The following is a 57,671-nucleotide window of genomic DNA, read 5'->3' as shown; positions in this document are numbered from 1 at the left end:
GGCTCCGGTGAAGCGATAATGCCCTGCTCCAGCTGCGCCGTCACATTGCCGCGGATGACGTCTGTCCGCCACATATTGGCTCCCAGCACATCCTGCTCGTTGTAATAGGCGGCAGGCAGCGGCCTGATCCAATCCCGGAAGGCATCCATATCCTTCTTATTCCTGATTCCGGCGGCAGCCTGATACTGCGGCTGCTCCAGATCCAGGCGGCGGACGCCCTTATACGTCACATTGACGACCGTATCGAACGGACCGATCATCGCAAAAGGCGTCTCCCCGGCGCTCCCGCCGCTGATCGGCGAGCGGAGCTCGAAGAATTCTGCGCTGTCCACCGCGATATGATAGCTGCCGCCATGATCGCTTGCGGAGATATCGATCAGCAGCAGATGCTCGCCCGCATCCAGCTGCAAATCGCTGAATCTCTCGGGCAGTACGCCATACCAGTCCCCGCAGCGGATGCCGTCCACAAAAACATTCTCCGTGCGCAGACCGCCGGCAAACCCAATCGTGACCTTGGCGCTTCGCTCCAGGGTCAGAAGGGTCGCCAGATAGCCGCTGTAGGCCGAATTGTCGGCATGATCCACCGTGCCGGGCATAAATGCGGCCCTCAGATCAAACGCGCCTGTCCAGGCGGGCATCTTCACCCATTGGAACGATTCGATCCGGGAAGGCATCATCTTCTCTTCCGTCAGAAACGGAATATCCCGCGGCACAAGCGATTTCCACGGACCGCTGCCGACCGCGCCGATGGAATAGACAGAGGCCCAGTCCGCATCGTCGAAGCCGTTCTGGTTCCAGCTCTCATCCCATTTGCGGGCATCGTAAATATCGGCAAACCCCTGCTGGCATGCCATCCGGGGAGAGCGGGGATCCTGCGCCTCCAGCCGCGAGGTTTTCCACGAGTCATCCGTCGCCACGATCAATCCGCCTGCACGGTCTGTCTGCCTGCTCCCGAGCTCGGCAATCAAGCCGCCGCGCCCTCTGATATAATAAAAATTGGCTACGCCAAAATGCATAACAAGCACGGCAATCGTATTGGACCTGCCGGCTTTGAGCAGATGACCAACCTCATAAGTGTCATAAAACTGTTCCTTGGGCCATGAGCGGACAGGTCCGCGGCCAACCTGGGCACCGTTAATATACAGCACATACCGGGAATCGGCGCTGATGCGCAGCTCCGTTTCACCGGGATCTTCCGGGACCTCGAAATTGCGGCGGAAGCAGCGCCATTCATTGCGCGGGCTCTCCTCCTCCCCTCCCCATATCCACTGGGCAGACCATTCCTTGCTCATCCTTCTCCCAACCTTTCCTCATGAAAGCTGCCAAGAATCCCGGTCAGAAAGTCTGACCGCGCTTACGTAAACCAGCTTCCCCCGCTCCGGCGATATCCATCTCCGGTCTTCACGGAAGCCCGTCATTCCTCTCGTCCATTGTAAGCGATTGAATCAGAATAAATACGGTTGTTCCTGCCATATTCACGGGGGTATAATGACATGAGCTTGAAAACAGGACGAGCTTATCTATTACATCCCTTGAGGAGTGACCCCATATGGTGCAAACCCCGATTGATTTGACGCCGTGGACCTTATTTGAGGAGGATGCCCTGCCCTTCTTCTTCAACCGCGTGAACGAGTCGTTCCGGCTGCAGCTGCATCAGCATGACTTTATGGAGCTGGCCTATATCGATGAAGGCTCGGGCTTTCATTACGTGGAGGAAGATGTCATGCAGGTAGCCAAGAACGATCTGTTCATCCTCCCTATTGGAGTTTCGCATGTGTTCCGCCCCACAAGCCCGCAGCCGAACCACCCGCTTATCGTGTACAACTGCATATTCAAGCCGGAGCGACTGGCGGAGGAGCTGGCTTCTTTTCCCGGTGTCGGTTCGCTTGCCGGTGCCATGCAGCTGCTGCGGATTCATCCCGGCGGCGGTTCAATATGGCATCGGCTCCGGGATCATGACGGGCAGATTGGAGCCTGGTTTCAGCTGGCTTACCGCGAATACATGCAGCGCAGACCGGGATATATCGCCAGGCTCTACAGTCTGTTTCTTGAGCTCGCCGTCATGCTGGAGCGTCATCTTCAGGGAGAAGGCCATTCGGCTGACCTCGCCAGGGGGACGAACGACTCTCTGGATATGGCCGTACAGTATATGGATCTACATTTTGCGGAACCCCTCACCGCCCGTCAGCTGGCAGAGGCCTGCAGAATGAGCGAAAGGCATTTTCACCGGCTGTTCAAAAGCCAGCTGGGCTGCACCTTCACGAGCTATGTCCAGAATAAAAGGATCGAGAAAAGCTGCAGTCTGCTGGCCCTTACCAGACAAAGCGTCCAGGAAATCGTCCAGCAGGTCGGCTACCAGGACATGAAATATTTTCTGATCATTTTCAAAAAGAAAACAGGCTTCACACCGAGTGAATACCGGCGTTTGAATGCTCTTCAACCGCGTTCAGCTCCTGCTGGAAACGGCTGAACGGATAGGCAAGGGACAGCTCACCACCGCAATTGTTGCGGCTTCCGCTCCGAACCCGGTCAAGCCCCTGGACAGACGACCGGAATCACCGCTCAACTGTAACTTGAGCTTTCTTATGCGGCTATTCCTTGCTCCACTGCCTCTGACGGTAATGCAGCGGGGCTTGCCCGGTTTTCCGTTTGAAGAAGCTGGAGAAATGGAAGGTATCCTTGAAGCCCAGCAATAGGGCAATATGCTCGATCGGCAGATCCGTCTCCTGCAGAAGCTGCTTGCCTTTGGACAATCGCAGGCTCATCACATATTCGTAAGGCGAAATGCCGGTTCTGGTCTTGAACAGCTTGGACAAATAGCTGCGATCCAGTCCTACGTAGGAGGCGACATCCTGAATCTGGATGTTTTTGTCATAATGCTGCTGAATGAAGCTCCGGGCCTGCAGGATATACTGCTCACCCTGTCCTCTCACCCCCGATCTGCCGTCCCGATTCTCGCCCCGGCAAATTTCCGCCAGCATGCCGCTCAGGCATCCGGTATAGAAAAGCTCATCCCGCCGCTCATCCCCGCCCTCATAACCGAACAGCTCTCCAAACAGGCGATGAAGCCGGTCGGGCTGCAGATGCGTGATCACCGGATGATCAACATCGATCCCTGCCTGCGTCAGGAAGACGTTCACCAGCTCCCCGTTAAACCCGAACCATGTATATTCCCACGGCTCCAGGTCATCCGCCCGGTACATCGCAAGCTCCCCCGGGAACAGCACGAAGGCCTGACCCGCCGCAAGCGGATAATCCCTGTCTCTTACCCGGTACAGCCCACGCCCGTTCATGACCAGGACATATAAATAATGATCCCGCATTGCCGGCCCATAGAGCCATCCCGGAGGACAGGACTGGCTCCCGTAATAACTCATATACAAGTCGCTCATATGCTTGGGAACCATATAACGATCGATGTTGGGCAGCGCCATATTCTCACTCCGTTTCGGACTTCTTGCTCGTAATCAGCTATCCCTCTTATAACACAAATATACAAATTGATCCAACATTCAGACATGGGAAAGGAGCTGCCAGTTTTGATATCTTGAAGACAAAGGAGATGATCAAATGAAGGTAAGCATGGGAGTGCATCAGCTGGAAATGGAAGGCCCGTATTTGACGGCGCTGCGCGAATCCAGCGATATCCGCGAGGATGCGGCGGCTTTGCAGGCCAGGATGGAAGAGGACGGATATATATTTATTCGGGGGTTTCATGACCGCAATCAGGTGCTGCAGGCCCGTTCCGAAATTCTGAATCAGCTACATCAGAGCGGCAGGCTGGCGCCCGATGCCGATCCGGAGGCTGGACTTGTCGGCCCCGATAACAAAAGCGCCTTCCTCGGGGGCACAAATACGGACAAACCGGCCTTCCTGGAACTGGTCAATTCACCCCGGGTGATGAATTTCTTCACAAATTATCTTGGCGGAGCGGCATCCACCTATGATTACAAATGGCTCCGCGCCATCGCAACCGGCGGCTCAACCGACGCTCATTACGATATCGTCTATATGGGCAGGGGAACGCCTAATCTGTATACGCTGTGGACTCCTGTCGGCGATACCCCGATCGAGATGGGCACGCTTGCGATTCTGCTCGGCTCGCACCGCTGGGAGCATGTCCGCAATACTTATGGGCAGATGGATGTCGACCGCGACAGAACGGAGGGCTCATTCTCCCGGGATCCGCTGGAGCTTATCGAGAAATATGGCGGACGCTGGGCTACAAGCGATTTTGAAGCGGGGGATGCAATTTTCTTCGGCATGTTCACGATGCACAGCTCCACCGTCAATGTGACCGACCGGATCCGTATCAGCTGCGATACAAGGTACCAGCTGGCAAGCGAGCCGGTCGACGGACGCTGGATCGGCAAAAAGCCCACTGCGCATGAGACCGCTCTGGAAGCGCCGCTCAAAACGATAGCGGAAGCTAAAAAGGAGTGGGGACTGGCTTGATGCCGGTCCTCCACTCCTTTCCTTTATAAAACGTTGATCAAGGTGCAATTCTGGGTGTGAATCCGCCGCGAATGGGCAATACAGGGCCGCCGATTGGCGCAATCGGCACAAGCGGGCCGGCTGGATTGAGCGGTTCAAGGGAAACGCCCGGACCTGGGATAATCGGATTGACCGGTATCAGCTCGCCAGCCTTATGCAGCTTCGGAGCGACGGCTTCGCCGCGGCAGACCATAAAATGATAATTGGCAAAATTCAAATCTCCCGTCGATTTGTAGACGAAATCGAACCAGCCGTAGCAGCCCATATCGTCGGCATGGGTCGTTTCCGCCTTGGTCACGAGCGAAGCTCCAAAAACAAGGCTAACCGCAAGCGCCAGACGAGCTGTGTTGTTCATCAAACGTTTCTTGTTCACCAGCCATCATCCCTTCTCAACTGTATGTAATAAGAAAATCCCCATGCCGCAGCCCCGTCATAAATACGCAGCACAAAAACAAATTAACCATACTATACCAATTTTAAACTTTAAGACCCAAGGTTCGCAGGAACTAAATTTGACCGTTTGTTGATTACATAGTCCTAAATAATAATGGCCGTTCACGTCCATTTATGAGACGATAAGTCCCTGGAGCCGCGTGCCTGATGCCGCAAGCAGTCTTCATTGCTTCCCAACCGGTTCGGGCTTACAGCTCATGTTTCCCTTCGTCCACGAATATCAGACAGAAACCAACACAAGCAAAACACCGCCCCGCGATTCAATCACAGAAGCGGCGTTCACCTTAAGGCAGAGCTAACAAATCTTATCCTTCTGCCAGCGTATCGACTCGTCGAACGAAGTATACTCGAACTGCTCCTGCTTCCAGTAATACTGCAGCTCCTTGCGCTCCCAGCCCTCATACAGCTCATCCCAGCTGAAGGGACCATGGGGCAGGAGCGAGGCACGCTCAATCGGATTCTCGACGGACTGAAACCGGTAATCGCAGGACAGCCTTACGCGGCCGGGCTGCTTATTGGGCAGCGCCTTATGAACCGTCAGGCTGTGGAAGGTAACGAAGTCGCCGGTCTCATAATCGCCCTCTGCCCATTCACAGCCCATGCCGCAAAGAATCGACTCCAGGCCTCCCGCCCCTGGATTGCCGGTCACTCCAAGCAGGCCGGCCTTGTGGCTGCCTTCGAGAATGGACAAGCCGCCGAGCTCCCTTGGCACGTCGCCCAGCGGGATCCAGCACGTCCAGGTGTCATAATCGCCCTGGATGTGCAGAAAATCCTGATGCGGCGGCGTTGCATGCGCAAACCGGTGCGGCAGCATAACCCTTGCGATATTGCGCGGATGCGGAATCACTCTGGCGCCGAACAATACCTCGTACAGAGAGAGCAGCTTCGGCTCATGGGTCAGGGCATGGAAGCTCTCCAGCTTCTGCACGGCAAGATAAACCTCGTACGGCACGCCGACGCCGTTCCAGTTCGCATCCTCCTCGCTCAACCGGTCAAGCGCGGCCTGGTCGGCATAACCGCTCATCAGCGGATGGCCGGGATCCAGCAGTCCCTGCTCCTGCAGAATCTGCAGAATGGCTCTGCGGACATTCAGAATGCTCTCTCTGGCAAAAAAACCTTTGAAAAACAGATATCCCTTTTCCTTCGCCTTCTCCAGCAGCTTCACGGGCTGCTCCAGAAGGGGTGTCGCATCCTCAAATTTACGGGTTGCCGGCATCAAAGCCGTGTCCTGAAGCGGGTTGTTTTCGCTCATAGAGGTACCCCTTTCGAACAGATAATTGTTCATTGCCGATTTCTTACTTACACTATATGCTAGTTACATGGGGTTGTATTTGTTTTGCTCAGACGGATTTTTAACGTTTGCCGACTTTTATATCGAAGGGGGTACCGGATGTGGAATTGAAGGCCGCATGCCTGCAGTGGAACGAGCTGACGCCTGTCGTTTCGTATGCCAATCTGTATACAGGCGATCCAGGAGGCTCATTCGGTCCGCGGTATATCGCGGATTATCAGTTTATTCTGGTCGTTTCCGGGCAGGGGCAAGCCCTTATTCAATCCGCAGCGTACGAGGCGAAGCCAGGGGATTTATTTTATTATGGGCCCCATGTTGTCCATACCTTTACAGCCGACCGGCAGGATCCGTTCATTCTGTACGGCATCCATTTCTCCTGGCAGGCGCCGCTGCCTGCCCGCGGGGGCGTCAAAGCGATATCGGTCATTGAAGTGGATTCAGACGAATCCCCTGCGCCAATACCAAATACCATGATGATTAAAAGCGACAAGGAAGAGGATTCCCTGATGTTCGGGGATAAGCAGTCGCTTCATCTGGATCGTATTGAACCGCGGTTTGCCAGAATCGTGGAGCTTTACCGGATGGATTATGATTATATCCCCCTCCTGCTGAGATCATTGTTTCTGGAGCTGATCATCTCCATCAAGCAGGGGGAGCAGCTTCCCCATCTGGGCCGTGCCACCGGCAGTCCAATCGTCCGTCTCGTCGCCGAGAACCTGCATCGGCATGCCGAGGATAAATATGACAGGGGCTGGCTCGAAACATGGACCTCCTACCATCCCGATTATATCAGCCGGGTTTTCCGCAGGGAGACGGGCCTTGCGCCTTATGATTATTTTATGAAGGAGAAGCTTGCGCTTGCCAAGCATGCGCTCATTCATTCCGATGAACCTCTCGCCCGGCTTGCCGACCGGCTCAGTGCCGCCTCCATTCATGCGTTTACCAAATGGTTCAAAGAGCATACCGGTCTGCCGCCGGGCAAATACCGGCAGTGGAGCCGGATGATCTGATCCTCTTGTCCTTTCCTTGCGCTAATCTGCAAAATAAAACCGGCCCCGTGTCGTTGGACATTGGGCCGGTTTTATTTTGCGTGTCTCAGGTAAGGCGGATATGTTCCCATCCTATCAACTAATGGAAGGAAGGCAGCGTTATATTTAAGCGCTGCAGCCTTCGCATTCATAATATTGATCTCCGGTCGTTGTCCGTACTTCAAGCAAGTCGCCAAGCTGGATATCCTCAACCTCCGAAAATTCGAAATCGGCGATTTTGAGCAGCACTTTCGCGCGCGCTTCCTCTTCTGTTTCAGCAGACCAGCTGAATTCACCTTTTTTACCGGACGATTTCACTTCAAAAGCGAACAAATATCGTGCCATATGGGCCAGCCTCCTTCTTGTCATCCATTCGTCTTACTCTCTTATTATACCAAACCTTTGACCATAAGTGCGCCTTTTTTCTTCTGAAAAGACTTTATTTTCATATATTAAACGGAACTGGTCAAGAATAAACGGCTCTGCCGTCCGCTGGCGGCAGCGTTCATTTTTTCCCATAAAATCCTGTCAGCGCGTTCCTGGCTTGCGCTTGCCGATAAGGGGAAATTCCCCGATCCGCAGCTTTGCGCTGCCGTATGGAACAAGAGCAAGCTCCTTCAGCGGTTGTCCCTCCGTATCCGGATGAAGCGGCGGCGTTCCGGCGCTGTTGCCCTCCATCTTCCATTCGCGGACAAGCTGGCCGGTTGCCTTCAACCGAACGGGCGCGTTCGCCGCATCGAAGGGCTGGTAAGGAATATCCGCCAAGCTTACTTTATAATCCGTATCGGAGAGAAGACCGTATTTCCATGCCGAACCCGGGTAAATCTCCCAATCGTGAAACATCTCGCGTCTGGTGAGCAGCTGCCAGTTCTCCTGGATCGGAAGTGCATACACCAGTGGTCCGCGTTCCACGCTGAACGCGTACAAATTACGCGATACTGTCTTGACCTCCATGGGCAGATGCAGGAGAAGTCTGTCCTGATCCCCCCACTCGCGCTCTACTCTCGCATATCCGTTCACAGACTGAAGGACCACAGGTTCACCGTTCACCGTCAGGACCGGCGACATGCACCATTCCGGTATGCGAAATGAAATCGCAAAGCGCTCCGGCTGCGCAAGGGTAATCATGATGGCGACCTCATCCCGGAATGGATAATCCCCGCTGACTTCCAGCTTCGCTTCAACCCCTTCCCCTACCTGCGTGCTGATTGTACAAGGCGCATAGGATACAGCCGCCAATCCGCCTTTGCCGTCCAGCATCCATAAATGGGATGCCAGCTTGGGCCAGCCCTGATGCATATTGGCCGTACAGCAGCCGAAATGCGGAGTCAGACCAAACAGGTTGGCATCGGGTCCGTTGCTCCAGCTGCGCGGTGCGATATTGCAGACAATCTGGTTCACCTGCTGATCATATTGATGTGAAGTCCAGTCTCCGGAAATCGCTGCAGGCAGGGCATTAAATGCGACCTTCTCCAGAATGTCACCGAATCTTCCTTCACCGAATATGCGCGTCAGCTGCTCCATCGAGAACATGTACTCCACAACGGCGCAAAGCTCGACGCCCTGACTCGGGTGGGTGCCGGAGAGCCATTCATCGCCGGAGAACATGCCATGCGCTTGTCCATGATAGGTCATCAGGCTGTCAATGCCGCGGTGCACGGCCTCCCGCTCCAGAGGCTCACCGCTGAGTTCATACAACACACCGGGTGTTTTGATCCCCATCGCCACGTTGACGACATGGGTTTTCCAATCCCATTCCTCCACCTTGCGCCAGAACGGAAAATCGTGAAATACCTCCGTCCAGTCTATCGTCTGCCCCGCTACCTGCCGGGCCAGCTCAAGCAGGAAAGCGTCGTTTGTTCTTTTGTACAGCCATTGAATACTAAGCAGCATTTCCGCACCGCGGGCCTCTGCCCATCCCTGAAGCGGGTTCTCTGCAATCGTCGAGTGAACATATTTGAAGAAAGACGTGAGGAACGGTATGATCCGCGTGTCCCCGGCAGCTTCGGCATGCTGGGTCATGACCTTCAGCATGATCATGTAATGCCACCAGTCCTGTCTCTTGTTCACATCATTATTGACCGTTTCAATGCGTTCCGGCCCGAATGAGCCGTCTTCCTTCTGGCTGGCAAGCGACCACTCTACCCAACGGTTCGCCTTGGCAATCAATTGTTCATCCTCCAAGAGGTAAGCCAAGGGCAGCAGCCCATCAACGTAATAAGGTCCCCGTTCCCAGCTCTCGCCCTTGCCGCCGAGCCAGCCGTTGTCAGTACCGACATCGGTCCACTGCTCATCCAGATGTCCCGTAAAGCCGTCCGCTTGAATCCGCAGCTGATTCCGCAGCCAACCGGCAGGTTTGATACGTCCGAGCGGCAGCGCTTCAAAAGCCGTCCTCAGGTTCATTGCCATTTCCCCTCCCGCTTATGCATTCCTGCTCGAATATAACATGTATGGCACGAAATTCAGATATCCGAATAAAACCGGTTTTTATCCAATCACAACATCATAAGGAGTGCCTTTCTTTTGCGTGAACAGCGGTAAGAGCTTATTATAGAAGAAGCTCATTTAAGAAGGGAGATGCTTGCCATGCTCCAATTCATCTCTCCACCCATGCCGCATTTTATCGTCTGCGGCGAAGACACCTATCCGATCGGTGGCAGGCACCCGAGCCGCTCGGGCATTGGCGTATTCGACCTGCTGGTCGTGACCGGAGGATGCCTTCATCTGGAAGAAGCGGGAGAAGTCTATTCCGTTTCAGCAGGGCATTTCGTCCTTCTCCGCCCGGATCGCGCCCACCGGACGACAACGCCTTGTGAGGAGGAAACGCGCTTCTATTGGCTTCACTTTCAGACATTCGGTTCATGGAGCGGGGAGAAGGAGCCGCAGCCGTTCACTCCCCCGCAGCAGGACTATTCAGATATGCAGACGGAATCGTTCGTCTTCTATCTCCCGAGGTTCGGGAAGCTGCTTGATCCCGAAGCGATGACCGACCGGATCAGGCAGCTCCGACTGCATCAGATCCAGCCGTCTGTCTCTGCAAGGTGGACTCAGCAGCAGCTGTTTCAGGAGCTTCTTCTGCAGCTTCAGGAGGAGAGCGGCATGTCCGCCGCCAGCCCTTATCTGGCCATTGCCGACGAGGCGGCAGCATTCCTCAGGCGGCATTACAAGGAGCCCCTCGGCTACAAGCGGATGTCGGAGGAGCTTCATTTTCACGCTAATTATATCGCCGTCTGCATGAAGAAGGCCTTCGGCTGCACACCGCTGGAATATGTAACCCGCCACAGAATCGAACAGGCCAAACGCATGCTCATCCACAGCAATCATGCCATTGGCAAAATCGCCGAGGAGACGGGTTTCGGCTCCTTCCCTTACTTTATCCGCTGCTTCAGCCGCTATACCGGGTTCAAGCCCAAGGAGTTCCGGATGCGTTTCCGCTAAAGCAAGAAGAAACGGGCGGTCGCCGTCCGCTGGCGGAGCAGCTGGTTATTTTCCCTCAGAAAGGGAGAAAAATATGGCGTAATTTTAACCTTTCATCCTATTAAAAAAACCCGGAAACCGAAATGAAATGCCCGGTCAGGCATTCATTTAAGCTCCGGGGGTGATGGTTCCCTGCAGATTAATTTGATCTATGTTTGAAATACTTTGACCAGTTCCTTAAGCTCCCGCATCATCCGGTTAAGCGATTGGGCCGATGAGGTAATGCTGTCCATAATCGCGGACTGCTCCTCCGACGAGCTGGCCACGGTCTGGGAATTATCCGTTGCGACTTTGGCTATGCTAACCATACCGTCAATGGAAGCGGTAATTTGCTCCGTCCCCGCAGAAATTTGCTCGGTCGTCGCGGAAACCTCCTGCATTTGCTCCGACACCTGGCGGACAGAGGAACGGATTGTGGCAAAAGCCTCGCCAACATGCTGCATCTTCGTTATTCCGCCGCTGATTTCCGTTACGTTCTTCTCCATGGAATCCACCGCCTGGGTGGAGGATTGCTGAATGAGCTCAATCAGTGCCACTATGCTGGATACCGAATCCTTCGTCTGCTCGGCCAGCTTCTTGACTTCGTTCGCCACGACAGCAAAGCCTCTGCCTTGTTCTCCCGCCCTTGCGGCTTCAATAGATGCATTCAATGAAAGCAAGGCCGTCTGGTTGGAAATATCCGATATCACATCCACGATGTTGCCGATTTCCTCGGAATGCTTGTTGAACTGGGTGATTACAGAGGCGGCCTGATCCGCTGCCGTGCCGATTACATTCATTTGATGGATGGCGGAATCGATCTGATCATACCCCTTCTCCACCTCATCCGTCACATTGCCGGTCTGCTCGGAGATGCTTCCCGATGATTCGGCTATACGCTGGATGCCCACTGCCATTTCCTCCATGGCGATAGAGGATTGCTCTGCGCCTTCCAGCTGCGTCTGAGCCCCGCTTGCCACCTCCTGGATGGATGCTGCGATATAGGCGGCTGCTTTGGAGGACTGCTCGGCCGATTCCAGAAGCTCCTCCGAAGCCAACGTCACCTGATTGATCGTATGATTGATTTTCATGACGATCCCCGCAAGCGTATCGATCATGGCGTTGATATTCCGGCTCATGTCGCCAATTTCGTCCTTGGAGCGGGTGTCAACCCTTTCGTTCAGATTGCCTTCCGCCACTTTCTTCATCGCAGCCGATATGTTCAACAGCGGCCTGACAATGATTCTGGTAATATAAATCGAGACCAGCACGATCAAAAGCAGAACCGCCGCCACCACGATGATCGCAATCGTCTGCGCTTTGGCTGCCGCTGCGTACAGCTCGCTTGTCGGCGCAGATACGATCAGCTTCCAGGAGGTATTGGGAATACTGTCATAATAGGTTAACATTTCTTTTCCGTTGTTATCCTTGTATGTGATGCTCCCGCTGCTGTTTCCCTGAACGGCTGCGAACGCCTTCAGCGCGCTTGGGCTTGTCTCGAACCCGGTAATTTTTTTGCCGATCCGCGTTGTGTCGGCATTTGTATAATACTCACCAAGCCCCGAAATGATAAAGCCGGTACCCGTTTCCCCTATTTTGATGCTATCGGTCAAGGCTGTAATTGTCTCGGGGGACACCGAGGCCGAGAGCATCCCGTTCACATTCCCCGAATCATCCAGGATCGGAACGGCAATCGGAAGCACATAAGCGCCTGTTTTTTTACTGACGATCATATCCGAAATGACCGGCTGCTTCGTTTCCAGCACCTTCTTGAAATATTCCCGGTCGGCAACGCTGATCGAGACATTGTCAACGCCGATGGCATTGCCTTTGAGATCAATCAGATTAAAGCCGCTGACCTGATTATCGCTTTCATCCAGGATTTTCAACAAGGGCAGCAGCTGTGCGGGCTTGCCTGCTGCGAATTCGGGATGAACCTTCAGCAGCTCCTGCATCGACGATATCTTCAACTGCATCCAGTCGTCGATTCTGTCGATATTCAGCGTAGCGATTTCGTGCTGGACTTCCTTGCTCTCGGATTTGGTGATGCCAAGCAGATAATTGGTGAAAAAAACGGCGGATCCTGCTAATGGGACGATGGAGAGGATGAGGATGACTGCGAATAATTTTGCGCGTATTGACCTGATTGTGAAGCCCCGCCTCGACGTTTGGCTCTTCATGATGATACTCCCCCAGTTGACTGATTAAACTCACCCTATATTTCGGCTCGTTCCAGTCAAAAGTTGAGTAGTCTTGCAAAATAGGCAAGGTTAAGCGCTTTAACGTCCGAAGAAGACGTTTTCTCCAAAATGAAGCAGTCCTTCTGTCAGCCCTATCATAAAAGGTTTGCCGGATTGGGTCGTGCTTCTGCTCATAAAGCTGACGCAGTTTCCAGCCTCCCTTTGCCAGCAGACCCTGACATCATTTCGTCCCTGCGCGCACCTTCGATCCGGCAGGTTTGCCAAGCAGCTTCCGGGTAAGCCACGGGGCGAGCTGGAACAAAGCAATCCCCAGGACAACTGAGACCAGAACGAACAAGCCGGACAGCAGCTTGATGGAGCCGGCCGCGAGACTGGCGATTACGACCGAGAATTCTCCCCGGGTTGTCAGAGACAGTCCGGCCCGCAGAGAGGCTTTCTTCGAAAGGCCATACCACTTTCCGCCGTAATAACCCGTGATGATTTTGGCCGCCATCGACCATAAAAGCAGTGTAATAAACAAACCTATGTATGGAATTTGCTCGCCTAGTGACACCGTTGTGCCGAAGTATACAAAAAACAAGGGCAGCAGCAGGTCGCGCACCGGCAGTATTTTGGTTTCGATATCTTCCGTTTTCCGTACGCCGGACAGCATCATCCCCGCCAGGAAAGCTCCAAGCACTTCAGACAGACCCAAATAAACGGCAAGACCGCCGTAAGTCAAAGCCAATCCGACTGTCAGGACAATATAATAATCCTCCGAGAATATCCGGTCGAAGAAATCATGCAGCCTGGAGAACACAAATCTTCCGATAAGAATGGCTCCTGCCGCAAGCAGCGCGACTTTGCCCAGCACCAGCAGGAAAAAAGCCGGCGAAAGATCCTGTCCCTCCACAATTCCGATGAGCAGCGCGACAAAAAGAGGCGCAACCAGATCCTCGAATATGAGCAGGGCAAGCATAAATTCCGACTCTGCGTTCGCCATCCGCTTGGTGCTCTGCATCAGCTTGGCTGTTACGGTTGAACTGGTAGCAAATACCACACCGCCGATCAGCAGGGAAGGTACAAGCTCCAATCCGAAAGCAAAGCAGATGCCAATTGTAACAAGCAGATTAAGGGCAGCATCAAGCGTTCCGGCCGGCCAGACCTTCCCCGCAATCGACTTCAACCGCCCATAGGAAAACTCCAGACCCAGCAGAAAAAATAGCAGGACGATGCCAAACTCACCCGCCGAATGAAGCAGATGGGAATCGCGCAGCCAGACTCCGGCTAATATCCCGACCAGGATATAAAGAATAATACCCGGAACCCGGAATCGGGCTCCGGAAATTGCAGCCAGGTATAAGGAGAGGAGAAGGATACCCGCTCCCAGAAGCTGGGGCAAATGCTCCATCGGCTAGAGTCCCCCCAGACCTTTGCACACCTGAGCCAGCTTTGCGATCTGTTCATTGCTTCCCAGCATCATAAGCGTGTCTCCGGCTTGTATGATGAAATCCGCATCCGGCACGGCGACCACCTCATCACCGCGCACAACCCCGGTTATAGAAGCACCGGTTTTGGTACGGATTTTGGATTCCCTGATCGGTTTGCCGGCAAGCGCGGAGTTCGGACCAACCTCCACCCACTCGATCATGATTTTATTTTTGAACATTCTCATTTGGTCCAGATCCACCGGCTGATAAGTCGCCCCGAGCAATTGAGCCCCGAGCTCTCTCGTTTCATCCGCTGTCAAGGAGAAGCCCGTCCTGCATTCCTCTTCGTCCTCGTCAAAAAAATAAAGCTCCCGCAAACCGGTATGATGAACAATCAGGACAACCTGATCGTCATTCGCTGTCGTCATGGATATTCGTTTGCCGATGCCCGGCAGGTCACTCATTTTGATCTTCATGCTTGCGCCTCCTTAGATTTTCCCGATGGCATATACCCATATTACCACAGGAACAACCGCTGGCAAGCACCTACAATGCCTTCTTCTTCCGGATCAGGGAGACCAGCAGCAGCAGGGCGGGTACAGCGACCAGAAACACTGTAGCGAAAGCGGACCAATAAGTGATTAGAAAGTATTCCACATAGATGATGTTCGTATAACAGGCGAGCGACAGCACAATCATCCCGATCGCCAGCGGCCACAAAAATACCCTCCTGTCCCCGATGCCGGTCACCTGGGAGAAGCCGATTATGCTGGAATGGAAAACAAGCGTAATTTTCAAAAAAATCGAGCAAACCCAGATAAAAATCATCAAGCCCTCGATACGCTCGATAAACCGGCCGAATTTGATGTTCTTGGCCAGCGTGTAGACCGGATAGAGGTTGTTCGCCGTTAAGGCGTCTCCCAGCACGCCTATGCTGCCAAGGGTAGTAAGGATCAAGACAAATCCGCCCAGCGCCGTGCCAATCGCAAACGCATTTTTCCGTCCCTTGCCCGAAGCGACAAACGGATAAACCATGAGCAGCACCGCCATCTCCTGAAACGCAAAAAAATGGCTCCCTCCGTCAAGAATGGGCATCAGGCCAAATTCCAGCACCGGCCTCAGGCGGTCAGAGTCAAATATGGGCAAAAGCGGAGCGGTAAACAATATTAACAGGAGGACAACCCATATAAACAGGATTTCGGATGCGCGCGAATATCCGGTAAAGCCCTGGCGCACGACCAGCACAATGCAAACCACAAACAATATCTGCAGCGCTTCGATCGGCGTTTCGGTCATAATCTGCGAGCTCATGAAGTACCCCATATCTCCGAGCATTAATGCGGCAAGCAGATAGCAGAACAGCGTGAACAGCAGCCCGACCAGCTTCCCTGCCCATTTACCGAGCAGTGTCTGGCTGTACTCGACCAATGTTTGGCCGGAGTGGCGTTCTCCCAGAACAGCATACAGCCAGACAAGGACCAGATTGATGGCAATCCCGGCAATGGCAGCCAGCCATGCATCCTGCTTGGCGGCGAGAGCCAGTCCGTTAGGCGCAATCAGAATCGAAGTGCCGATCATGAAAAAGAACGTTAATATCGTAAATGCCCGAATGCTTATACGCTCGCTTCCAATCATGGTACCCCTCCCTCGATCCGATTGCTTTCATTTCAATGCCCCGCCCACTTGAACAAGGCTTCAATCCCGACCAATGGATTAGGAATCGGCACATGGAGCTTCTGGGCAATGAACAAGCCGCAGGCGGCAGACAAAAGCACGATGAAAACCGTTACTTCCAGCTTGCCTCCCTTCTTCCGGATGAGCCTGATTTCAAAAATAGAAATCACGCAAGCCACCAGAAAAATCCCAAATATGCTACCCGCTGCCATTTTTACTTCCTCTTTTCCTCTTGAATGGGTTGAGCGGTGCTTCCGATCTTCCTCAATTCAACAATGGAATGGATATGTACTTTAATGTCGGGAAATACGGTATTCCAATCCTTGATCCGGTGCCACATGGCAGGCTGCTGGCGATGAACCTCCTGGCCAAAACCGAATATATCCGAGCGAAGCTTCTTCTGGGCATACTCCACTCCCTTTTTCAGCAGCTCAACAACTTTCTCTTCTCCCGCCTTGCGGAATATATCAATCGTCTCCACTTTGCTCATATCCAATTGGCATTCCACATCGGATACGTCCAGCTGAAGCCGGACCGTTGCGTCAATGACAGGCAGTTGGCCTTCGCGTCCCACCTTGATTGTCGTCCTGGAATGCGTTATATCAAGCGAAGCATAACCGCCATCCGGGCATTGAACAACACCAAGCGTCTGATGAACGGAATCCTGCAAATAGTTGAGTGCCTTTGTCTGGTCTTCATCCAGCCAGCCTACCATCCGTTCCCCATTAAAAGCGGCCATTCCCTCGTATTCCAGAACAGCTGCAGGCCTGATGCTGTTATTGTTCATCTGTCTGAAGCCCATTCCTTTATCGCCGGCGATTTTTATAGCGGTCATAGTCGGATTCTTGCCGGTTGTCATCAAGTCCATCAACAGGCGGTCAAGTGAAATTTGGCCTGTTGCGGCCCATAGATTATCGGAATTGCTCAGCTTCATATATATATTGTTAGCCGGTATCGGATCCATGGAGCTGAAGGTGCTCAGTATTTCTTCGGGTGTCGATTTTTTAGCCACTACTAGAAAAAAGTCATTGCGCATCTCGGGATTGCGGGATATATAATCGATGGACCTATGGATGCCTTGACGAGCCAATGTCTCCCCGAACACAACCATCCGCAAGTGGGCAAAGTACAAGCGCTTGGAGGACAGCAGCGATATTTTGCGAATCGCTTCCGGCACCGTTTGGCCCGTATTGGCATAAGTAACGATAGGCTTCAGGATGTTTGACATCCCGTAGCGCGTTGACACCTGGCCTGGATTAACAACCTGAACCGATACTTTGTAATCCTCGCCCTCCTTGTCTATCCCGATCCCGACAACAATCGCCAGCTCATTGAGCTCATGCCGGCTCCAGCAGCCAGAAAGCACAAGCACCAGACATGAAACCGCCGCCAGCTTCCACACATGCCGCAGCGTCATGACTCGCTCTCCGGCCCGTCAGCATAATGCTTTTGCCGCACACGATTCTTTGTCTTCATGCTTCCAGGGCGCAGCATCATCCAGGGAAGAGGCAACCGGAACAGGCTGTCCTTCTGATCTTTAAAATGAATGGGAGCCATCGGAGACATGTAGGGCACGCCGAATGACTTGAGATTGCATAATCGCACCGTAATGAGAATAATCCCGAGAAACACGCCGAATAGACCGAACGTGGCTCCGAGCGCCATCAGGGCAAAACGCAGAATCCGCGCAGCTATCCCCATATTAAACGCAGGCATGACAAAGTTGGAAATGGCGGTGATCGATACGACGATAACCATCCCTGCCGTAACCAGTCCTGCATCGACAGCAGCCTGGCCAATAACGAGCGTTCCGACGATTGATATCGATTGTCCGACTGTTTTGGGCATCCGGACACTCGCTTCCCGCAATATTTCGAAGGTAACTTCCATAATGAGAGCTTCCAGAAAAGCGGGGAAGGGCACGCCCTCGCGCTGGCTTGCCAAATTAAAAATCAGTGTCGTAGGCAGCAGCTCTTGCTGGAAGGTTGTAAGCGCGATGTAGATGGAAGGGGTCAGCATGGTCAGATGGAACGAAAGAAACCGGAGAATCCGGATCAAGGTGGCAAAATCCGCCCTTTGATAATAATCCTCTGGCGATTGAAAGAACTGGACAAACAGCGCCGGCACGACCAGCGCAAAAGGGGTGCCATCCACCAGAATGGCCACCTTTCCCTCCAGCAGCTGAGCCGCAACGACGTCCGGCCGCTCCGAGTTGAATACGGTCGGAAAAGAAGTTAACTGCTTGTCCTGTATGAATTCCTCGATATAATTGCTTTCCAGAATGGCGTCGATATCGATACGGTCGAGCCTCTTCCTTACTTCTTCAAGCACATCGTCATTGACGATCCCTTTCACATAGGCAACCACAATAGTCGTTTGCGTTTCCCGCCCGAGTACGCGGGATTCCATCCATAGATTGCGGCTTTTGATTTTCCTGCGCAGCATGGCCGTATTCCAGCTAAGCACTTCGCTAAAGCCTTCGCGCGGTCCTCGAACGACCGATTGAACGCTCGGCTCCTCTACCGGACGGGCTTTAACATCAACCGTGTCGACGGCGAGCGCTCTGTGCGTCCCGTCCAGCATCACGATGCAGTAACCCGCCAGCAGATAATGAAAGAGCTCCCCGAGGCTGAAAATATCGATAATATTGGCATCGGTGAGTATGCTTTGCTTCATGGCATCCATGCATTCAGAAGGCTGCAGACAGAGACTCCCTGCAGTTTCGGTTTCGCTGAACAGATCGCTGATCTTTGATTGCAGGGCCGATATCCCTTCCGTATAAACAACGCCGGCGTGGAGCATGGAGCCGTCCGACAGCCGTTTTTGAAAGGTTCGGATCTTGATATCAAAGCTGTTTCCAATTTCACGTTTAATGTTAAACAAATTTTGTTCAAGAATGTCGCTCAGCTTCTCATTCGCGTCTTGGGTTTCGTTGGGTTCCATCATCGGTGTCACTCGCTTCCCGTTCTGCTTCAGCTTCTAACAGCTTCACCGATGGAGGGACGGTTTAAACCTTGCCCGCCGAAAAACATGAGAAAGAAAGCTTCAAAGGAACCAGACTATTCGGCCAAAATTTGCTCGATCCGCGCAAGCTCCTCATCCGTGAAGGATAGATTGCCCACAGTCCCCACGGCATCCTCGATTTGACTCACCTTGCTCGCTCCAATTAAAGCGGAGGTGACTTTGCCGCCGCGAAGCGTCCAGGCCAAGGCCATCTGGGAAAGCTTTTGGCCGCGCCCGGCAGCCAGCTCGTTCAACCTGGCCACTTTCCCCAGTACAGCTTCAGTCAGATCGTTCGGACTCATGAACACACTCGGCCCGGCAGCTCTGGAATCAGCAGCAATCCCGTTCAAATACCGGTCAGTCAATATCCCTTTGCTGAGCGGGGAGAAGGCGATTGAGCCGATACCCTCCGCTTCCAGAACATCAAGCAGCCCGTGCTCCGGATTTCTGGCCAGCATGGAATACTGCGGCTGATGGATCAGGCAGGGCGTGCCGAGCCCTTTCAGAATTCGGGAGGCGGCAAGCGTCATTTCCGGTGAATAGTTGGAAAGGCCGACATAAAGCGCTTTGCCCTGACGGACAATCAGATCAAGCGCCGACATTGTCTCCTCAAGCGGCGTATCGGGATCGGGACGGTGATGGTAATAAATATCCACATAATCAAGTCCCATCCTGGTCAGGCTCTGATCGAGACTGGCGACCAGATTTTTCTTGGAGCCCCACTCTCCATAGGGTCCGGGCCACATGTAATAGCCCGCTTTGGTAGAGATGATGATTTCATCGCGGTAGGGTTTGAGATCATCCTTCAGAATCTTTCCGAAGCTCTCCTCGGCAGAGCCGGCGGGAGGACCGTAATTATTCGCAAGATCGAAATGAGTAATACCCAGATCAAAAGCTCTTCTTACCATTTGCCTTCCATTCTCTATCTTGTCAATGCCGCCGAAATTATGCCAAAGCCCAAGTGAGATGGCAGGGAGCTTAAGACCGCTCCTTCCGCTTCTCCGATATGTCATTTTTTCATAACGCTTGGCATCCGCCTGATAAACCACATGAATCACTCCTTTTGTATTCTCTACTATATTGTAAGGATTAGAGGAGGCTTGGCCTATAACGCAATGGAAGCCTTATATGGATTAATATCCGATTGTCTTATATTCTTCCCGGTATCTTCTCGGCGGGATTCCCTTCACTTTCCTGAACATGCGGGAGAAAAGCAGCGGATCCTGATACCCTACAGACCGGGAAACCTCACCAACCGTCAGTTTGCCGGCAAGAAGCATCTCGCAGGCTCTTTCCATCCTGTAATGCAGCAGATATTCACGTGGCGGTATGTCCAGCGCCTTCTTGAATATCGCGCTCAAATATTTGCGGTTGAGCCCCAGCCTGTCCGCATGGCTGGCGAGCGAAATGTCCTCGCTGTAATGGCTGTGCAGAAACTCCAGCGTCTGCTGAACGTACTCCTCCTGTCTGCCTGAGAGGGTGGAGAGCGCGCCTTCAGTCCCGCTGGATTCCAGCAAGGCAGCCAGGAACTCATAGAATACGGACATCAGTCTCAAATCGAAGGCGGGACTAGCAGAGTCTGCTGCTGTTAGTTGATCGTACAGCACGGGCATGATCTTGTTATCCATGACAAATACCGGCTGCAGATCGGAGAGCTGCGTCCGGTCCAGCAGCCCGGGAACGTCCGTTCCCTGAAAACCAATCCAGGAATACGTCCAGGGATCATCGGCATCCGCTTCATAATAATAGACGACATGGGGATAAATGAGAAAAGCCTGCCCGGCCGCAAGCTCAAACGTATTGGCTCCCCGGCGTACAATTCCTTTGCCCTTATGAACAAAATGGATCTTGTAGACATCCCGTGTTCCCGGTCCCGCCGCATGCCCCGGCAGGCAATCCTCCTTGCCCCAGAATAGAAGATGCAGCCGGGGCGGGGATTCCGTCGGAGAAGCCGGATTAAATTGATAGGTAGCCATAGATTCGAGTGTTCCCCCTGGTATGCAATGTGGAATAAATAGTCATTCAAGCATTATTAGATTTATGTATGTTGATTATACCAGTTCGCGGCGAGTCTCATCTTGGGCCTTCTTATCTGCCGGAAAGAAGCGGCAGCCGCCTCCCGCACTTCATACTGCCCGAGAGAACAGCCGCCATTTTTTAGAAAAAGAAGGGGTCCCCGAATCCGCCAAACGGACCAAAGCCAAATCCGCCCCCAAAACCAAAGGGTTCCGTGCCGATTGCCAGTAAATCAAACAGCACTAGTGGAAGAAACGCTTTTGTTTTTACGTTTTTGCCTTTTTCCTGTGCAATAATCAAGCGGTTTCCCTTGATCTGAACCAGCTTGCCGGAAACCATCGAACCGTCTTTTTTCAAGGCGTAGACCTGTTTTCCGCAAAGCTTCTTGACCTGCTCTCTGCTCACTGCCATCTGTAAAACCTCCCTTATGAAGACGTTAGTCCAGGATAAGAAGCGCAGCTTGATCGATGCCTGCAGCTCGTCTTCCTGTCTATCATCTACTTTATGCAAGCCCTGATAGGAAGGATTGTATATTGCTAGATTTGTATGTTTGGATGGTAGGAAGGTTCATAAGGGATTTCAGCCTACAAATCGTAAATAAAGATCTCTTTTTCCTTTAATCGCTTTAAGGATTTAGGCAAGCGGATTTCAAGAATGCCTTTATGAATTCTGGCATGGCAGCCTCGTGTTGTTACCTGTGATGGAAGCTGAATGGAAAAATTTTTGTGATTGGCTATATTCGATAAACGAACCCGCTGGTTGTTGACATGGATCCGGATTTTGAAGGGATCGACTTTCTTGGGAACCTTCCAGCGGACGAAAACGGATTTATGGGTCTCGAATACTTTGGCCTTCTGTGCCGGTTGCGCGCTCATGGGAAACGACTTGGTTACCATTGACTGGATTTTTTCCCCGACCTGTTCCATATAGGCTTCGACCTTATCGTTGTTATTCGAGGCGGAAAATATAGATTCTTCTCCAGTAAAGGACTGGAGGAACTTGCTCCAATCGAAAAGCTGATTCGGATTAAAATTCATTCCAATCCCTCGCAAGTATTCGTTTTTTGCTATATATTATGCGCCGCAAGGGCGAATCGACACACCTTATGCCAATCCCTCCCGTTGATTCCCCCATATAACGGGCCGTCAAAACAACCGGCGAACATACCATGGCGAAGGACCATATTTACGCCCAGGTAGTTAATCAACCATACCGATTGCCGGCTCCCGGCATATCTTGTCATGATCGTCCTTATTAAGGGATTAACGAAAGTAAAACTAATCATGTTAAAAGGAAGTGATTGAAGTGCAAAGAAGCAAAAAAGCCAAAACCAAAGCTTTTCTGCCGACCCAGGGCGGACCTTCGAATGCCCTCGATCAGTCGGCTGCGCCACAATCCCCATCTGCTCCGGTATTTGCCGCCCAAGCCCAGAATCGAGCGGGCGGTCTTGACGGGATCATGTCCATGATGGGGAAATTTCAACAGATGTTTGGTTTTTTCTCGCAGATAGGACCGATGTTTAAAATGTTCAACTCCTTCATGGGACCGACAGCCACGATATCAAACCGCACTCAAAAAAATGCCGGTACCGGGAAAGGAAAATCCCAGCACCGGCCACATGCAGCTGCGGCTCAATACCATAAACAGGTCAAGAATCGCAGCAAAAACCGATAATAAAGCATCAGAGCCTTGCATTGATTCCTGATGTGAGGCTTTTTTATTTTAGTACAAGAGGAAACGGTCTTCGCCGTCTAACCTCCCTATATTTTCAAAAAAATTGCGACGATCGTTCGCCGGCTGGATTCCGGGAGCAAACGCCGCAGTTTTTTTCGTATTTTAGCAATTGCCGGTTATCCCCCAACACGTTTGCATTCGCAGGCTTCCAATGACATCTTGTGAGGCCCCGACCTCTTTCCTGTTGAATGCTTACATTGTATGTGGGGATTATCCGTCATGATTGTGCATTTGACCTTGAAGTGGAAAAGCCCAATTCCGCGCAGCCGGTTGGCTGGTATTCTCTTAATACTGCTTTCTTCCCCGATATCATCCGCTCAATCTGCTTCTCTTCTTGATAATGGATCCTCATGTCTCATGGAGCAAGTTCCATCCGGAAATAGGCGTTTTTTATTGATTAGTATCATTCAGCACGGAAAGCTCGTATTCCACTTCTCCCACCCGAATCATGCTGTCAGCCGGAATATCGGCCTGCTTGCCAAGGCGAACAACAACCCGATTGGGATAGCCTTCTTGCCCAGTCGTGGCATTGCTGCCGTTCTCTGGCTGAGAGCCGGCTTCTGCATTGACCTCCGATCCAGCAGCACCGTCAGCCGGAGTGTCAGTCTTGTCGTTACTGCCCGCGTCAGCCTCAGTACCGGCATCTGAATCGGGAGATTCCACAGGCAGATCCGCATCTGGATTCGTGGACTCCGTCACTGCCGGATCATCGGCTTGATTAGCATCCGTGCCATCTTGGCTAGCGTCCGTGCTATCATTCGCGGCATCTGTGCCGCAAGCAGGAGTAATGGCAAGCTCCGTATATTCAACCGCTTCAACACCCGGTGACTGTATGGTTAATGAACCCGGCTTAAATTGGGTGCAGACTGCTGCGTCCTTGAACAAGAACACAAGGGAGGTCGATGCGGCCTGCCCCTCGGCTGCTGCCGTTTGCTCTGCGTATACAAGCGTATCCGGCTGGACGATGTCCGTCTCATCCGGAGGCTGCACCTCAGGCAAATTGGCAGCCTCCTGGTTCGAATCGCCCTTGCCGGTTAATGAAAGGATGAAGCCGGCGGCAACCAGAATAATACCTAAAGCCAGAATAGTTGTAATCATCGTCGTTTTCCGGCTCCGCCGAAAAAATTTGCCAAGAGGCGAGGCAAGCCCCCGTTCAGCCTGTTTATACACGGCAGTGAGGGATGCTCCCGCCATGTCGAAAAGCTGCTTCCGATTCGCCCGCTTTTTGAAAGCATTCCGGTCAAGCTTCGTAAAGTAACCGACGATAGCACTCGAGTAAGAAGGCACAAAGCCTCTGGATCTCATGAAATCCGGATGATTCTCCGACCATTGGAAGAAACGGTATACCAGCTCCCTGTTCGGAGCGTTCCGCTGCAAATAATCGATCAGCCCCGCATAATCCACCGTTTCCATGTCCGGACTGCGCAGAAATGCCAGCACAAGACGCGGAAACTCAGCTGGCCCCAGATGAGCTGCCAACAGCCGGCGTCCTGCCTGCTGCACACGGTCGATCTCTGCCGGGGACAGCCGGTCGAATAATGCCGCTGTCGGCTCCGGCCGTGTGAACCATTCATAAACCGCGAGCAGTCCAGCGGCTGCGGATTTCTGCCGGGGATCCTGCAGCTGTCCGTTCCAGCGCTGCAGCTGACCCTGGAACTCAAGGAATTCTGCTGACGCAAGCTGATCTTCGGTGAGCTTGTCCAGGTCAAGCTCACTGAGCATCGCGCGATAGACGGCAAGCTCCAGCTCCTGAACCAGACCAACGCCTTCCTGTGAAGACGGCTGCTTCCCGACTCCTGGCCATTCTTCCCCAGTCAGCCCGCGCAGCTGCCCGAACGTCCTGTTTGCCGCCGGTATTGAATGGCCCTCTTCAGCCAGCCTGTCGGTCAACTGCTGGCGGACCAGCGCATGGAACGGCTCATAGCCAAAAAGTCCCGGATGAACGCTTCCCCACTGCCCGACCAGCTCAAGCACGCTTTTTGCTCCCGCCGCAGCCTGAAGCTTTATCTCCAGAAAAGGAATGAACAGACTGCCCGCTAATCTCGCATCAGTCAGCAGCTTTGCGAAGAACGCCTTGCTTAAGGCAGAATGGCTTTCCACGGCCGCATAGAAGGAGGCGGCTGCTTCCAGTTCGTTCTGCATATTCGCATTGTTGAGTGCCAGGATGATGAATGAGACCAGCTTGCTTTCGATAGATTTGCCGTCGATCCGATAGTAATCCTTAAAGACATCCACTATGAAAGGCTCCGGAACCTGTCCTTGCCGTACCCGGTCAAACTCATAGTCAAAGCAGGACAGGAACAAATCATTCAGCCGCATCTTGGAATCCAGCGAGCCGGTTGGCTGCAGATAATCGAGCAAGCCGTGCAGCACAGCTGCTTTATGCGTTTCATACAGCGATTCGCTGCCTTCCTCAATTTGATAAATGACGCACAGCTCATGATAGCTGGCCGCTGCGGTTTGGCGTTCCGGCTCCATGCCTTCGAGCATCTGCTCGGCAAATTGATAGAAGCTGTCCGCGCGCTCAAGGCGATCCAAATTGTCCCAGGCGAAGTCCAGGTACGGCTGATCCGTACCGTCCAGATCGACATTCATCAGCCTGCCGCTGGCGAAATCCAATATATAATCCTTCTCGATGCTCCGGTCCCCCAGGCGCAGGCTTCCCTGCTCCACAAACGTAAGATGCACCGATTTCCGGCTTTTCGGCTCTTTCGCATAGGTGATAAAACCAAGCTGCCTGCGGTAGGCGTAGGGCAAGCTCGCATAAAGCTGCCCAAGCAGCTGCTTGGCCAGGTCCGGCAGCTGCTTGATCGGCACATCAAGCGCAACATACACCTTCTTCTTGCCGCCGACCGCGGCCATTACCGCATACAGAAGCTGCTTGAATGGCGTCTCGCCAATGTTAAGCCGCGCCAATAGGGAACGATAGGACGTTCTGCCCGCAGCCGGCGCCTGAACTGGCAGTCTGGCGAGCTCCGGAATCTCCGTACCGCTATCGATATCATAATGATCGGCAAAGGATGCTTGCAGCCAGTCCTCATATTCACCAGCCGAGTCCGTGCCATGACCCTTTGGTATGATGTAGTTATGCGTAAAGAACGCGCTGCGAAGTCCGGTGAAATCCGCTGCCCTGTAGACACTTCTCCCAAGCAGAACGTCGCCATTCTCCAGATGCAGCAAATGCACCGTCTCGGGATATGCGGCATCATCCTTCTCGCCGCGCGCTGCCAGTTCGGTAGGCGCATCGTATACGCAGAGCGGGTGGAGCACCTTTTTGATAAATGAAGGGTCCAGGCCGTCCGATTTGGCAATCGTGTCATAGCCTTCCGTGGATCTGAAAATACCGCGTCTTTCCCTTGCATACATCTGCTGCTGGATCATCCTGCCGGGCGTAGAATCGCGCACTATTCTCTTCTCCCCTCAATATAGTTCAGCTTATAAAGCAGCCAAATGAAGGGTTCGTCGACCCGGATGGGACTCACGACGGTTTGCAGCTTCTGGTCCACGGGATTGCTGCCCAGAGCGGATACCGCATAATAAGCCGTATCCTTGAAATAAACGTCCATCGTGCCCTTGAACGGGCGATCGACCTTCTCAATGAAACGGCGGATTTCGCCGTCAATATTCTCGAATTCAGTCAGATTGAAATAATTGCGGTGCACCATATTATTAAAAACATTGCTGTTCGATTTAATATATTCGCCATCCTCATCCTTAAGGGAATGAAGCATGTCGCTCTTCGTCAGCACGACGGCTGTCGGAATATCCGTTTTGTTATTTTCCTGATAAGCTATAAAATCGCCGAACATCGTCAGCACGACGTCGCGCGGCTCATCGTATTGGGAGACCCATTCTCCGGGCTTATCGCCCAGATTCATTCTGATCTTCTCGCGGATCGAACGGATTTGCAGCGGATCGACCATCAGCAGGATGCCCGCCGAGTTCTTGATATGCTGACCGTGCAGACCGAGGTAATCCTGTTCGACCATTCCCTCGCCCGCCACATCAAAAAATACGAGCGTAAGCGGCGGCTTCTCCTCGTCCTTGAAGACGAACTGAAAGATAAACGGCTCCTGCATCTTCTCCTTCTGGGTGGATGCAAGCAGATCGCCGCGCTCGAATAGCGGCTCCTCGTAATAGGTGCGGAACTTGCGGCTGATCTCCGCGTTGAGCGGCATGCAGGCCGCGTTGAAGTGGTCCGCCGTCGTGTTCTGCAGTGTATGGATCAAGGCGGTCATATAAACCGATTTCCCCACCTGGGAAGCGCCTATAATGGAAATAATATTGCTTGGCGCTTTGCCGGCGGTCACCGGAAGCTCATTATGGCATCTCGGGCAAAGCCTTCTGCGCGTCAGCTCGCCGTAACGGTCATTGATTCCGGTAAGCACGTGATTGGAGTAAATCCGATGCTCTTCAGGCACGTCCTGCGGACGAAGCACCGCTTCCATGTCATGCACGGAATCAAGGCCGAAGCGCTCGCGGTATTTGTTCAGCTCCTCGTCTTCTCCAAGGGCATAATCTTCATCGTCCTCACGGGAATGGGCAGCGCGGAATACGACCTCCTCCGGCGTGAACTTGCTGAAGCAGTAGGGGCAGACGATATCATAGAACAACGGCCGCGCCTTCGCCTCCGGCTTTTTTTTGAAAAGATCGAAAATACCCATGCGCTTTTTCCTCCTTTACACTGAAATCAATTCGTACATTTGCCCGTAGGTCCGGCCATCGGTGAAAAACAACCGGATAAAATCCTGTTTGCCCACCTCAACGGGAGGCAGGATAGTCTTTCCCGCCGGGAACGGCCCGACAAAAGGATACAGCAGCCCATCCTCTTTATTTGCGGGGTAACCGCCCTGCTTCTTGACGTAGCAGAGCACGTCCTTCGCGATCGGAACTTCGGTCGTCACCTGAATTTGAATCGTTTTGAATTTTCTCAAAAAACCGCCTTTATCCAAGAGCGAATAATAAATTTTAGCCTTGCCGGTACTGATTTCGATACTGTTCCCGCCGTCAGGCTGCCGGATAAGCTGCGGGCCGCCGCTCCCCTCCCGGCAGGCAAATACCGTAAGGACATAACGCCCGATGCCTTCCAGGCGGCTGTGATAGCCGTTGTTCGCTTTATATTCCGCCCTCGTGTACAGCTTTACGTTTCCTGTATCCCCGGCTGCGGATTCCGCCTGCTCGGCAGGGGTCTTCCGGATGTAAACCGCATCGATGTCCCGCGGCCAAATCCAGCGCAGCGTGAAGCGGTCCTCCTCGACTGTGCGGGTCAAGCCGCTGATGACCGGAGAACCTTCCTTCGCATCGGTAAACTGCATCTATTCCGCCTCCCGCATCAATTAAAATCCATGGCTGCGGCTGTCCTTCGTCCGTCCGCCCATGCCCGCGGCGGGAATGTCGCGGCGGCTGCCTTTTCGTCCGCCGCCCCGCGGCTTGGTGCCGTTATTCTCGCTCACCGGAACAACGAGTGTAAATAAACCGATGATGGCCGCCAGCACAAGCGCAGCGATGAACCGCCAGAAACCGTCCGTGAACGCCTGACCGGACAAGCCGTTATCCAGAATAAAGCCGGCCAGCAAGCCGCCGGCGAGACCCCCGCTGCCGAAGCTTACCGCAAGGAAGCGGTTGTCGAACACAAGTCCCAGCGAGACTCCTACGGCTGCTCCAACAATGCCCAGCGACAAAATACGCAGCAGCGTATAGAACGTATTATCCGCCATTGTATCGGTCCGTTCTGTCAGCAGCGTCCGGTTATCGATTTTATCGTATATATTTTGGAATACGAGAGCGAGTCCGCTTGCTTCCGATACATCGTAATAGCTGCCGCCGGTGGAGTCGGCTATTTGCTGCAGCAATGCCGAGCCTCTGGCATCAACAACGCTGAGACCCACCGTATTGACGGCAATCTGCTGCTCTTGATAGGCCGCAAGCTGCTGGTCGATATTGGATTCGCTGAAGCCGTCAGACAGCAGAATGACCATCGTGCCGCGTCTGGCATTTTCCTTGCCCTCGATTGTCTTCATTGCCTCCTTCAGCGCAAGGCTGAAATCCGTTCCTCCGTCAGTTGGCTTGAGCGAATCGATTACGGCATTCACCGAATTCTTCTCGTCCTGCGTGCCCAGACTGACAAAGGGCTGGATCAATTCAGCGGTATTGCTGAAGGCGACTACAGCCACGCGGTTATCGCTGTCCATATTGTTGATCAGCTGCTTCGCTGCCGCATACCGCTCGTTGTCCGGATCGGTCTCCAGCATGCTTCCCGAATTGTCGACGACCAGCACAATATCCTTCACCTGCTTCACGCCGCCGAATTGCAGCCCGTAAAGCAGCTGAAGCAGGCCGCCGACAGCAAACAGCAGAATAAGGGTAGCCGGGACGAGCAGCTTCCAGGATAAGCCGGTATAGCGCTGCCGCCAGGAAGATCCGTTCAACCGGGGCGTGACCATTTCCGCAAGCAGGCAGGCCAGGCCGATGCACAAGGCCAGAACGCCAAAGTAGAGGCCAATGACGATAAAGCGCGGCCAGCTCTCCAGCAGCGCCCCCAGTATCACTTCACCGAACGCGAATCCGATTGCGCCGCCGATTATGCTGAACAACAGGAGAAGCATATTTATTTTTCGTTGCATGATGACAGCATCCTTTCACTTGCTAGTGGACTGCGATTATCGATATATACCGGTCAGCGGAGCTCAGGCAGAAGAGACGGATCAAGCGTGTGAAATTCATACCCATTCTGCAAATAGGCTTCATAATACACCTTGCCGTTTCGATAATACATCAAATCTTCCAAATGAAAGCCGCCCATAATATTTAATTTTTCCACCCCGCTGCTGCGCTTCTCGTGCACACAGCCCAGCTTGTAGATCCGTGACGTTTCGTCCACGCCAAGAGCGTAACGGATAAATTCGCTCTCCCGGTCTCCGAACAAATATTTCTCCTCATAGCGATGCTCATGCGTATAATCAAGCAGACGGATATGAATCGCCGCGTTATCCTCCAGCGTCCGGTACAGCCGGTGGAACAGCTCATCCCTCGATACAGCCTGCTGATTATGATAGGCAACAGATACGTTCGCCCGCTGCAGCAGCTCCTCCTCGAAGGTCTGGGCAAAGGGCTCGGCGGTCAGGATGTGCCTGCGGCATATACCGGTCAACCGCTCTATAAACGCGTGTTCTCCCTGATCCAGAAGCTCCATTACACGGCCCACGAGCCGCTCCTCGAAGAATGCCCCTGCGCCGCGCTTCTCTTCGATATCTTGCATGACGCTGCCGGTTACCCGCTCGTAATAATCGAAAATATTCTGCCCGATATAATCATCCGCCAATTGGATGCTTTGCTGCGCCGCCGCATGAAACTCTGCTTCCAGTGCGGCCATTCGAACAACACGGCTGCGGTATTCCTCGTGCAGACGCTCCAGCTCGCCTGATAACTTCCGGTACAAGGCCAGCTCTGTCTCCAACCGCAGCAGCTGCCACCGCAAACGGTAGACCGTATCGAAAAAAACATGTATAAAGGCACGTAAATTATGTTTGTCCATGAAGGGAAGCCGTTGAAATTTCAAATCCTGGGCACGTATTTCGCGGGTGCGGTCAAGCTCCTCCCGGGCAAGATCGATTTCCCGGACCAAATCGCGCTGCCGGGCGCGAACCGCCTCAAGCACACTGCCGGTCTCATTCTTCTCGTCGGTCCATTCGGACACCTGAAAGAAGCTGATCTGCGGATGCTCCTGCATATTGCGGCTAACGGCGCGCCGCAGCTCTTCCCCGGCCTTTATTAACCCGATGCGCTCTTCGGCCGGCCGGGTGAAATGCTTGCGGAAGAAGTCCGCGCAGCCGTCCCCGAACAAAGCCTCCTCGGCCTCGCGCAGCGACATGCGCCGCAGCTGATCGTACCGGATGCCGCTCGTCAGGAGTCCCGTCATATCGGCGAGCTGATCCTCGTCTGGAACGAGGCCGGACATCCGCGTCTCTATCGCAGCCGCATCCAGTCCGAACAATGCCAGCTTCTCCTTCATGCCTGGATCAGGCGCGCTCTGCAGCCGCACCATGATTTGCTTGAGAAAGTGGTACAGCACATTTAAGGCAATCGAATAATTGGGACGCTTGACCTTGGCCAGTCCCGCCGAGACGAAGCCCTGTCTCCCCGATTCGGCCATCAGGCTGTTCCTGAAGGACGAATTATTGTAGCTTGCGTCATGAGACTGGACCTGCGCATCCCTTCTTTTTCTGTTTTTCAGCAGCAGCATATGGCAGATGATCTCATAGTTATCCTGCATTCCATTAAAGGTCGAAATGCCCCGCTCGTTGCGGTCGGATAACACATAAACAAGATCAAACAGCGGAGACGGCTTGTGAATAACCGGGATTGTCAAGCCGTCGCCGGTCACCTGCAGCCGCGCGGAGTATGCGTAATCCGGCCGCTGCATCCCTTCGAGCTCCCGCAGGAAGCTGATTCCCGCCGCGCTGGCATAGCCGAACGTCTCCGATTGCTCCCGCTCGCTAATCAATGCGTACAAATCCATTTGCACCGATTTGAACAGCTGCAAGAAAATCGACTGCGCAAGCAGCGATATTTCCGGAACAAGCACGTTTAGCGGATCATCCACTCTGGTAATAACGGCAAGATGAAGGCGGTCGAAGGAGGCGTACAAGCGGCCGTAATCCGCGATCGTATCGCTAACCTGCCGCAGCGCCCGGTTGAGATCGTCCAGATGACGCCCGGCCTCATGAAAAGCGGCTCCGAAATCCTTGCGCTTGGTCCGGTTATCCCGATCACCCGCCGCTAATCCGGATAAGGCCACCCGCATAACCTTGGGGGCGGATCGGCCATGATCAGCTTCACGGTATGCTGATGCGGAGTCATTCTCCGCCCCGATGCTGTCATTCGTCCAGCCTGATGAAACATGGAAGTAAATAACGCCGGCATTGTTATCCCACTTCAGCTTGTTCGAGCGGATCATCGGTTCAATCGCATGCCCCGCCTCATCGCCGATATATAGAAATACGGTAGGGTAGTAAATGCTGCTCTGATCATCCTCAAGGCCGCTGAGCTGCTGCTCGGCGGCCGAGTAGTCGGCTGCGAATCGATCCAGCAGGGCTCTCATCGCTATTTCAGCTTTCTGCGGATTTCATTAAGCTTTGTCGTCATTTCCTTATAGAACCTGTGCATCTCTTCGCCGTTCGCAAGCTCCACCTTCTCATATTCGAGACGCTCGCGCGCGTCAAGGAATGTGCCCAGCAGCTCCTCAAGCTTGGCCAGCAGCTTTGATGTATCCTCCGTTGCCGTGAGTTCCGTTACACGGCGCGCCGCCTTGCGCATAAGCGTGCTGCGGTTCTTCTCATCAAGCTGACGGAAGCTTTCGAACACCTCATGCTCGACATAGCTGCTGCTCTTCATTAAATTAGCGAAAGGCGCCCAGGCTTCTTCCTCGGGCTCGCGGTCGTATACATAAAGCGCGCCCTTCCTGATGATCGTCTCCGTATACAGCGCCTCGATAAACTGATCGAGCCATTTTTCCTCATCCTGATGCTGATGAAGCAGCTGCTCAAGCTCCTTCGCCTTAACCGAAATGGACTCATACTTCGCCAATTCCTCGCGCACCCGTCCCAGCAGCTCCGGCGAACGGATCAGATTTTCCTGCGCAAGCTCCTCCGTGAAGCTTCCGAATATATCCTTTGCCGCTTCGGGCTCCAGCCCCTCGGACAGCAGGCGGTTCAGCTCGTTCAGCGCGCGTTTGACCTCACCCAGATTCGGCTTTGCCGCATCCAGCAGCATATTAAATGGTTTCAACGCATCTACCAGCTGAAAAGGCTTCGTGAAACGGACGGAGTATCGGCTGCTTGTGTTGTTGTCGATGCCCTTCTCCTCAATGATGCGGTAGCCCTCCGCTTTGGCAAACTCGGCCCGCACCCTTGCATTATAGCTTCTCACGCGCGGATTGACGTACGTATCCCCCCAGGATTTCTCGGGAATCGGCGACGGCAGATACGTCCAGTTGACCCGGTCGGTCTGCACCAGATGGCGTCCGATGCCCTCCTTGTCCAGAATGGTCCGTTCATAGCTTTCCTCATATACCTTAAGCGGCGTATAAACGAACAGCGGCACGCCATTTCTCGTATTCAGCCAGAAAATCCGGTTTTTGACTTCGCTTTCCTTGATCGTGAAGTGCGATTTGCCGATGGAGTTGTTCTGATAGTTCCGGATCCCCCGCAAAATGCTCGGCGCCTGCAGCGGCACCGACACGAAGCCCCATGACGGCACATGCAGATTGCCCGAGCTGTTGCTTAAGTGGAATACCGGCACAGCTTCCTCATCCAGCTTGCTCGCGATATGGCGCTCGACAAATTTCTCGATCGATTCATCGTTTCCATATTTCATGACGAGGAATTCTTCCATCGATTTTGTAATGAGGTCGCCGAATTTATCGGTCAGAAATTCCGAGATCGAGCTGACGATATCGATCTCCTGCTCTTTCACCCACAGATTCGAATGATCCAGCAGCTCCTGCGTAAAGTCGCGGATCAGGTCGTCCCCGTCCTTCTTGTCCATCAAGCGGCTGATCACATCGGAAATGTCCGGCACGCCGACGATATTCCAATAATAGGTTTTATTCCCTTTATGGTCGGCCTGCTCTTCCCCGTTGGTGAGAATGTCGCCGTTCTTGGCAAAGATCGAATTAAGCACATTTAAAATTTCCGTAAACACGTTGTAAATCCGGTTGTTCTCGTTATTCAACAGCTGGTGCAGATCCTCATAAAATTCTATCAGCTGCTCCATGCGCTCGACATCGGCATGCAGCCAGTACTCGTTGATTTTCGCTTCAATATAATTGTTCTTCTTCTTGTCCTTGGACACGAACGCGCTCTTCGCATCGCCCATGCGCTCCTCCGCCTGCTCTCTGGCCGCTTCAATCTCCCGGGGAAGCCGCGACAGCCCTTCGCGAAGCGTCTCAATATAGGAAAGCAGCATCTTCAGCAGGCAAAAGCCTTTCTCGGTGTACAGAAGACGGGATACGTAGAACGGTCCCTGCTCCGGGTGAAGGAAGGTACGGCGGATTTGATCGGTAAATTGCCCGACGATTTCGCCCGGAAGCTGTTTCTTGGCTTTGATGTATTCCTCGCGCGCGCGGGCCAGGAAGTTCTGCTCCAGCTCGGTATCCATGTTCACGGCTTGCATTTTGATCACGTTGCTGTAGCTTAGACGCTCGCTGTTCTCGAATCCCGGCAGCGGCTCCGGCACACGCGAATCGAATGTCTTCATCATCGTATCCAGATCGATTCCAAGCTTGCGGGCAAATTTCTCCACGTCATCCTGGCTTGGCGCCTTCTCGAACATTTTGTCCATTTTATTGAAGAGCCGGTAGGCCAAATAGGTCGTCATTTCCTCGATTGGCAGCACCGCCGATGAAGCTCCGATGATGTTGTAATCGTAATTAGCGGGGTACATCTTGTTCATTTGGGCGATGTTCGTCCGGATGTTGCTGATATAGTCATGAATGGCGAATTCTTCGCCGGACTGCTTTTCCTCGCTGGAGATAAAGTTCGTAATATTCTCCGCCGTCACGTTCATGCAGTAATCGTAGGCATTCTCCAGCAGCTTGCCCTCCGCGTTGGTGGCAGAGATGAGATGGCAGAGATTAAAGGGCGGGAGCGGCGAATTGACGGTCAGAATATTGCCGTACTGCTGCTTGAACCGTTCTCCGCGGCTGTCCACATTCATCCAGTAGTCCAATTCCTTCAACGCGGCATAACCGTTCTTCTTAATGTACTCGCGCGTATGGTCGCTCAGGCTTTTATTGGCAAGATTAATGTCCGGCGTAAACAAATATCCAAGTGTGTTGACCCTGTCAATGCCGGCAGCACCGTGGTCGCGCTCAATAATTCCTCTGACGATATATGAAATATCCAGGAAGCAGCCGCTGCCCGTTCCGCCGGACAAGCCTGTAAGCAGAAAAACCATCAGCTTCTTGTTCGTGCCGACGGACAGCGTCTTGATTTTCTTGTCGATGCTCTGCACGACCTGGTTGATCTTCGTAAACAGCAGCAGCCGTCCGGCCTGGCGTACGCCCGCCGCGCCGTTCATCCCGTCGGTAATGCTCAGCTCCGGCGACAGCCAGTCGGTTATGTACGGCTCCAGAATACTGCGGTTTTGCAGCAGTCCCCCAACTTCCGCATTGGAGAGCAGCACGAATTCGTTAATGGGATCGAGTCCGATCCCCTTATACTTTTTATTGCGGTCCTGTTCATTCGTTTCGAAGGCAAGAAATTCCACATTATCGGGCTTATCGCGTTTTCGCTTGGAAACCGGATCCTCCGGCAGCTTGAAGCGGCGGTTAATCTGATATTTCAGGCGCAGCAGCGCATCGATGCCGGTACCGCCGAGTCCAATAATCAAAATCGGGTTATCGATCGTATCTACCCGGATTTTCTCGCTGACAATGCCCCCGCCGAGCGAAACGTCAAGCTGCTGTATATGCTCTCTTACGATTGGTTTCATTCTTTACTACCTCCTGGGCTCTATTTATACGAGATATTCGATGAATATCGTTTTGTCCACCTGCGTCAGCGTCACCGTAATGCGGTCGCCGCTTTTCATTTCCAATGCGCGGTCCGCATCGACGGCCCTGCCCGATTTCTCAATTGTGCAGGAGGAGGCGTTATGCAGCACGATGCGGTCATTGCTGCCCGGTTTGAAAACCACCTTGTCGGTTTCCTTCAATTCAGGCGCCAGCTGCAGCAGCTGGTGGAGCAGCAGCTTGCCCTTGAAGGCTGACAGCTTCTTGTACTGCGGCGATGTTTTGTCGCCTGTATTCTCATCCCGGATTTCAATGACGAGCTGTCCGACAAAGCCGCGGTTCGCCTGCTTCAAGAGCCGCAGCACGTAATAAGCAGCCGCAAGCAAAACCGCCAAACCGATGACACCTGCTATGACAGGTATCAAGGGGAATGGCTTGTTGGCCTCATCTGCCGGCTTGGCCGGGTTCGTTTGTCCCGCTGCCCCCTCTTTGGCCGTAATGGCAACCGTATCGGTCTCCCGGAAGAAGCTTTCCTCCTCGGCCCTTACCTTGATTTCATAGTCATGCTCGTCGGCGATTTTGTAGGTGCCTTCGAAATGATCGCCCGCATTGTCCATCGGGATTTCCTCGGACTTGCCGGTGTCTACGTCTTTAACGAGTAAAACTGCCTTCATGTTGCTATATTGTGCCTGATCCTCCAGTTTTTGTCCGCCGCTGACCAGGTAAGAGTTGAATGGCACCTCATCGCCCTTTGAATAGGTAGTCGAAGCAAGCGGGTCTATCGCCAGGCTCAAATCATAATTGAAGATAAGATTAATGTCGATTTTATCGCGATTAACCCCCTTAACCTGCAGCGTCCAGTCGCCCTCGGACGGCTTCAGCAGCTTGATTAAGGAATAGCTTTTCGATTTTGACTGCAGGACGTTATCCGAAGGAATCGCGATGGCTTTGCCGGAAGGGTCGACCAGCTTCGCCTCAACCGGCTGGGCGGACATAATGGAAATGTTCGCTTCCAGCACATTCGCGTTGGGAACGGAAATCTTCACGTTCTGGTAGCTCCCGTCAGCGGTAAACGAATCGACCGGAACGACATTCAAATCGAGATGGCTGGCGAAAATTTCGCTTAATATTTGCGGCAGATCATCCGCCGAATCGGTTGAGAACGACTTGCCGCCGGTTTGATCCGCTATCTTGGCCAACGCTTCCTTGTTTAACTTCCCGTCGGCGTTCAATCCGATCGTATAAACCGGTACGCCGCTGTCGTTCGCTTCTTTGACGGCTTTCTGCATATCCGCATCGGACTGGGCCTGCGTTCGGCCGGAATTATCATCAAAATCGTTATTGCCGTCGGCAAGCAATATAATCATCGGCTCATGACCGGGGTCGGCTCCATCATCCAGAATCTGCATGGCTTCCTTGACTCCGACGGATACGTCCGTATAGGCGCCGCGGTCCAGTTGGTCGATAAAGCCCTTCAAGCTCTCTTTATCTTCTGACGATTGAATTTCCAGTAAAGCTTTCTCGCGCTGGATCTTGTCGGTATAGGCAACGATTCCAACCTGATCGCCCTGCGCCGACAGCATGTCGATGAACATCTTCATCGCTTCGTTGCCGATTTTGCCCGGATCGCTCGCGCTCATCGAATTGCTTACATCGAGCACCAGCACCGCGTCGATTTGAGAAGCGCCCTGCGCCGCATGGACCGTCGACAGGCTGCCCAGCGGCAGCATCAGCAGAACAGCCGAGACCATAATAAGACGGCGTGAAAAACGTTTGATTGGACTCATATAAATGTACTCCTTTGCGTTAGCGCGAATAGGTCTCGCAATCTAGTTCATTAGTAACGGTTAGTATCTACTCCCAGTATAATGATATACTATCAAAATAAGTATACCTGATAGATTCCAGGAAATCACTTTTACTGTATGAGAGGAACAACACATGGTTACATACGCCTGCCTTGGACTTTTGTTTCTTTTTGTCGTAATCAAAGCCCTTATCTACCGTTCGCGCGTGAGAAAAGCCCCGTCTCCCGAGCAGTTGAGCAAGCTTGTCTTTTCCATCCTGAGAAGCAGCGGGCAGCGTGACCGCGAATGATGAAGAAGCTTCCGGTACGACTTAACCCTTATATTAAAACACGCTATCCTTATTCTAAGCTTAAAATATGCCGCCGCTGCAATTATTTTACCGTTCTGGGAGACGCAGAATGCCCGGCATGCGGCAAAACGGCCCTGCAAAGCGTCGAGAAGAGAGCTGCCGCGATGCTGCAGCGCTCGATCTGGAGCGTGCGAATCATTATACTGATCATCATGCTCGCCGGCTTGACGATGAGCGAATCCATGATGCAGAGCGGTCTGCTCGCTGCAGGAGGGCTGCTGCTGCTCGCTGTACTCTGGACAATCCAGAGACGGTCGGCCCCTGCCCTTCTGCTCTGGCAGCTGGAACAATTATTTCATAAAGAGGCCTATAGCCTCTTTGCCGGCCTTGTTCATGACCGGGAGTCGGCCATCAAGGTGTTTCACAGCGGCGATAAACCGCTTGCCTATGAAATGCTGCGTGAAATCGGGGCGCTCGTTCACACCGACCAGCTGCGGGCCGAGCAAATATTGCTGCTTCAATCGTTCGTATTGCGCAAGGATATGGACCTTATGCTGGACCCGCTCTTGATGGACCATTACAACCCCGATCTTGTTGAATATATTGGCGAGCTTGCGAAAATCAGGAGGGACCTCCTGAAAGAAAATACGTTCAGGTATATTTTACTGCATGAGGCCCAGATTCTGAAGATGGAGCATGGCGAGAGCATCCTCACCGGTGTTGCCGGCGCCGCGGTCAGAATGAAGCGGTACATCACGCTTTATCCGTATTTGGTGCAGCGCTATGCGCGCAGGCTCCCCAGGGACCGTTTTCTGCGGCTTTACCGGATCATCCAGAGCAGCCCGCACGCGAGCCCCAGTCCTTTATATGAAGAGGTTATGAGCATTTATAATGAGAAGTACAAATGGGATGAGGATTTCCGGCACGCCAACAAGTAGTGCGGCGAATAAAGGAACCCGGGCAAAGTGCGGGATTAGCAGGAGGAATGAAAAGAGGCCGGCAGAAGACACTTAACCAGAGTGTCTGTCTGCCGGCTTTTTGGCGATATTTTAGTGCTGCTTCGCGTAAGATTATAATCTGGACACGATCATTGCGGTTGTTCTTGCGGTCCATCGTCACATCTCCTGGCGGAAAATGCAGACAAGCCATGGGCGGCGTGAAAATTTATCTGTAATTTTGGAAAATTCTCAGCTCCGCTTATTGGTCTTTAGCGGAACGACATCGGCCGTTTCCAGATAGAATGTGAGCAGCCTCTCCTTGAGAAAGGCTGCTGTCTCCTGTAAATCGGGATCGTCAATCCGGTTGTCCGTCTCCATGGGATCGCGCTTCAGATCATACAGCTCATCGCGTTCATAATGGCGTCTCACATATTTATAGTCGCGCGTCCGGCACATCACAGCTTTCGTATGCTCGGGACCCTCAAGCTGCTGCAGTCCGACACGGGGCCAATACAGACCGGAAGACGTTCCCATCGATGTGCTCTCCAGCTCCATCGCCTGCGTCTCGCCAAACAGCCGCCCCCCTTCGGTGAACACCGCATCGCGGTGCTCGTCCTTCTCTCCTGCAAGCACCGGCAGCAGCGAACGCCCGAAATGGGTGTGCTTTGGCGTCAATCCGGCCAGTGCTTCAACCGTTGCGGGAAAATCGATCAACTCAACCAGCGCCTCGCTGACGCGGGGCTGGATTTCCACTCCTTTAGGCGGCTTAATGACAAAGGGGACATTGGTGAGACAATCCTCGAACGTGTTCTGCGTTTTTTCAACCAGTCCGTAATCGCCCGTAAAATCACCATGGTCGGAGAAGAAGAACACTGCCGTATCATCGTAGATCCCCGTCTCCTTGAGCGCATCAAGCAGCATTCCGAATTGATGATCCACCCGCGCGCACATACCGTAATAAGTGGCGCGCAGCTCCTGCCAGCGATCCTCTGTCCACCCCTGCAGCTTCTGCCGCTCGAAAATACCCTTTAGCAGACTGGGCTTCTTCTCCCAATCCGGCGCGGGCGTCCGCTTCGGCAGCTTGTCGCGGTCGATCAGGCTGAACCAGGGCTCTTCGACGCCATAAGGCGGGTGCGGATACAGCAGCGGCAAATAAATGCAGAGCGGCTTATCCTGCGGGGCATTTCGGATAAAGTCGATGGCCCCGAGTACATTCGCCCAATCGCCATCGTAATACGCCTCCTCGTCCGGCGCCTTCTCCAGCTTACCGGCATAAAACGAGTAGTAATTATCACTCCCGGGATCGCCGCGCCACCCGTCGGAGAAATGCAGATTTGTCTCCGGCCGCGGCTTCTTCTCCGGCTGATACTTGATATCGCAGTAAGCCTCGAACCCGTTCTCGGCCGGAACAAGATCATTTTTGCCGCCCCACCACACGGTATAGCCCTCGTCCTTAAGACTCTTCAGCAGTACCGGCTCGTCTTCCTGCATCATATGGAACATGGTGCGGTGACCGCCGACATGAGGATACCAGCCGCTCATGAACGAGCATCTGCTTGGCGTGCAAACGGGATTCTGGCAGAAAGCGTTGCGGAAGGACACCGCATCGGTCTGAACCAGCCGGTCCAGATTCGGCGTGACCGCGGCTATGTTGCCAAGATGGCCCATGACATCGGCCCGCCATTGATCAGGATTGAAGATGACAATATGCGGCTTTGCAGGCATATTCGTTTCCTCCTCGGATTTATAGGATTTTGGGGTCGCTTGGTCCTGATCCGGTTCAACCTTTGACCGAACCGGCAATGCCGTTGATGAAATAACGCTGGAATACAATGAACACGAGGATAACCGGTATCAGCGAGATCGCAGCCCCTGCAGCCATTCCTGTCCAATCGACGGTATTTTCTCCCGTGAAGGAGAACATGCCGACGGCCAGCGTCCGCAGCTCCGGCTTGTTCAACGTGAATATCAGCGGGACGAAGAAGGAGTTCCACGTCCAGATAAACTGCATGATTACCGTTGTGGAGATGATCGGCTTGGAGAGGGGAAGCATGATCTGCCAGAAGGTCCGGAAGAACCCGCTCCCATCGATCTCCGCCGATTCCTCCAGCTCCTTGGGAAGCGCCCGGAAATGCGCCGCATACAGCAGAATGAAGAGTACATGGGCGCCGGACGACTCGGCCAGAATGACGCCGGGCATCGTATTCAGCAAGCCTAGATGCTTGATGATCTGATAGATCGGAATAATCGTGTAGCCCTTCGGAATGAACATCGTTACCGTGAAAGCCAGTATCAGGAACCGGCTGCCCGGGAAACGGACCCGTCCAAGCGCATATCCAGTCAGGGCCGACAGCACGACGACAATAATAACCGTTGAAGCCGTAATAACTGCCGAATTGGCAAAATAAGTGGAGAAATGGCCGACCCGCCAGGCGCGCGCAAAATTGTCCCACTGTGCCGCCTCCGGCAGCAGCTTGATGCCTGAGGCGATATATTCGGTATTCGTCTTCAATGAGGAGAAGATCATCCATACAAAAGGATAGACCCATAAGACGCCCAGCGCAAGCAGCAGCAGATGCAGCAGCAGATTCGGTCCATGCTTGAATGCAGTTCGTCTCATCATCCGTCTCCTTCCGGTCCGCTGAGCAGCTTGCCGCTGCTGTCCCTGGCCGCGTTAGCCAGCCAGCCGAGCAGCAGGGTCAGCAGGAAGATCATCAACCCGAACACGATGCCTGCCGAGGAAGCATACCCGATCTGGGGAAAGCCGCTCGTATTAAAGGCATAGTCGTAGATATACAGATCCACCGTCTCTGTTGCGTAGAATGGCCCGCCTGCGGTCAGCGTCTTTACCAGGTCGAACACATGCATGCTGTTCACGACGGTAAGCAGCAACACGACGGCGGCTACCGGCTTCAGCAGAGGCAGCGTGATATAACGCAGCACCTGATCGCTCCTGGCCCCGTCGATCCTTGCCGCCTCGAACACCTCGCCGGGCAGCGACTGCAGGCCAGCCAGCCAGTAAACCATCACCATGCCGAAAAATTTCCATGAACCGACAAGAATTAGCACGCCCATCGCCGTTCCGGCTTGACCCAGCCAGGGGACAGGCTCCGATAGAAGCCCCAGGCGCAGCAGCAGCTCATTGACCAGCGCATTCTCATTGCCAAAAATAAATTTCATGATAATGCCGACCGTGGATGCCGCGGTAACGACAGGAAGGAAGTAGACCGTACGGTAAAATACCTTGCCCCGGAACACAGCTTTATTGAGGGCCAAAGCCAGCAGCAGCGATGCCGGCAGTAAAATCGCCGTTGTCGCGCCAATATAAATCAGGCTGTTACGGAAAGCATTCCAGAATGAGGAATCCCGGAGCAGCTTCGTAAAATTATCCCATGCGACAAAATTTTCCAGAGGGCCGATACCGCTCCACTCGTAAAAAGAATACACATAGCTCATCACGATGGGATATATCGTAAACGCTGAAAAGAACACCAGCTGCGGTAAAATAAACAGATACGCCCATAAATACCGTACCCTTTTCCGGCGTGGAATCGAGGAGAAGGAACGACCCGGAGCGGCCTCGGCTCTTGGAATATTCGCATCAGCCGTTGTGGACATATGGTTTTACAACCCCTTTGTTACGGCGTAACAGCATATTATTGTGCGGAGGATAAGAAGAAACGCCTTCACCGCTTCTGGCGGCAGGGTACGTTTCTTCTTCCCTCAAAGAAAGCCGGCGATCCGCCAGCCCCTCTTTCACTAGGCTTCTTCGGCTGCCGGCAAGTTTCGCTTACTTGGGCAGAGTGCTGTATTGATCGCTTGTATACGGTGTGAACGGCGTCCAATTCGGGAATTGATAGTCCTGTTCTCCTATCTTCTGCCCGGATTGATTCACTTTCTGGATCGATTCCTTCAAAGACTGGTTATAACCCGCGCTAAGCTGCGCAAGCTGGCTCTTCACATCCGTAATCTGGCCTGTCAGATAACCTTCGACAATTTTGCCGACATTCTCTTTTGGCTTCTTGCCGTTCAGTTCCGTATTGACCTGCACGGCCGCTTTATTGCGCGTATAAGGATGGGGCGACAAGATAAACGCCTTGTCTTGAATGTCCTGCGCCTGGAGAAACTGCGGATTGTCGACCTGGGTCGTCTTGTTCTGTTCGATAATCGGCGAACCCTCCACACCAAGCTTCAGCTGGTTTACATAGAAATGGTCCATATAGTAATTCAGAAACAGCTTGGCTTCCTCATAGTGCTTCGTACTTTGGCTGACATGCAGCGTAGCCTTCGTCTCCCCCTGGAATGCATAATAGGAGGGTTCGCCGTCTTTGGTCGGCAGTGGAGCTACGCCAAAATTGTTAAATTTGTTGTTCTGCTGAAGCTCCGAGGACAAGAACGTGCCGTCGATGATGAACGCGGCTTTGCCAGCGGCGAACAAGCTGGAGGCTTCGCGGTAATCGATGACCAGGCTGTTCGGGTGAAGGAGCTTCTCATCCTGCAGCTTCTTGAGGAATTCGATCGACTCCACATAGCCCGGAGAGTCAAATTCATATTGTCCCGCCTGCAGATTGAAGCCGTCGTTCGGCACAACCTCCGGCTTGATCGCGGTCGCCATCTGGCCGACATATCCAGTGACAAGCCAGTCCGTCTTGATTCCGAGAATCAGCGGGTAAACATCGCTCCCGGCCTGCTTGATCCTCTCGCCGACCTTCTCCAGATCCTCCCATGATTTCGGAACGTCGTTCTCCGTCAGTCCCGCTTGTGTCAATACGTCTTTGTTATAGTAGAGCATGTGCGAGTATCGGCGCGGGGTGAAATGCGGCAGAGCGTAGACGCTGCCGTCCAGCGTCGTATAGCCTTCCGTCCAGGTCCCCTCATAGAACTGCTGCTTCCGTTCCTCCGTAAGCACATCATCGAGATTGTGGATGAGTCCGAGACGGTTCAATTGATCAATCGGCACAGATGTAGAATTGGCGAATATATCGGGCAGACTGTTGCTGGAAATCGCAGCCTGCAGTTGAGTTGTATACTGTGATGAGACGATATCTGGAAAATCCACGTGAATATTGGGATAATCCTTCTCAAATTCAGCGATCGTCTGTTCAATCGCCTGCTTGGATTCGGGCCAGCGGCTCCAATAGGTAATCGTGACAGGATCTTTCGCTCCCGGGTCGTTCACGGCGGATGCACCGGACCCGGACTGCCCGGTATTATTGGAAGCACAGCCCGTCAGAAGCAGAATAATGGCAGCAACCGATGCCAGGATAACGAAGGCGGTTTTCTTCATGATGATATTCTCCCTTGCTGAAATTTTGTATTCATCTTCCGCTTCTCCGGTAGTCCAGTCGCCAAGCGATAGCTTACTTTTCTGATCAATTAACTAGGTTTAGTAGCCGTACGGGTCTACGTCTTCCGTTTCATCTTCCTCCTATGATTATAGAGGCATGCAAGGGCTGATAACATCGGGAATTATTTAGCGCTGCAGGTGAAGTTTTTAGCGAGGCTTGCCGGTACTGCCGTGATGCTTGCGGTATTCTCCCGGCGTCATGCCAAAAGCCCGTTTGAACAAATGGCTGAAATGCCGCAAATCCGCATATCCGACAGCCGCAGCTACTGCCGCCACGGAATCGTTCCGGTTCAGCAGCAGGAAACTCGCCCTGTTCATCCGCCGATCCACCATATAGCGGACAAAATTAACGCCGATGCGCTGCTTGAACAGTCTGCTGAACGTAACGGGATGAATGCCTGCGCGGGCAGCCGCTTCCTCAAGCGACAAGTCCGGGCTTTCCCCGTCCTCCAGCAGACGAATGATCTCCTCCCATGTGGCAGGCCGTGATCCGCTCTCCGCCTTCTTGCCCGGGGGCAGATATTCCAGCAGCGTCCCGCGCAGCCAGGCCCGCAGCTCAGGCCAGGCTCGCTTGCCCGCTATGTCAGCCGCCCGATCCCGGACCGGTCCCGCAAATTGCGTTTCCGCCGCTTCTCCCAGCAGGCCTTCGTCCAGCAAAGACAGCAGCTTCGCGCATTCCCGCCTTAACAGCTCGACTCGAAGACCCTCCAGGGCATTCAGCCATAAATCGGCCGATCGCTCCAGCTGCTCCAGGTTTGCTTCCTTCACCGCATACAGAATCTGCCGACGCGCCTGGTTTGCTTCCGGAGACACCTCCTTCACAGGACTTTCCCCCAGATCCGGCTGTACGCCAAAGAAAATCTTCGTCTCCCAGCTGGAATATTCATCCGACCATATATCCGGGAATTCCTCCGCCCGATAGAAGACAGCTCCTGACGGATTAGATGCCGCTGGGATGATAACCGCCTCGCCAAACTCGAAGGCAATCGTCCCGATAGGGAATCCCCCCCCGCATGGACCGGCAGCTTCACCGCCTCTTGCCGACTCGCGGAATTGTATGGTTTTGCCGACACGCTCATCGAACCAGAGCGAAAGATTGCCCCCATGAAAAACAGGAGAAACCGCAGCTGACCAGGCAGATTGCCTCAGCAGCCGGCCAAGCTGTTCCGCAAATCGTCCAAACATACTTTCGTATACCTGACTGGCCAGCCGCCTCATCTGCCCCCGGTCAGCCGGTTTGAGCATATAATCGAGAGCGCCCCCCTGGAGCGCGGCCCGCGCATATTCGAAGTCCTCGTACCCTGTCAGCATAATGACTTCCGTTCGTGGTCTGAAGCGTTTCACCGCCTGCAAGATCGCCAGTCCATCCAGCTCCGGCATGCGGATATCGACAAACAGAAGATCAGGCTGCACGGCGAATATCTTGTCCAGCGCGCTTTGTCCAAACCCGACATCGAACACCTCTGCGTAGGGATGGCAGTCCCGAAGCTTATGAATAATGCCTTCCCGAACCTGTTTCTCGTCATCAACCACGCAAATTCTCATGAAAGACCCTTCTTTCGCTGAAAAATCATGTACAATTACATTATCCATAGTAATACAATCGTTTTAGTCGGAGGTCAAGAGAGCTATGCATCCCATTCTGAAGCTTCATAAAATTAAATTCCGTCTTTCCCTGAAATTCAAGCTGCTCGGCGTGCTCATTCCCATCTCGATTTTGCCGATTCTTCTGGCCAGCTACGGGTGGTATGAGACGATGATACGCTCAAGCATGAATCATTCCGCCGACATAACCTCCCAGTACACGCAGCTGGTAGCAGAAAACATTTCCCAATATACCGGCGACATCAGCCAGGCGCTCGATCCTTTGCTGATCGATCTTAATTTTCAGAAATTTATAAGAACGCCCAAAGCCGACATGGTTTCGCAAGCCCGCTATGCCCTTGAGTTCAGGCCCCTCCTGCAAAGCTTCATGCAATCGCATAAAGAGCTGCTCGGTGTTCTCTATATGGATTTGCACGGAAAGATACTCTACCAATCTTATCAGAGAAGTATGAATTATATCTATCCTTTTGAAAACGATCCTTTTTTCGCACACATTTCCGAGGTTCGCAAGACCGTGCTGAGTACCGCCCATACGACCGGCTATGTGCTGGGCCAGCAGGAAGAGAGCCTTTCGATCATCCGTCCGGTTATCGACTTATCGAATGGGCAAATCTACGCCTGGTTGATTGCAGACATACGCGCAGACTATTTCCGGCAATTGATGAAAGGCGCCTCTCCCGATAAAGACGGGCAAATTCTGCTGTACCATCCGCTCAGTGGAGCGACCGTAACCAACCAGCAGATGGATGAAAAACTGCTGGAGCATTTACGCGGAGCCGTTGCGCGTAACAATCCGTCGGACCCGGAATTTACGCTAACTTCACAGCATGTATCCTATCAGGCCGTTCTGGAGGATCTGGACTTCGGCGATTGGAAGCTGATTTGGGTCACGCCGCTGGATGCGATCACAAGCGGCGTGAGGCAGTCGCTTCAATGGACTCTGCTTATCGCGGTTTCCGCGCTCCTGCTCTGCTGCTTAATCGCTTTTCCGACCATGCGAATTGTCCTGAAACCGATGGACAGGCTGGTCGGCGGCATGCGCAATTTGTCCCGGGGCAAATATGAGCCGGTGGCCCAGCCCGCAGGCAAAGATGAAATCAGCTTTCTGGTGAAAACCTACAATCAAATGCTGGTTGAATTGGAACAGATGGAGCGCGAGGTTTATCAGGCACAGCTGAAGGAAAGGGAGAAAGAGGTGCTTCAGCTGCAGGCGCAGACCAACCCGCATTTTTTCTTCAACATGCTGGAGACCATCGAGTCGTACGCCATCCTTAACAATGGAAACGCCGTGAGCGACATGGTTCAGAGCGTGTCGAGAATGATGCGCTACAATGTCCGCAACGACGCAGGCTGGGCACCTTTAAGCGAAGAAATGGCCTTTATCCGGGATTTCCTTAACATACACCGCCACCGCAACGGGCTGTCGATCAAGACGGAATGGGACATAGATCCCTCGCTGCTGGATCTGCCAATCATGCGGCTCAGCATTCAACCGTTTGTGGAAAATGCGTTAAAATACGGCTGGAGCCCGGCCTTGTCCGAAGGGGAGTTCGAACTGAAGATCACCATCGAGCGGATGGGATCTGCCATACGGTTCCTGATTCTCAATACGGGGATCGGCATGGACCCCAAAGTGCTGGATATGATCAGACAATTACTCGAACAGGGTGTCGACGGAGCCTCTCCCTACTTTAAACAGCACACCGGGATCTATAATGTATGCCGCAGGCTGGTTCTGGTATATGGATCTCGAGTGCGAGTACGCTTCTTCAGCGGGACACCGGGCGGAACGAAGGTGGAAATTATGATTGCCGACGAAGCAGGAGCGTCAGGTTCTTGATCGCCCGACAACCAGAAGCTTATTACAACATTCGAGAAGAAACGGCTGCCCCCGTCCTTTGGCGGCGCAGCAAGTTTCTTCCCCCGGACCATATAGAAATGGATAAATGTGAAACGTATGCATTCTATAGGATTAAAAAAGCCGCGATTTCCGCGACTTTTAATGTATCATGTTTATGCAGGCCGGCCTCTCATTTCTTTTTCTGGAATTTTTCCAGGAGCAGTTGAACCTGCGCCTCCATTTGTTTCTCGATAGACAGGGGATCCCCGGGGAGAAAGTCATTGACATTGACCTGGATGATCCGGTCTTCGGTGACGGCTGGCAAGCTGCGCCAAACCGGCGCATTTTTGAAATCAGCTTCAAGCCCGGCGTTATCGCCGTCCTGCCAATCGTACACGGACAAAAAGACATAATCGCCAATATAATCAGGCAGCGTTTCAAGCGACACCTTCAGATAGGACGGCTCCTTGTCCATAACCGCCTCCTGCACCTTCGCCGGTGCTTTCAGCTGCAGCGAATTATAGAGGCTGAAGGTCCCCCGGCCAAAAAGGTTTCCAAAAATCATAATTTCCGACTTCGGCCACGCCTCCATCACCGTAAAGGTCACATCCGGACCGATCACGCCGGCCAACTGTTCACGGTATTGCGCGGCTTTCTCCTCGTACTGTGCGATCCACTCTTCCGCTTTCTCCGGCACTCCCGCGATATCGGCAATTTCCCTCAATTGCTCGAACATCGTTTTGGAGCCATAGCTTAAAACGACGGTAGGAGCAATTTTGGAGTATTCATCGTAATTTTTAAGATCATCAACGGCGTTTTGCTGCAGAATGATCAAATCCGGATTCAGGCTGAGCGCTCTCTCCAAGGATAGCGTGTTGCCCAAGTCTTCCACTCCAGCGGACAGCCCCAGCGGTTTCAAGAACGACGAATCCTCGAATTGACTCAATTGATTGGAGGTCGCCCCTATCGGCTTAACTCCGACAGCCAGCAGATGCCCCATAAACTGATTGACAAGTATCCGCTGCGGGTGAGTCGGGATCGTGACTTCACGTCCTTCATAATCACGGAACACCCGGGTTTGCGTCTCTGCCAACGGCGAAGCGGCAGTCGTTGATGCCTGTCCGCTGCCCTCGGACGTGGAGGCGGACTCCGGGCTTGAGCCGGATGATTCTTCGGTCGAATTCGCGCCGCAAGCGGCCAGCAGCATGGTTAGCAGTATAGTCAATGCTATCGTTGGGATGAATTTGCGATTCAGGTTCATGGTTTTTTTTCCTACTTTCCTATGATGACAATAATGGATCAGCAAACAGCATGGCAGCTCGTCCATATGGCTGGACCTATCCAACACAGTGTCTTCTCGGCCTTGGCCTGTCTTGTTAAAGATGCAAATGTCCCGTTATTGCTTGCCCCTGACCGCGGCTGTCACATCGTCGATTTTCATGCTGTCGGCGATAGGACCGCTGAGCATCCAGTATCTCGCGGATAATTTGTATACATGGTTTTGCTTCACGGCAGGGATCGCTTTCCACACCTGCAGATTCTCCACTTCCGTTATGGTATCCAGCGCCTTTTGAAAGTCGTCCGCCAAAGACAAAGACCCTCCTGCGGTGATGAATAAATAATCGGCCGTCAACTCGGGCAGCTTCTCCAGCGACAATGAGATGCCCCATGTATCCTTCGTTGTTTTCTGAAGGTCCACGACGCTTGACGCCGGAGCCAAGCCCAGGTCATTATACAGCACGCTCCCGTATGCAAAATCCGGAAAGAACAGCTGTGCCTCCTTCTCGGAAGGCCGAACCAGCGCAACCGTCTTGTCCGCTCCGACGGCTTGAACAATCGTTTCCCGCGCCTGCTTTAATTTATCAGCATACGCTTGAATGACCGCTTTCGCTTTGTCATCCCGGTCAAGCGCTTTGCCAATTTCCACGATAGAGATTTTCCATTGATCGCGGTCATAGGCAATTGTAGGCGCAATTTGGGAAAGCTTCTCGTATGCGGCCTGATCGGCAAAACCATTGGCAGCGATAATCAAATCCGGCTGCGCAGCCAATATGGCTTCGTAATTAAGCGCTCCGCCAGCATAAATAACCGGAATGTTCTGCTTTTGCAGCTGCTCGGATAAATAATATCCTTCCATGCCATTCGCCTGCACCAAAGGCACCTCCAGCGACAGCAGCATGTCCTCCAGTCCGATGCTTACAATGCGTTCAGGGTGCGACGGAATTTCCGACTCCCCGTAAACATGCTGAACCGTCTTGAGCACACTCTCTGCAGGCTTGTCCGCTGGCGCAGCGTTGCCTGTCTGCTCCTGAGCCCCGCTTGTCCCGGAAGAGGGCAGTCCGCCCGATGTTTGATTGGTATTGCCGTTTCCGCAAGCGGCCAGCATAACAGCAAGCAGCAGCAGAATTGAACCATATGCAGCCTTCCCCCGACTATTCCATATCCTAATGTTGCTCTGGCGGTTTCCTGTTCTCAATTCAATAATCCCCTTCATTTGATATTGATAATCATTATCAAATAAAGTATAGATCATCTTCTCCTGTTTGTGAATAAACGTCCGTGCTTACTTTGTCATCCTAAATCGCACAATTGTGCAACTGCCGGTCAGTCCCGCAGCAGCTTCGTCCCATACGTCCGATTGGCTTCTTCAAGCTTCAAGCATCAAGTTCTCAGCTTGGCTCACCCATTATTGCCCTCAAAGCGCCGGATGCCATTTCAGCCAGCATTCGCCCGTGGCTAAACGCGGAATATTCCCCCCACGGAAACTCAAACCACGGGAAGCCTGGCAGATGGAACACCGCATTCCCGCTTACGGCTGGCAGGCTTCGCCACACATCTGTCTGCCGCAATTCCATCCACGTAGCCTGCGATACCGCATCGCCGTTTACACTGATCACAATATTCGCCGGCGCACACGCTCCCAATTCCATTATCGTAATCGCGCGCAGCCAGCTGTTGCCTTCTTTCAGCGGCAGGGGAATCCTGAAATGCAGATCATCATAAAGGACGGTCCCGGCGCGGCGGCCTACGATCAATAATTGACTGCCCGACACCTTCAGAACAAGGGTATCCCGCTCTCTTAAGGCGGCGGGTATCGCCTTTCTGGCCCTTTCCGCCTTCTCATCGTATCGGGAAAGCCAGATCTCTGCTTCACTCGATTTGTTCGTAAAATCCGCAGCAACCCGCAAATGCCCGCGCCAGTCAGTCCCTTCCCAGGGAATAAGCAGTACAGGGGCAATTTCCTCGAGTCTTTTCCTCTCTCCTGCCGGCATAATGTAGTCCAGTGCGACAATACAGTCCGGGGGAGAGCGGCGCAGCGCCTCCCGGTTGAATTCGTAATCGTGGCTTAGAAGAACCGTGACATCGGCTTGATATTTTTTTCGGTAATAATCATTCCAGTACTGGTCAATCGGCGCCGCGTGCGGAATAATTTGCAGGGGAAGCAATTGACCGATATTGGCCCAGCTGTAAGCGGCCACTTTCCAGGCCCGGTTCCGCAAATAAACCACAGGCGCAAGGCCCACCTGTTTCTTGAACAGACGGCTGAAATAGGTGGCGTTATGATAGCCTGCCCGCTCCGCTATGGCGCGAAGCGAAAGCTTGTTCTTCTCTGCCATCAATCGCTTCGCCTCGTTCATACGCAGCTCTGTGGCGTAATCAACGACGCTTTTTCCATACTTTTCTTTGAATGAACGCATAAAATGATAACGGCTCATCCCCGCCAGCTCGGCCAATTGATCAACAGGAATGGTTTCGGTAAAACGTGTTTCCAACTCCCGTCTCGCACGTCCCAGCCCTTCAATCTCCTTCTGAAGCATACTGTTCAAGGTCATGCCCAGCAGCTCAAAAAATGCGGCATCGCTGTATAGACGATCCGGCACACTCCCGCTGCTCCAGCCCCGCTCGATGATTTGGCACTTATCGAGGACGGAGGCTGCAGGCACGATATTATACTCGCCCAGGATCCGCAGCGGCTGACAGACACTCGCCCCGCCTGTTGTCGTTTCCTTTAACGGTTCACGGATTTGTCCCATCATAAAATGCAGCACATAAATGCCGTCGTCCGGCTCTTTATCGATCCATTCCACCCGTTGCCCGGACGAGCATATAAACACCGAGCCCGGCCGCAGCGAGCAATAGCAGCCGTCAATCACGATGCCGCCGCGGCTGCCTCTTGAGGTAATGAACAGATAATTGTCGTTTGGTTTGGACCCGGCCCCGATCTTCTTCTCTTTTTCGGTAATCCGTTCGATCCCGCTCAGCTTTAACCATATGCAATCAAGAGAACTGGCGACATCCTGGTCAAGTGCTGTCTCCCTCATAAGAAATTCACTGCTCCTGTCTATTCCTGCCGTCCGGGACCATCAGCTTTAGCCCCAATAACGATCCCTATTCGGATGTTACACTATTCATAGTAATTGATAATGGTTCTCATCGTCAATTATCCCATGAAAGCGAAGGGTCGGCCCGCGGCGTTTACATGAAAACAGCGGCAGATCGGGACGAAATCGTCCCAGTCTGCCGCTGCCAGTTTCAACCTTGTTCGAATCAGCTGCAATATTGCAGATAGCTTCATTTTCCTACATGCTTCAGTTTATCGGGGTTTCGGACAAAGTATATATTGCGAATCAAATTCCCCTCGACGTGAAGCATCCCTACCGTATGAATGCCATCACTTGAACGAATAATAATGGCGGGTTGTCCATTAATTTGCCCCATATCCATAACCGCTTCGCCTCCAATGATAGAAGCCTGGCGTACCGGACCGAGAAGAAAAGCCGCAACAGGATCACGCTTTTCAATCGGATCGGCAGCGGCGTGCACTTTGCCTCCTCCATCGGAGACAAATACAACGTCCGGATCAAGCATAGATAAGACTTGATTCATATTACCCTGTTTGAGAGCTGCGAGGAAGCCGTGAACCCACTCCTCGGTTGCCGCTTCGGGATGGACGGGCTCTTCGGAAACAATCCCCATCTTGGCACTCGCACGGCTGAACAGCTTGCGGCAATTTGCATCGCTTTTTTCAATAAGCTCGGCAATCTCGTGATAATCAAAGCCAAGCGCCTCACGGAGGACAAAAACAACCCGCTCCGATGGCGTAAGCCGCTCCAGCATAACAAGCATGGCATAAGACAAGAGATCGTCGCGGACGACCGATTCCATAAAATCATCATCCGAACTAAGAAAAGGCTCCGGAAGCCACTCTCCAAAATATTCCTCCCGTTTCTTTCGTGCCGATTTATATAGATCCCGACAGCGATTCGTGACCATTTTGCAAAGATAAGCTTTCGGTTCAGTCAGCCTCTCCGGCGGTACATCATATGCTTTTAGAAAAACGTCCTGAACAACATCCTCCGCATCGGAAACCGATCCGGTCAGTTGATAGGCGAGCTTAAACAACAGCCCTTTATACTGCTTATACAGCTCCTGCATCCATCCACTTCCTTCCCCATCTTCTTAAAGTCCGGTGAAAAAATCTGGCTGCGCATGCGGAAACGCCTTCCGATCGCTGTTGGACCACTGAATTTTTTGATTTTGGAACCCTTTAACTGTTAAATTCGCGGTACAAAGGCGAACGCTTACGCTTCTACAGAATATTTCCGCCTGCTCCGCCTGTTATTAACCAGACTTATAACTCACTTTAATTTTTCGCATAGTTCGCCCTAATAATTAAACGAGATAAGGGACTGTTTTGTGACAATTGCAGGCTAGATAGTTTCGCCTCCGGAAGCATGCTAAACATAACATTTCCCTTTTTATTGTTAATATGTATCCCTTGTGAAGGATTAAGGGGTGAACCGCAGCCTGCATACGTGCGTTCCGCTTTGTCCATAATATTCAACAAGTTATATTTATCCACTGGGAGGATCATCCATGAGCACCATAAACAGTAGTCTCGCAATGAATGAAGCCTATCTCAGAGAGCAATTCAATCATTGTTATGACATTGTACTGCGTTCTTTTAAGTTAAGAGATGAAACCGTACTTTTACTTGTTTATCTGGATGGAATGACTCGGATGCAAAGCATAGAGGATAATGTTCTGAAGCCCCTTATTTTCAACGGCTTGCCTCAAGGTATCGATCGGCTGCAGACGCTCTCCGAGATGTTCCGACGCGAATGGCTACCATTATCCAATGTAAAAACGGCCGATTCCCTCGAGGATCTGGTTAAATATATCCTGCAGGGCAGCCTGGGGATACTGGTGGACGGCGAAGCATCCGCGCTCATCGCTCAGATTCAAGACTATGAGACAAGAAGCATTGAAGAGCCGAAGAAGGAATCGACCTTGCGCGGCTCCAAGGAAGGCTTCGTCGAGAATATCCAGACGAACACGTCGTTGATCAGACGCAGAATTATTCACCCTCATCTGAAAATGGAATCGCAGACCATAGGCAAATACACACAAACCGAAGTTGTTCTAACCTACATAAAAGGACTTGCGGATGAGAAAGTATTGTCGGAAGTAAGAGATAAGCTTGGGAAAATCGAGTTGGATGGCGTAATCGATTCCGCCTATATCGAAGAATGGCTTGAGAACAGCTCCTTCTCCATCTTCCCGCAAATCCAGAATACCGAGCGGCCGGATATCGTGACCGCATCATTATTGGAGGGGAAGGTGGCTCTCATCACGAACGGAACCCCCTTTGCCCTCATTCTTCCCATCACCCTCTGGTCAGGACTTCAATCGGCAGACGACTATTTCGAGAGGTTCGTATTCGTCATTCTGACCCGGCTGATCCGCTACGTCATGACCTTCATTTCATTTGCCTTGCCCGCTGTCTACGTCGCGCTTTCGACCTTTCATCCGGAGATGATTCCAAGCGACCTCATGATCGGTATCGCGACAGCCAGGGAAAGCTCGCCGTTTCCGACCTTCATCGAGGTATTCATCATGATGTTCATTTTCGATGCCCTGCAGGAAGCCGGCGTCCATCTGCCCAATCAGCTCGGGCCGGTTGTCAGCATCATCGGAGCACTGGTCATTGGACAAGCCGCAGTCGAAGCCGGCATCATATCGACGCCGATCATTATCGTCATTTCCTTGACGGGTATCGCGTCTTACACGATTCCGAGATACAGCGCCACCCTTCCCTTTCGCATTATCCGCTACCTCATATTGTTCATTACCGGTTTGCTCGGCTTCGTCGGCTTTGCGTTCGGCATTATCTTCCTGCTGATCAATCTGGTCATGCTTGAATCCTTCGGTACGCCGTATTTGAGCCCTGTTGCCCCTTTCGACGGCAAACGGATTAAAGACCTGTTTATCCGCTATCCCTTCTGGATCAAGAACGGCCGGAATAAGAAAGGGCGTCAGAGATGAACCGATTCGTTTTCCTGTTGTGCGTCTCTCTCATCCTCCTATTGTCGTCCTCCGGCTGCACGGATATTATCGAACCGAATCAATTGGCTTTCGTCATGGGGACCGCGATCGATCATACAGACGACGGCGGGATCGAAGTCAGTCATCAGATCGTAATCCCCTCCCAGAAGAGCGGCCCGTTCCAGGGAGGAAGCTCCGGCAGCCCGGGTAACTTCATCGTCGTATCGGCCACAGGCAGGGATGTTTTCGAAGCCTTTCAGAAAATCCAGAAAAAACTGTCCCGCAGAATAATGACGACTCATCGTATTCTGATCGCAATAAGCGAAGAGTATTTCAACAAGCACGACGTAAGCGAGTTATTCGATAAATTGAACAGGGACCCCGCGAACAATCTAAGAGATATTACCATTCTGATTAAAGGAGGCCGCGCCAGGGATTTCCTTATGCTTAAGCCCCCTATGGAGCATCTCTCCAGCATTGCGGCCGGAAAAGAACTGCAGATCAACGGGATGAACAGCTACTCTTCGAGGCAGTTCATCATCGACAGCCTTTCTGAAGGGATCAGGCCCCTGGTGCCAATCCTCCAAATTGAAAATATCAAGACGGGTACGAAAGAACCGGGTCCGATCGCCGTGCTGTCCGGTTTCGCCGTCTTGAACAAGAAGCTGAAAGTCACAGGACTACTGGACGATGCCGAAGGCTCCGGAGCCGCCTGGATGACGGGGAAAGGGACTTCCCAAGGGGCAACCATTCCATGGAAGGACGGCAGGGGCGTCTTGTCATTTCGATTAACCCATCTTAAACGGCGAATTCAATCCGTTCGCGGCAATGATCCCATGCGCATTATATTAACCGTTAAGGCGGAAGCTTATCTTCTTGAAAACACGACCCCGCTTGACATGTCTGAGGTAAATAACATGATTGCGGTCCAGAAGCACGTTAACAAGCAGCTCCAAAAGGAATTCCAGCTTACGATGGATAAGATCAAACAATGGGGTTCTGATGTATTCGGCATCGGCGAGCACCTCCACCGCAAATACCCTTACTGGTGGAATTCGCAAAAAGACGACTGGGACGAAAATTTCAAGAAAATCGACGTTACCGTCAAGGCAGATATTCAGCTGCGCTCTATTGGAGTGAGCGGCGCGCCGCTAAAATGAATAACGGCAGGGAGTGGCTACGAAGGATGAAAGTAAGCGGTTATCAGATGTTCTGGCTGATCAGCATCTCCTCCATGATCGTGTTTTCCTACCTTCCCATCCGGTTAGCCGCGGAGGAATCACGACAGGACTGTTGGATTTCCATTCTGCTTGGGGGCTTGATCATGATGGGCGCAACCTGGATTATGCTCCGTGTATGCATGCAAAATAAGGACAAAACCTTAATAAATTTCGTGAAAGATCTTTTAGGTACCGTGCTCGGTAAAATAATCGTCGTGGTTTATTTCCTCCTTTGGTTCATGCAGATGAACATCATCGCAAAAGGAACAGTAGAATTTCAAAATTTGGTTATGCTCCATAACACACCGATGGTCTTCATCTTAGTGTGTTTGTTGTTTCTCGTTGCTTATGCCGTATATAGAGGGGGGATAACGGCTATTAGCCGCTGCGCCGAGATCATTGGCCCCATTTTCGTCTTCATGTTATTCGCGCAGCTGTTCCTGAATCCCCATGATATGGATATGAAGAGAATTTTGCCTATCTACGCAGACTCGGGCTGGTTTCACATTCTTAAGGGCACTTTATATTCGTTCAACTATATGATAGATCCTTCGATCATTCTCATGCTGTTCTTTTTCGCCGAGAACAAGAAAACCGCCTCGCATGCGATTCTGTGGGGAACGGCGGTTGCTATGGTATGGGGCGTACTAACCACACTGGTGCTTCTGTTCGTAGTCGGGCCAAACATGGCCGCTCAATTGGTGGCTCCTGTATACTCTCTCACGAAGTATGTATCCATCCTCAATTTCGTTCAGAATATCGATGCTTTTTACATCCCGCTTTGGCTGTTTGGCGCCTTTATTAAATTATCGGTGTGCTTGTTCATCCTTAGCTACGGGTTATCCGAATGGACCGGCTTCAAGAATTGGAAGCTTATCGCCTTTCTGACGACTTTTATCTGGCTGATGTTCGTGATCTACAGCACGCACCATATCCGGATGTCGTATACGCTTAAGAATTTTTATCTGATCGGCTACTTTTACCCCTTCGTCTACATTGTCATTCCCTTGATTTTATGGATGATCGGCAGTTTGCGGCAGCGCCGTAAAGCATCAAACATAATCTGACCGGTTTCAAATTGGCAGCGTCTGCTCCGTTGTCACAGAATGAATCGCAGCGTCGTTATATGTACGATGGCCAATCGCGATGGAGGTGACAGCACCATGAATTTAGCAGTGGCTCTATGATCGTTCATTACTACTGCCTGCATGAGCTAAGAATACGAAGAAGACTGGTCTTATCACGAAAACTAAAACAGTAAAGAGAGGTACAATACAATGACACAACGTCTAAACTATATGCAGCAATCGCCGGAACTTTTCAAAAAGCTGATGGAATTCAGCAACGCCGAAAACAATAGCGCAATTGAAGAGAAGATTCTCGATCTTGTTCATATCAGGGCTTCGCAGATCAATGGGTGCGGATTCTGCCTGGACATGCATGTCAAACAGGCCAAGATCCATGGCGAGAGCGAGCTTCGTCTCTATCACCTCCCGATTTGGCGGGAATCGACTCTTTTTATTCCCCGCGAACGGGCCGCGCTGGCATGGACCGAGATCCTGACCAAACTGCCCGAGCACGGTGTGCCTGACGATGTCTATAACCGCGTTCGCGAGCAGTTGTCAGAAAAAGAAATCTCCGACCTGACCTTCTCGGTCATGGCGATCAATGCCTGGAACCGCATAAACATCGCCTTCAAGAATGTGCCGGGTTCGGCTGACGCGGCATTTGGATTAACTAAAGCAGGACTGAGCTGATCTCTTGCAATAGCAGATTTAAACATCACGAGCTCCGGCTTACGGGCTGCTAACTAGGAGGATCGACATGAAAATTGTGGTTATTGGCGGAAGTGGGCTTATTGGAACAAAGCTCGTAAACAACCTTCATGGCCTTGGCCATGAGGTAGTGGCGGCATCACCTTCCCTGGGCGTCAACACCATCACTGGCGAGGGGCTGGCTGAAGCGCTTAGCGGTGCCCAGGTTGTCGTCGACGTGGCGAATTCGCCTTCGTTCGAGGACAAGGCAGTT

The 57,671-nt window shown here is 52.6% G+C and carries 46 protein-coding genes (2 of these 46 running past the window's edge); 13 read left to right on the top strand and 33 right to left on the bottom strand.

Annotated elements, in window-relative coordinates; translation table 11 throughout:
- Positions 1–1,292, bottom strand: partial view of a family 78 glycoside hydrolase catalytic domain gene (locus AC0YOB_RS09825; RefSeq protein ID WP_475792690.1) — the 5' portion only. Its footprint begins 1,609 nt before the window's first position; 1,292 of the gene's 2,901 nt are visible here — the first part of the coding sequence; it begins with the start codon at positions 1,290–1,292; the stop codon falls past the left edge of the window.
- A gap of 257 nt (positions 1,293–1,549) precedes the next feature.
- On the opposite strand from AC0YOB_RS09825, the gene AC0YOB_RS09820 reads away from it, so the two are divergent.
- The gene (locus AC0YOB_RS09820) at positions 1,550–2,470 is read left to right on the top strand and encodes an AraC family transcriptional regulator (RefSeq protein WP_475792689.1); all 921 of its coding nucleotides are present in this window, start codon (positions 1,550–1,552) and stop codon (positions 2,468–2,470) included.
- Positions 2,471–2,591: 121 nt separating this feature from the next.
- On the opposite strand, the gene AC0YOB_RS09815 is transcribed toward AC0YOB_RS09820, so the two are convergent.
- The gene (locus tag AC0YOB_RS09815) at positions 2,592–3,434 is read right to left on the bottom strand and encodes an AraC family transcriptional regulator (protein WP_475792688.1); all 843 of its coding nucleotides are present in this window, start codon (positions 3,432–3,434) and stop codon (positions 2,592–2,594) included.
- Positions 3,435–3,570: 136 nt separating this feature from the next.
- Here AC0YOB_RS09815 and AC0YOB_RS09810 point away from each other — a divergent pair, with 136 nt between their 5' ends.
- A complete protein-coding gene (locus tag AC0YOB_RS09810) occupies positions 3,571–4,455 on the top strand; it encodes a phytanoyl-CoA dioxygenase family protein (protein WP_475792687.1) in 885 nt (294 codons plus the stop codon).
- Positions 4,456–4,492: 37 nt separating this feature from the next.
- Here AC0YOB_RS09810 and AC0YOB_RS09805 read toward each other — a convergent pair whose 3' ends face one another.
- The gene (locus AC0YOB_RS09805) at positions 4,493–4,867 is read right to left on the bottom strand and encodes a hypothetical protein (RefSeq protein ID WP_475792686.1); all 375 of its coding nucleotides are present in this window, start codon (positions 4,865–4,867) and stop codon (positions 4,493–4,495) included.
- A gap of 375 nt (positions 4,868–5,242) precedes the next feature.
- A complete protein-coding gene (locus tag AC0YOB_RS09800; protein WP_475792685.1) occupies positions 5,243–6,199 on the bottom strand; it encodes a phytanoyl-CoA dioxygenase family protein in 957 nt (318 codons plus the stop codon).
- 140 nt (positions 6,200–6,339) lie between these two features.
- On the opposite strand from AC0YOB_RS09800, the gene AC0YOB_RS09795 reads away from it, so the two are divergent.
- Entirely contained in the window at positions 6,340–7,248 is a 909-nt protein-coding gene (locus AC0YOB_RS09795) for an AraC family transcriptional regulator (protein WP_475792684.1), read from the top strand.
- A gap of 144 nt (positions 7,249–7,392) precedes the next feature.
- On the opposite strand, the gene AC0YOB_RS09790 is transcribed toward AC0YOB_RS09795, so the two are convergent.
- Both AC0YOB_RS09790 and AC0YOB_RS09785 read right to left on the bottom strand, forming a co-directional pair.
- A complete protein-coding gene (locus tag AC0YOB_RS09790; RefSeq protein ID WP_210037345.1) occupies positions 7,393–7,611 on the bottom strand; it encodes a hypothetical protein in 219 nt (72 codons plus the stop codon).
- Between the two features lie 183 nt (positions 7,612–7,794).
- On the bottom strand, positions 7,795–9,669 hold the full coding sequence (locus AC0YOB_RS09785; protein WP_475792683.1) for a beta-L-arabinofuranosidase domain-containing protein: 1,875 nt from the start codon (positions 9,667–9,669) through the stop codon (positions 7,795–7,797).
- A 183-nt stretch (positions 9,670–9,852) separates the two neighbouring features.
- On the opposite strand from AC0YOB_RS09785, the gene AC0YOB_RS09780 reads away from it, so the two are divergent.
- Complete coding sequence (locus AC0YOB_RS09780; protein ID WP_475792682.1) at positions 9,853–10,704, top strand: helix-turn-helix transcriptional regulator; 852 nt, start codon at positions 9,853–9,855, stop codon at positions 10,702–10,704.
- A gap of 188 nt (positions 10,705–10,892) precedes the next feature.
- Here the strand turns inward: AC0YOB_RS09780 and AC0YOB_RS09775 are convergent, their stop codons facing one another.
- From AC0YOB_RS09775 to AC0YOB_RS09725, 11 genes are all read right to left on the bottom strand, one after another.
- Positions 10,893–12,902 (bottom strand): methyl-accepting chemotaxis protein, encoded by a 2,010-nt coding sequence (locus AC0YOB_RS09775; RefSeq protein ID WP_475792681.1) that lies wholly within the window; start codon positions 12,900–12,902, stop codon positions 10,893–10,895.
- 241 nt (positions 12,903–13,143) lie between these two features.
- On the bottom strand, positions 13,144–14,313 hold the full coding sequence (locus AC0YOB_RS09770) for a cation:proton antiporter (protein WP_475792680.1): 1,170 nt from the start codon (positions 14,311–14,313) through the stop codon (positions 13,144–13,146).
- Positions 14,314–14,316: 3 nt separating this feature from the next.
- Entirely contained in the window at positions 14,317–14,808 is a 492-nt protein-coding gene (locus AC0YOB_RS09765; protein WP_475792679.1) for a cation:proton antiporter regulatory subunit, read from the bottom strand.
- A 70-nt stretch (positions 14,809–14,878) separates the two neighbouring features.
- Positions 14,879–15,967, bottom strand: a complete 1,089-nt coding sequence (locus AC0YOB_RS09760) for a GerAB/ArcD/ProY family transporter (protein WP_475792678.1) — start codon at positions 15,965–15,967, stop codon at positions 14,879–14,881.
- 32 nt (positions 15,968–15,999) lie between these two features.
- Positions 16,000–16,218, bottom strand: coding sequence for a hypothetical protein (locus AC0YOB_RS09755; RefSeq protein ID WP_475792677.1), 219 nt, complete (start codon positions 16,216–16,218; stop codon positions 16,000–16,002).
- A gap of 2 nt (positions 16,219–16,220) precedes the next feature.
- Positions 16,221–17,423: a Ger(x)C family spore germination protein gene (locus AC0YOB_RS09750; protein WP_475792676.1), complete on the bottom strand. Its 1,203-nt coding sequence runs from the start codon at positions 17,421–17,423 to the stop codon at positions 16,221–16,223.
- On the bottom strand, positions 17,420–18,952 hold the full coding sequence (locus AC0YOB_RS09745) for a spore germination protein (RefSeq protein WP_475792675.1): 1,533 nt from the start codon (positions 18,950–18,952) through the stop codon (positions 17,420–17,422). Before AC0YOB_RS09745 ends, AC0YOB_RS09750 begins: the two co-directional genes overlap by 4 nt.
- A gap of 113 nt (positions 18,953–19,065) precedes the next feature.
- Complete coding sequence (locus AC0YOB_RS09740) at positions 19,066–20,022, bottom strand: aldo/keto reductase (protein WP_475769370.1); 957 nt, start codon at positions 20,020–20,022, stop codon at positions 19,066–19,068.
- Positions 20,023–20,142: 120 nt separating this feature from the next.
- Positions 20,143–20,985, bottom strand: a complete 843-nt coding sequence (locus AC0YOB_RS09735; RefSeq protein ID WP_475792674.1) for an AraC family transcriptional regulator — start codon at positions 20,983–20,985, stop codon at positions 20,143–20,145.
- A gap of 181 nt (positions 20,986–21,166) precedes the next feature.
- Positions 21,167–21,436: a hypothetical protein gene (locus AC0YOB_RS09730; RefSeq protein WP_475792673.1), complete on the bottom strand. Its 270-nt coding sequence runs from the start codon at positions 21,434–21,436 to the stop codon at positions 21,167–21,169.
- A gap of 173 nt (positions 21,437–21,609) precedes the next feature.
- A complete protein-coding gene (locus tag AC0YOB_RS09725) occupies positions 21,610–22,062 on the bottom strand; it encodes an Hsp20/alpha crystallin family protein (protein ID WP_475792672.1) in 453 nt (150 codons plus the stop codon).
- A 268-nt stretch (positions 22,063–22,330) separates the two neighbouring features.
- On the opposite strand from AC0YOB_RS09725, the gene AC0YOB_RS09720 reads away from it, so the two are divergent.
- Positions 22,331–22,699, top strand: coding sequence for a hypothetical protein (locus tag AC0YOB_RS09720; RefSeq protein ID WP_475792671.1), 369 nt, complete (start codon positions 22,331–22,333; stop codon positions 22,697–22,699).
- 450 nt (positions 22,700–23,149) lie between these two features.
- On the opposite strand, the gene AC0YOB_RS09715 is transcribed toward AC0YOB_RS09720, so the two are convergent.
- The 7 genes from AC0YOB_RS09715 to AC0YOB_RS09685 are packed head-to-tail and all read right to left on the bottom strand — an operon-like array spanning position 23,150 to position 37,057.
- Entirely contained in the window at positions 23,150–26,164 is a 3,015-nt protein-coding gene (locus tag AC0YOB_RS09715; RefSeq protein WP_475792670.1) for a GAP1-N2 domain-containing protein, read from the bottom strand.
- Entirely contained in the window at positions 26,164–27,423 is a 1,260-nt protein-coding gene (locus AC0YOB_RS09710; protein WP_475792669.1) for a TRAFAC clade GTPase domain-containing protein, read from the bottom strand. The genes AC0YOB_RS09715 and AC0YOB_RS09710 overlap by 1 nt, the downstream gene beginning before the upstream one ends.
- Before the next feature lie 15 nt (positions 27,424–27,438).
- Positions 27,439–28,074 carry a beta-mannanase gene (locus tag AC0YOB_RS09705; RefSeq protein ID WP_475792668.1) on the bottom strand — a complete coding sequence of 212 codons (636 nt, stop codon included), beginning with the start codon at positions 28,072–28,074 and terminating at the stop codon, positions 27,439–27,441.
- A 21-nt stretch (positions 28,075–28,095) separates the two neighbouring features.
- Positions 28,096–29,382: a vWA domain-containing protein gene (locus AC0YOB_RS09700; RefSeq protein WP_475792667.1), complete on the bottom strand. Its 1,287-nt coding sequence runs from the start codon at positions 29,380–29,382 to the stop codon at positions 28,096–28,098.
- A gap of 53 nt (positions 29,383–29,435) precedes the next feature.
- A complete protein-coding gene (locus AC0YOB_RS09695; RefSeq protein ID WP_475792666.1) occupies positions 29,436–31,859 on the bottom strand; it encodes a transcription initiation factor TFIID in 2,424 nt (807 codons plus the stop codon).
- 2 nt (positions 31,860–31,861) lie between these two features.
- Complete coding sequence (locus AC0YOB_RS09690; protein ID WP_475792665.1) at positions 31,862–35,251, bottom strand: tubulin-like doman-containing protein; 3,390 nt, start codon at positions 35,249–35,251, stop codon at positions 31,862–31,864.
- A gap of 24 nt (positions 35,252–35,275) precedes the next feature.
- A complete protein-coding gene (locus tag AC0YOB_RS09685) occupies positions 35,276–37,057 on the bottom strand; it encodes a vWA domain-containing protein (protein WP_475792664.1) in 1,782 nt (593 codons plus the stop codon).
- Positions 37,058–37,211: 154 nt separating this feature from the next.
- On the opposite strand from AC0YOB_RS09685, the gene AC0YOB_RS09680 reads away from it, so the two are divergent.
- Both AC0YOB_RS09680 and AC0YOB_RS09675 read left to right on the top strand, forming a co-directional pair.
- A complete protein-coding gene (locus AC0YOB_RS09680) occupies positions 37,212–37,367 on the top strand; it encodes a hypothetical protein (protein WP_475769261.1) in 156 nt (51 codons plus the stop codon).
- The gene (locus AC0YOB_RS09675) at positions 37,364–38,305 is read left to right on the top strand and encodes a hypothetical protein (RefSeq protein WP_475792663.1); all 942 of its coding nucleotides are present in this window, start codon (positions 37,364–37,366) and stop codon (positions 38,303–38,305) included. Before AC0YOB_RS09680 ends, AC0YOB_RS09675 begins: the two co-directional genes overlap by 4 nt.
- A gap of 249 nt (positions 38,306–38,554) precedes the next feature.
- Here the strand turns inward: AC0YOB_RS09675 and AC0YOB_RS09670 are convergent, their stop codons facing one another.
- From AC0YOB_RS09670 to AC0YOB_RS09650, 5 genes are all read right to left on the bottom strand, one after another.
- Positions 38,555–40,030 carry a sulfatase family protein gene (locus AC0YOB_RS09670; protein ID WP_475792662.1) on the bottom strand — a complete coding sequence of 492 codons (1,476 nt, stop codon included), beginning with the start codon at positions 40,028–40,030 and terminating at the stop codon, positions 38,555–38,557.
- Between the two features lie 55 nt (positions 40,031–40,085).
- Entirely contained in the window at positions 40,086–40,928 is an 843-nt protein-coding gene (locus AC0YOB_RS09665) for a carbohydrate ABC transporter permease (protein ID WP_475792661.1), read from the bottom strand.
- Entirely contained in the window at positions 40,925–41,923 is a 999-nt protein-coding gene (locus AC0YOB_RS09660; RefSeq protein WP_475792660.1) for a carbohydrate ABC transporter permease, read from the bottom strand. Before AC0YOB_RS09660 ends, AC0YOB_RS09665 begins: the two co-directional genes overlap by 4 nt.
- 172 nt (positions 41,924–42,095) lie before the next feature.
- Positions 42,096–43,592, bottom strand: a complete 1,497-nt coding sequence (locus tag AC0YOB_RS09655; RefSeq protein WP_475792659.1) for an ABC transporter substrate-binding protein — start codon at positions 43,590–43,592, stop codon at positions 42,096–42,098.
- Between the two features lie 207 nt (positions 43,593–43,799).
- Entirely contained in the window at positions 43,800–45,197 is a 1,398-nt protein-coding gene (locus tag AC0YOB_RS09650; protein WP_475792658.1) for a response regulator transcription factor, read from the bottom strand.
- 85 nt (positions 45,198–45,282) lie between these two features.
- Between AC0YOB_RS09650 and AC0YOB_RS09645 the strand changes: the two genes are divergently transcribed.
- Positions 45,283–47,097 (top strand): cache domain-containing sensor histidine kinase, encoded by a 1,815-nt coding sequence (locus tag AC0YOB_RS09645; RefSeq protein WP_475792657.1) that lies wholly within the window; start codon positions 45,283–45,285, stop codon positions 47,095–47,097.
- Between the two features lie 190 nt (positions 47,098–47,287).
- Here AC0YOB_RS09645 and AC0YOB_RS09640 read toward each other — a convergent pair whose 3' ends face one another.
- From AC0YOB_RS09640 to sigJ, 4 genes are all read right to left on the bottom strand, one after another.
- A complete protein-coding gene (locus tag AC0YOB_RS09640; RefSeq protein WP_475792656.1) occupies positions 47,288–48,358 on the bottom strand; it encodes an ABC transporter substrate-binding protein in 1,071 nt (356 codons plus the stop codon).
- 135 nt (positions 48,359–48,493) lie between these two features.
- Positions 48,494–49,573 carry an ABC transporter substrate-binding protein gene (locus AC0YOB_RS09635; RefSeq protein ID WP_475792655.1) on the bottom strand — a complete coding sequence of 360 codons (1,080 nt, stop codon included), beginning with the start codon at positions 49,571–49,573 and terminating at the stop codon, positions 48,494–48,496.
- Positions 49,574–49,766: 193 nt separating this feature from the next.
- The gene (locus AC0YOB_RS09630) at positions 49,767–51,419 is read right to left on the bottom strand and encodes an AraC family transcriptional regulator (protein WP_475792654.1); all 1,653 of its coding nucleotides are present in this window, start codon (positions 51,417–51,419) and stop codon (positions 49,767–49,769) included.
- A gap of 250 nt (positions 51,420–51,669) precedes the next feature.
- Positions 51,670–52,533 (bottom strand): RNA polymerase sigma factor SigJ, encoded by an 864-nt coding sequence (gene sigJ, locus AC0YOB_RS09625; RefSeq protein ID WP_475792653.1) that lies wholly within the window; start codon positions 52,531–52,533, stop codon positions 51,670–51,672.
- A gap of 441 nt (positions 52,534–52,974) precedes the next feature.
- Between sigJ and AC0YOB_RS09620 the strand changes: the two genes are divergently transcribed.
- The 5 genes from AC0YOB_RS09620 to AC0YOB_RS09600 all read left to right on the top strand — a co-directional run.
- Positions 52,975–54,423 carry a spore germination protein gene (locus AC0YOB_RS09620; RefSeq protein WP_475792652.1) on the top strand — a complete coding sequence of 483 codons (1,449 nt, stop codon included), beginning with the start codon at positions 52,975–52,977 and terminating at the stop codon, positions 54,421–54,423.
- Entirely contained in the window at positions 54,420–55,583 is a 1,164-nt protein-coding gene (locus AC0YOB_RS09615; protein WP_475792651.1) for a Ger(x)C family spore germination protein, read from the top strand. The genes AC0YOB_RS09620 and AC0YOB_RS09615 overlap by 4 nt, the downstream gene beginning before the upstream one ends.
- Before the next feature lie 26 nt (positions 55,584–55,609).
- Entirely contained in the window at positions 55,610–56,710 is a 1,101-nt protein-coding gene (locus AC0YOB_RS09610) for a GerAB/ArcD/ProY family transporter (protein ID WP_475792650.1), read from the top strand.
- A gap of 210 nt (positions 56,711–56,920) precedes the next feature.
- Positions 56,921–57,400 carry a carboxymuconolactone decarboxylase family protein gene (locus AC0YOB_RS09605; RefSeq protein WP_475789801.1) on the top strand — a complete coding sequence of 160 codons (480 nt, stop codon included), beginning with the start codon at positions 56,921–56,923 and terminating at the stop codon, positions 57,398–57,400.
- A 67-nt stretch (positions 57,401–57,467) separates the two neighbouring features.
- Positions 57,468–57,671: the beginning of an SDR family oxidoreductase gene (locus tag AC0YOB_RS09600; protein WP_475792649.1), read on the top strand. It continues 552 nt past the right edge of the window; only the first 204 of its 756 coding nucleotides appear in the window; the start codon lies at positions 57,468–57,470; the stop codon falls past the right edge of the window.

It is taken from the genome of Paenibacillus sp. JT31N17 (assembly GCF_056269255.1).
This window is presented reverse-complemented; position numbering and strand designations above follow the sequence as displayed.

Excerpts from the sequence above, each read along its gene's own strand:
- AC0YOB_RS09820 (WP_475792689.1), top strand. The coding sequence starts at position 1,550 with ATGGTGCAAACCCCGATTGATTTGACGCCGTGGACCTTATTTGAGGAG.
- AC0YOB_RS09815 (WP_475792688.1), bottom strand. The coding sequence starts at position 3,434 with ATGGCGCTGCCCAACATCGATCGTTATATGGTTCCCAAGCATATGAGC.
- AC0YOB_RS09810 (WP_475792687.1), top strand. The coding sequence starts at position 3,571 with ATGAAGGTAAGCATGGGAGTGCATCAGCTGGAAATGGAAGGCCCGTAT.
- AC0YOB_RS09800 (WP_475792685.1), bottom strand. The coding sequence starts at position 6,199 with ATGAGCGAAAACAACCCGCTTCAGGACACGGCTTTGATGCCGGCAACC.
- AC0YOB_RS09790 (WP_210037345.1), bottom strand. The coding sequence starts at position 7,611 with ATGGCACGATATTTGTTCGCTTTTGAAGTGAAATCGTCCGGTAAAAAA.
- AC0YOB_RS09785 (WP_475792683.1), bottom strand. The coding sequence starts at position 9,669 with ATGAACCTGAGGACGGCTTTTGAAGCGCTGCCGCTCGGACGTATCAAA.
- AC0YOB_RS09780 (WP_475792682.1), top strand. The coding sequence starts at position 9,853 with ATGCTCCAATTCATCTCTCCACCCATGCCGCATTTTATCGTCTGCGGC.
- AC0YOB_RS09775 (WP_475792681.1), bottom strand. The coding sequence starts at position 12,902 with ATGAAGAGCCAAACGTCGAGGCGGGGCTTCACAATCAGGTCAATACGC.
- AC0YOB_RS09770 (WP_475792680.1), bottom strand. The coding sequence starts at position 14,313 with ATGGAGCATTTGCCCCAGCTTCTGGGAGCGGGTATCCTTCTCCTCTCC.
- AC0YOB_RS09765 (WP_475792679.1), bottom strand. The coding sequence starts at position 14,808 with ATGAAGATCAAAATGAGTGACCTGCCGGGCATCGGCAAACGAATATCC.
- AC0YOB_RS09760 (WP_475792678.1), bottom strand. The coding sequence starts at position 15,967 with ATGATTGGAAGCGAGCGTATAAGCATTCGGGCATTTACGATATTAACG.
- AC0YOB_RS09755 (WP_475792677.1), bottom strand. The coding sequence starts at position 16,218 with ATGGCAGCGGGTAGCATATTTGGGATTTTTCTGGTGGCTTGCGTGATT.
- AC0YOB_RS09750 (WP_475792676.1), bottom strand. The coding sequence starts at position 17,423 with ATGACGCTGCGGCATGTGTGGAAGCTGGCGGCGGTTTCATGTCTGGTG.
- AC0YOB_RS09745 (WP_475792675.1), bottom strand. The coding sequence starts at position 18,952 with ATGATGGAACCCAACGAAACCCAAGACGCGAATGAGAAGCTGAGCGAC.
- AC0YOB_RS09740 (WP_475769370.1), bottom strand. The coding sequence starts at position 20,022 with ATGACATATCGGAGAAGCGGAAGGAGCGGTCTTAAGCTCCCTGCCATC.
- AC0YOB_RS09735 (WP_475792674.1), bottom strand. The coding sequence starts at position 20,985 with ATGGCTACCTATCAATTTAATCCGGCTTCTCCGACGGAATCCCCGCCC.
- AC0YOB_RS09730 (WP_475792673.1), bottom strand. The coding sequence starts at position 21,436 with ATGGCAGTGAGCAGAGAGCAGGTCAAGAAGCTTTGCGGAAAACAGGTC.
- AC0YOB_RS09725 (WP_475792672.1), bottom strand. The coding sequence starts at position 22,062 with ATGAATTTTAATCCGAATCAGCTTTTCGATTGGAGCAAGTTCCTCCAG.
- AC0YOB_RS09710 (WP_475792669.1), bottom strand. The coding sequence starts at position 27,423 with ATGGGTATTTTCGATCTTTTCAAAAAAAAGCCGGAGGCGAAGGCGCGG.
- AC0YOB_RS09705 (WP_475792668.1), bottom strand. The coding sequence starts at position 28,074 with ATGCAGTTTACCGATGCGAAGGAAGGTTCTCCGGTCATCAGCGGCTTG.
- AC0YOB_RS09700 (WP_475792667.1), bottom strand. The coding sequence starts at position 29,382 with ATGCAACGAAAAATAAATATGCTTCTCCTGTTGTTCAGCATAATCGGC.
- AC0YOB_RS09695 (WP_475792666.1), bottom strand. The coding sequence starts at position 31,859 with ATGAGAGCCCTGCTGGATCGATTCGCAGCCGACTACTCGGCCGCCGAG.
- AC0YOB_RS09690 (WP_475792665.1), bottom strand. The coding sequence starts at position 35,251 with ATGAAACCAATCGTAAGAGAGCATATACAGCAGCTTGACGTTTCGCTC.
- AC0YOB_RS09685 (WP_475792664.1), bottom strand. The coding sequence starts at position 37,057 with ATGAGTCCAATCAAACGTTTTTCACGCCGTCTTATTATGGTCTCGGCT.
- AC0YOB_RS09680 (WP_475769261.1), top strand. The coding sequence starts at position 37,212 with ATGGTTACATACGCCTGCCTTGGACTTTTGTTTCTTTTTGTCGTAATC.
- AC0YOB_RS09675 (WP_475792663.1), top strand. The coding sequence starts at position 37,364 with ATGATGAAGAAGCTTCCGGTACGACTTAACCCTTATATTAAAACACGC.
- AC0YOB_RS09670 (WP_475792662.1), bottom strand. The coding sequence starts at position 40,030 with ATGCCTGCAAAGCCGCATATTGTCATCTTCAATCCTGATCAATGGCGG.
- AC0YOB_RS09665 (WP_475792661.1), bottom strand. The coding sequence starts at position 40,928 with ATGATGAGACGAACTGCATTCAAGCATGGACCGAATCTGCTGCTGCAT.
- AC0YOB_RS09660 (WP_475792660.1), bottom strand. The coding sequence starts at position 41,923 with ATGTCCACAACGGCTGATGCGAATATTCCAAGAGCCGAGGCCGCTCCG.
- AC0YOB_RS09655 (WP_475792659.1), bottom strand. The coding sequence starts at position 43,592 with ATGAAGAAAACCGCCTTCGTTATCCTGGCATCGGTTGCTGCCATTATT.
- AC0YOB_RS09650 (WP_475792658.1), bottom strand. The coding sequence starts at position 45,197 with ATGAGAATTTGCGTGGTTGATGACGAGAAACAGGTTCGGGAAGGCATT.
- AC0YOB_RS09645 (WP_475792657.1), top strand. The coding sequence starts at position 45,283 with ATGCATCCCATTCTGAAGCTTCATAAAATTAAATTCCGTCTTTCCCTG.
- AC0YOB_RS09640 (WP_475792656.1), bottom strand. The coding sequence starts at position 48,358 with ATGAACCTGAATCGCAAATTCATCCCAACGATAGCATTGACTATACTG.
- AC0YOB_RS09630 (WP_475792654.1), bottom strand. The coding sequence starts at position 51,419 with ATGAGGGAGACAGCACTTGACCAGGATGTCGCCAGTTCTCTTGATTGC.
- sigJ (WP_475792653.1), bottom strand. The coding sequence starts at position 52,533 with ATGCAGGAGCTGTATAAGCAGTATAAAGGGCTGTTGTTTAAGCTCGCC.
- AC0YOB_RS09620 (WP_475792652.1), top strand. The coding sequence starts at position 52,975 with ATGAGCACCATAAACAGTAGTCTCGCAATGAATGAAGCCTATCTCAGA.
- AC0YOB_RS09615 (WP_475792651.1), top strand. The coding sequence starts at position 54,420 with ATGAACCGATTCGTTTTCCTGTTGTGCGTCTCTCTCATCCTCCTATTG.
- AC0YOB_RS09610 (WP_475792650.1), top strand. The coding sequence starts at position 55,610 with ATGAAAGTAAGCGGTTATCAGATGTTCTGGCTGATCAGCATCTCCTCC.
- AC0YOB_RS09605 (WP_475789801.1), top strand. The coding sequence starts at position 56,921 with ATGACACAACGTCTAAACTATATGCAGCAATCGCCGGAACTTTTCAAA.